Annotated in this window: 51 protein-coding genes (1 of these 51 cut by a window edge); 36 read left to right on the top strand and 15 right to left on the bottom strand. The window is 62.9% G+C overall.

All coding sequences use genetic code 11. From position 1 onward, the window contains the following. Together QQL87_RS25585 and QQL87_RS25580 are read left to right on the top strand one after the other, a co-directional pair. Positions 1-625 carry the 3' portion of an SDR family NAD(P)-dependent oxidoreductase gene (locus QQL87_RS25585; RefSeq protein WP_284421729.1) on the top strand. Its footprint begins 56 nt before the window's first position, so 625 of the gene's 681 nt are visible here — the last part of the coding sequence; its start codon lies off the left edge, out of view; it ends in the stop codon at positions 623-625. A gap of 97 nt (positions 626-722) precedes the next feature. After that, a complete protein-coding gene (locus tag QQL87_RS25580) occupies positions 723-1,544 on the top strand; it encodes an enoyl-CoA hydratase-related protein (protein WP_284421728.1) in 822 nt (273 codons plus the stop codon). Between the two features lie 146 nt (positions 1,545-1,690). Here the strand turns inward: QQL87_RS25580 and QQL87_RS25575 are convergent, their stop codons facing one another. Beyond that, positions 1,691-2,329, bottom strand: a complete 639-nt coding sequence (locus QQL87_RS25575) for a TetR/AcrR family transcriptional regulator (RefSeq protein WP_284421727.1) — start codon at positions 2,327-2,329, stop codon at positions 1,691-1,693. 159 nt (positions 2,330-2,488) lie between these two features. On the opposite strand from QQL87_RS25575, the gene QQL87_RS25570 reads away from it, so the two are divergent. The 7 genes from QQL87_RS25570 to QQL87_RS25540 all read left to right on the top strand — a co-directional run bounded on the left by QQL87_RS25570 (position 2,489) and on the right by QQL87_RS25540 (position 9,282). Then, positions 2,489-3,316, top strand: a complete 828-nt coding sequence (locus tag QQL87_RS25570) for an oxidoreductase (RefSeq protein WP_284421726.1) — start codon at positions 2,489-2,491, stop codon at positions 3,314-3,316. A 100-nt stretch (positions 3,317-3,416) separates the two neighbouring features. Further along, the gene (locus QQL87_RS25565; RefSeq protein ID WP_284421725.1) at positions 3,417-4,280 is read left to right on the top strand and encodes an alpha/beta fold hydrolase; all 864 of its coding nucleotides are present in this window, start codon (positions 3,417-3,419) and stop codon (positions 4,278-4,280) included. A gap of 32 nt (positions 4,281-4,312) precedes the next feature. Next, positions 4,313-5,317 carry an NADP-dependent oxidoreductase gene (locus QQL87_RS25560; protein ID WP_284421724.1) on the top strand — a complete coding sequence of 335 codons (1,005 nt, stop codon included), beginning with the start codon at positions 4,313-4,315 and terminating at the stop codon, positions 5,315-5,317. A gap of 59 nt (positions 5,318-5,376) precedes the next feature. Further along, positions 5,377-6,165, top strand: coding sequence for an SDR family NAD(P)-dependent oxidoreductase (locus QQL87_RS25555; protein ID WP_284421723.1), 789 nt, complete (start codon positions 5,377-5,379; stop codon positions 6,163-6,165). 205 nt (positions 6,166-6,370) lie between these two features. Continuing rightward, the gene (locus tag QQL87_RS25550; RefSeq protein WP_284421722.1) at positions 6,371-7,465 is read left to right on the top strand and encodes an alkene reductase; all 1,095 of its coding nucleotides are present in this window, start codon (positions 6,371-6,373) and stop codon (positions 7,463-7,465) included. Between the two features lie 114 nt (positions 7,466-7,579). Next, positions 7,580-8,425 carry an alpha/beta fold hydrolase gene (locus QQL87_RS25545; RefSeq protein ID WP_284421721.1) on the top strand — a complete coding sequence of 282 codons (846 nt, stop codon included), beginning with the start codon at positions 7,580-7,582 and terminating at the stop codon, positions 8,423-8,425. Between the two features lie 77 nt (positions 8,426-8,502). After that, entirely contained in the window at positions 8,503-9,282 is a 780-nt protein-coding gene (locus tag QQL87_RS25540) for an SDR family oxidoreductase (protein WP_284421720.1), read from the top strand. 228 nt (positions 9,283-9,510) lie between these two features. Here the strand turns inward: QQL87_RS25540 and acuI are convergent, their stop codons facing one another. Further along, the gene (gene acuI / locus QQL87_RS25535) at positions 9,511-10,497 is read right to left on the bottom strand and encodes an acrylyl-CoA reductase (NADPH) (RefSeq protein ID WP_284421719.1); all 987 of its coding nucleotides are present in this window, start codon (positions 10,495-10,497) and stop codon (positions 9,511-9,513) included. 533 nt (positions 10,498-11,030) lie between these two features. Here acuI and QQL87_RS25530 point away from each other — a divergent pair. The 17 genes from QQL87_RS25530 (at position 11,031) to QQL87_RS25450 (ending at position 31,531) form a co-directional block, all read left to right on the top strand. Next, positions 11,031-11,375 (top strand): winged helix-turn-helix transcriptional regulator, encoded by a 345-nt coding sequence (locus QQL87_RS25530; protein ID WP_284421718.1) that lies wholly within the window; start codon positions 11,031-11,033, stop codon positions 11,373-11,375. Between the two features lie 816 nt (positions 11,376-12,191). Then, a complete protein-coding gene (locus tag QQL87_RS25525) occupies positions 12,192-13,775 on the top strand; it encodes a class I adenylate-forming enzyme family protein (protein ID WP_284421717.1) in 1,584 nt (527 codons plus the stop codon). A gap of 95 nt (positions 13,776-13,870) precedes the next feature. Beyond that, entirely contained in the window at positions 13,871-15,070 is a 1,200-nt protein-coding gene (locus QQL87_RS25520; RefSeq protein ID WP_284421716.1) for an ABC transporter substrate-binding protein, read from the top strand. Between the two features lie 193 nt (positions 15,071-15,263). Beyond that, the gene (locus QQL87_RS25515) at positions 15,264-16,055 is read left to right on the top strand and encodes a crotonase/enoyl-CoA hydratase family protein (RefSeq protein ID WP_284421715.1); all 792 of its coding nucleotides are present in this window, start codon (positions 15,264-15,266) and stop codon (positions 16,053-16,055) included. A gap of 57 nt (positions 16,056-16,112) precedes the next feature. After that, a complete protein-coding gene (locus QQL87_RS25510) occupies positions 16,113-16,901 on the top strand; it encodes an SDR family oxidoreductase (protein WP_284421714.1) in 789 nt (262 codons plus the stop codon). A 254-nt stretch (positions 16,902-17,155) separates the two neighbouring features. After that, on the top strand, positions 17,156-18,130 hold the full coding sequence (locus QQL87_RS25505) for a helix-turn-helix domain-containing protein (protein ID WP_284421713.1): 975 nt from the start codon (positions 17,156-17,158) through the stop codon (positions 18,128-18,130). Between the two features lie 200 nt (positions 18,131-18,330). Beyond that, positions 18,331-19,737, top strand: coding sequence for an aldehyde dehydrogenase family protein (locus QQL87_RS25500; protein WP_284421712.1), 1,407 nt, complete (start codon positions 18,331-18,333; stop codon positions 19,735-19,737). 49 nt (positions 19,738-19,786) lie between these two features. Further along, complete coding sequence (locus QQL87_RS25495; protein WP_284421711.1) at positions 19,787-21,382, top strand: GMC family oxidoreductase; 1,596 nt, start codon at positions 19,787-19,789, stop codon at positions 21,380-21,382. A 59-nt stretch (positions 21,383-21,441) separates the two neighbouring features. Beyond that, positions 21,442-22,695 carry an ABC transporter substrate-binding protein gene (locus tag QQL87_RS25490; RefSeq protein ID WP_284421710.1) on the top strand — a complete coding sequence of 418 codons (1,254 nt, stop codon included), beginning with the start codon at positions 21,442-21,444 and terminating at the stop codon, positions 22,693-22,695. 86 nt (positions 22,696-22,781) lie between these two features. Continuing rightward, positions 22,782-23,657, top strand: coding sequence for a branched-chain amino acid ABC transporter permease (locus tag QQL87_RS25485; protein WP_284421709.1), 876 nt, complete (start codon positions 22,782-22,784; stop codon positions 23,655-23,657). Continuing rightward, positions 23,657-24,679, top strand: a complete 1,023-nt coding sequence (locus tag QQL87_RS25480) for a branched-chain amino acid ABC transporter permease (RefSeq protein WP_284421708.1) — start codon at positions 23,657-23,659, stop codon at positions 24,677-24,679. The genes QQL87_RS25485 and QQL87_RS25480 overlap by 1 nt, the downstream gene beginning before the upstream one ends. Continuing rightward, on the top strand, positions 24,676-25,389 hold the full coding sequence (locus QQL87_RS25475; protein WP_284421707.1) for an ABC transporter ATP-binding protein: 714 nt from the start codon (positions 24,676-24,678) through the stop codon (positions 25,387-25,389). Before QQL87_RS25480 ends, QQL87_RS25475 begins: the two co-directional genes overlap by 4 nt. After that, positions 25,386-26,093, top strand: a complete 708-nt coding sequence (locus tag QQL87_RS25470) for an ABC transporter ATP-binding protein (RefSeq protein WP_284421706.1) — start codon at positions 25,386-25,388, stop codon at positions 26,091-26,093. Before QQL87_RS25475 ends, QQL87_RS25470 begins: the two co-directional genes overlap by 4 nt. Before the next feature lie 272 nt (positions 26,094-26,365). Then, positions 26,366-27,364: a helix-turn-helix domain-containing protein gene (locus tag QQL87_RS25465; RefSeq protein ID WP_284421705.1), complete on the top strand. Its 999-nt coding sequence runs from the start codon at positions 26,366-26,368 to the stop codon at positions 27,362-27,364. A 377-nt stretch (positions 27,365-27,741) separates the two neighbouring features. Then, the gene (locus QQL87_RS25460; RefSeq protein ID WP_284421704.1) at positions 27,742-28,599 is read left to right on the top strand and encodes an alpha/beta fold hydrolase; all 858 of its coding nucleotides are present in this window, start codon (positions 27,742-27,744) and stop codon (positions 28,597-28,599) included. A 683-nt stretch (positions 28,600-29,282) separates the two neighbouring features. Next, the gene (locus QQL87_RS25455; protein WP_284421703.1) at positions 29,283-30,239 is read left to right on the top strand and encodes a SphA family protein; all 957 of its coding nucleotides are present in this window, start codon (positions 29,283-29,285) and stop codon (positions 30,237-30,239) included. A 320-nt stretch (positions 30,240-30,559) separates the two neighbouring features. Beyond that, the gene (locus tag QQL87_RS25450) at positions 30,560-31,531 is read left to right on the top strand and encodes a helix-turn-helix domain-containing protein (protein ID WP_284421702.1); all 972 of its coding nucleotides are present in this window, start codon (positions 30,560-30,562) and stop codon (positions 31,529-31,531) included. 15 nt (positions 31,532-31,546) lie between these two features. Here the strand turns inward: QQL87_RS25450 and QQL87_RS25445 are convergent, their stop codons facing one another. The 3 genes from QQL87_RS25445 to QQL87_RS25435 are packed head-to-tail and all read right to left on the bottom strand — an operon-like array spanning position 31,547 to position 34,489. Continuing rightward, entirely contained in the window at positions 31,547-32,824 is a 1,278-nt protein-coding gene (locus QQL87_RS25445) for a serine hydrolase domain-containing protein (protein ID WP_284421701.1), read from the bottom strand. A gap of 16 nt (positions 32,825-32,840) precedes the next feature. Further along, a complete protein-coding gene (locus QQL87_RS25440) occupies positions 32,841-33,947 on the bottom strand; it encodes a 2,3-butanediol dehydrogenase (RefSeq protein WP_284421700.1) in 1,107 nt (368 codons plus the stop codon). Positions 33,948-33,955: 8 nt separating this feature from the next. Beyond that, positions 33,956-34,489 carry a 2,4'-dihydroxyacetophenone dioxygenase family protein gene (locus QQL87_RS25435; RefSeq protein ID WP_284421699.1) on the bottom strand — a complete coding sequence of 178 codons (534 nt, stop codon included), beginning with the start codon at positions 34,487-34,489 and terminating at the stop codon, positions 33,956-33,958. Positions 34,490-34,987: 498 nt separating this feature from the next. On the opposite strand from QQL87_RS25435, the gene QQL87_RS25430 reads away from it, so the two are divergent. Next, complete coding sequence (locus tag QQL87_RS25430) at positions 34,988-36,073, top strand: TRAP transporter substrate-binding protein (protein WP_284421698.1); 1,086 nt, start codon at positions 34,988-34,990, stop codon at positions 36,071-36,073. A gap of 243 nt (positions 36,074-36,316) precedes the next feature. Here the strand turns inward: QQL87_RS25430 and QQL87_RS25425 are convergent, their stop codons facing one another. The 3 genes from QQL87_RS25425 to QQL87_RS25415 form a co-directional block, all read right to left on the bottom strand. Further along, complete coding sequence (locus QQL87_RS25425) at positions 36,317-36,826, bottom strand: hypothetical protein (RefSeq protein ID WP_284421697.1); 510 nt, start codon at positions 36,824-36,826, stop codon at positions 36,317-36,319. An 88-nt stretch (positions 36,827-36,914) separates the two neighbouring features. Continuing rightward, positions 36,915-38,240, bottom strand: coding sequence for an LVIVD repeat-containing protein (locus QQL87_RS25420; RefSeq protein ID WP_284421696.1), 1,326 nt, complete (start codon positions 38,238-38,240; stop codon positions 36,915-36,917). A gap of 116 nt (positions 38,241-38,356) precedes the next feature. Further along, entirely contained in the window at positions 38,357-38,638 is a 282-nt protein-coding gene (locus QQL87_RS25415) for a hypothetical protein (protein ID WP_284421695.1), read from the bottom strand. A gap of 3 nt (positions 38,639-38,641) precedes the next feature. Here QQL87_RS25415 and QQL87_RS25410 point away from each other — a divergent pair, with 3 nt between their 5' ends. After that, positions 38,642-40,258, top strand: coding sequence for a tetratricopeptide repeat-containing glycosyltransferase family protein (locus tag QQL87_RS25410; RefSeq protein ID WP_284421693.1), 1,617 nt, complete (start codon positions 38,642-38,644; stop codon positions 40,256-40,258). A 204-nt stretch (positions 40,259-40,462) separates the two neighbouring features. Then, on the top strand, positions 40,463-40,900 hold the full coding sequence (locus tag QQL87_RS25405; protein WP_502871219.1) for an FKBP-type peptidyl-prolyl cis-trans isomerase: 438 nt from the start codon (positions 40,463-40,465) through the stop codon (positions 40,898-40,900). Between the two features lie 436 nt (positions 40,901-41,336). On the opposite strand, the gene QQL87_RS25400 is transcribed toward QQL87_RS25405, so the two are convergent. After that, on the bottom strand, positions 41,337-41,552 hold the full coding sequence (locus QQL87_RS25400; protein ID WP_284421691.1) for a CsbD family protein: 216 nt from the start codon (positions 41,550-41,552) through the stop codon (positions 41,337-41,339). Between the two features lie 147 nt (positions 41,553-41,699). On the opposite strand from QQL87_RS25400, the gene QQL87_RS25395 reads away from it, so the two are divergent. Then, a complete protein-coding gene (locus QQL87_RS25395) occupies positions 41,700-42,230 on the top strand; it encodes a cupin domain-containing protein (RefSeq protein WP_284421688.1) in 531 nt (176 codons plus the stop codon). A gap of 150 nt (positions 42,231-42,380) precedes the next feature. On the opposite strand, the gene zigA is transcribed toward QQL87_RS25395, so the two are convergent. The 5 genes from zigA to QQL87_RS25370 form a co-directional block, all read right to left on the bottom strand. After that, complete coding sequence (gene zigA / locus QQL87_RS25390; RefSeq protein WP_284421687.1) at positions 42,381-43,586, bottom strand: zinc metallochaperone GTPase ZigA; 1,206 nt, start codon at positions 43,584-43,586, stop codon at positions 42,381-42,383. 574 nt (positions 43,587-44,160) lie between these two features. Beyond that, positions 44,161-45,390 carry a TadE/TadG family type IV pilus assembly protein gene (locus QQL87_RS25385; RefSeq protein ID WP_284421686.1) on the bottom strand — a complete coding sequence of 410 codons (1,230 nt, stop codon included), beginning with the start codon at positions 45,388-45,390 and terminating at the stop codon, positions 44,161-44,163. Positions 45,391-45,679: 289 nt separating this feature from the next. Beyond that, the gene (locus QQL87_RS25380; protein ID WP_284421685.1) at positions 45,680-47,122 is read right to left on the bottom strand and encodes an MATE family efflux transporter; all 1,443 of its coding nucleotides are present in this window, start codon (positions 47,120-47,122) and stop codon (positions 45,680-45,682) included. Positions 47,123-47,264: 142 nt separating this feature from the next. Next, a complete protein-coding gene (locus QQL87_RS25375; protein WP_284421683.1) occupies positions 47,265-48,440 on the bottom strand; it encodes a hypothetical protein in 1,176 nt (391 codons plus the stop codon). Further along, on the bottom strand, positions 48,437-49,138 hold the full coding sequence (locus QQL87_RS25370; RefSeq protein WP_284421681.1) for a FecR family protein: 702 nt from the start codon (positions 49,136-49,138) through the stop codon (positions 48,437-48,439). The genes QQL87_RS25375 and QQL87_RS25370 overlap by 4 nt, the downstream gene beginning before the upstream one ends. 133 nt (positions 49,139-49,271) lie before the next feature. On the opposite strand from QQL87_RS25370, the gene QQL87_RS25365 reads away from it, so the two are divergent. Both QQL87_RS25365 and QQL87_RS25360 read left to right on the top strand, forming a co-directional pair. After that, on the top strand, positions 49,272-50,606 hold the full coding sequence (locus tag QQL87_RS25365; protein ID WP_284421680.1) for a phospholipid carrier-dependent glycosyltransferase: 1,335 nt from the start codon (positions 49,272-49,274) through the stop codon (positions 50,604-50,606). Between the two features lie 117 nt (positions 50,607-50,723). After that, positions 50,724-52,322: an ATP-binding protein gene (locus tag QQL87_RS25360; RefSeq protein ID WP_284421679.1), complete on the top strand. Its 1,599-nt coding sequence runs from the start codon at positions 50,724-50,726 to the stop codon at positions 52,320-52,322. Between the two features lie 3 nt (positions 52,323-52,325). Here the strand turns inward: QQL87_RS25360 and QQL87_RS25355 are convergent, their stop codons facing one another. Next, positions 52,326-52,979, bottom strand: a complete 654-nt coding sequence (locus QQL87_RS25355) for an OmpA family protein (protein ID WP_284421678.1) — start codon at positions 52,977-52,979, stop codon at positions 52,326-52,328. Positions 52,980-53,337: 358 nt separating this feature from the next. Here QQL87_RS25355 and QQL87_RS25350 point away from each other — a divergent pair, with 358 nt between their 5' ends. From QQL87_RS25350 to QQL87_RS25335, 4 genes are all read left to right on the top strand, one after another. After that, entirely contained in the window at positions 53,338-53,568 is a 231-nt protein-coding gene (locus tag QQL87_RS25350; RefSeq protein ID WP_284421676.1) for a hypothetical protein, read from the top strand. A gap of 73 nt (positions 53,569-53,641) precedes the next feature. Then, positions 53,642-54,808: a winged helix-turn-helix domain-containing protein gene (locus QQL87_RS25345; RefSeq protein ID WP_284421675.1), complete on the top strand. Its 1,167-nt coding sequence runs from the start codon at positions 53,642-53,644 to the stop codon at positions 54,806-54,808. Positions 54,809-54,934: 126 nt separating this feature from the next. Further along, the gene (locus QQL87_RS25340; RefSeq protein WP_284421673.1) at positions 54,935-55,492 is read left to right on the top strand and encodes a TetR/AcrR family transcriptional regulator; all 558 of its coding nucleotides are present in this window, start codon (positions 54,935-54,937) and stop codon (positions 55,490-55,492) included. Between the two features lie 49 nt (positions 55,493-55,541). Next, positions 55,542-56,504: an alpha/beta fold hydrolase gene (locus QQL87_RS25335; RefSeq protein WP_284421671.1), complete on the top strand. Its 963-nt coding sequence runs from the start codon at positions 55,542-55,544 to the stop codon at positions 56,502-56,504. Positions 56,505-56,791: the final 287 nt, after the last annotated feature.

The raw sequence follows: 56,791 nt of genomic DNA, 5'->3' as shown, positions 1-56,791 counted from the left end.
CGGCTTCCGTATCATAGCGCTCGCTCGCTCAGCAGAGCTCATCAATCGCCTTGCGCAAGAGCTTCCCGACGTGCACGCGGCGATGTGCGACGTCTCGGACGAGAGCCAGGTGCGGACGGTGGTCGCCGACGTCAAGCAGCGTTTTGGCGCGGCCGAGGTTCTCGTCCATAATGCGGTTGGAGGAGGATGGGGGAGCTTTCGCGAGATCGATCCGAAGATGCTGAAGGGCAACTTCGAGGTCAACGTGATGGGCCTGTTGTATTTGTCGCGCGAAGTGGCTCCTGACATGATCGCTCGTGGTCGAGGGGCGATCCTGGTGACCGGAAACACGTCGTCGATCCGGGGCAAGGCCAATTTCGCCGGCTTCGCTCCGACCAAGGCGGCGCAGCGCATTTTGGCCGAGTCGATCGCGCGCGACATGGGCCCGCTCGGCGTACACGTCGCCTACGTTCTCATCGACGCCGTGATCGACACGCCCCGGATGCGTGCGCGGATGAGCGACAAGCCGGACGACTTTTTCATCAAGCCTGCGGCCATCGCCGACGAGCTGTTTCATCTCTACAGCCAGGATCGATCGGCATGGTCGTTCCTGACGGAGCTGCGGCCTTTCCGGGAAAACTGGTGACGTCTCGTCGGCAGGCATGGGAACATGGTGGTCGGAGGGCCACGCGCTTGGGCTTGGCAGAGAGTTCACCGGACGCAGAACTTGGAAGGTCAAGAGCATGACTGATGAGTCGATCGCGATCGATACGGAGACGGACGAACTGCTGTGTACGATTCGGGATCGCGTCGCAGTGATCACCTTGAACCGACCGCAGGCACGAAATGCGCTGTCCGACCATCTCACACCGGCGTTGCGGCTGATGATCAGGCGCTGTGGCGACGATCCCGAGGTCGGAGCGCTGATGATTACGGGCGCCGGCGCTGCTTTCTGTGCCGGAGGCGATATCAAGGGGATGGGCGCCAGCTCCGTTGCGCCGGCCATGTCGTTCGACGACAAGGTTGCGCGACTAAGGGAACGTCAGCGGACCTTGACCGGTGTGCTCGTCTCGGTACGCAAACCCACCATTGCTGCCTTGCCGGGGCCGGCGGCCGGCGCCGGACTTGCGATCGCACTTGCGTGCGACATGCGCATCGCGGCCGAATCCGCCATCATGACGACCGGCTACGCCAAAATCGCGCTGCCGGGCGATTACGGCATTTCGTGGCTGCTGACCCGGTTGGCCGGAACGGCGCGTGCCCGCGAGCTGATGTTCTTGTCCGAACGGATCGATGCTCGGCGCTGCGAAGCGTTGGGGCTGGTGAATCGTGTGGTGCCTGATTCCGAACTGCAAAGCGAGGCATTTGCGATCGCCAAGACGTTGGCGAACGGTCCGGCGAGCGCCTATGCGTTCATCAAGGACAATCTCGACCTGGCGCTATCTGCGGATCTTTTGACGTCATTGGATCAGGAGGCTGAAAAGATGGTCCTCGCGGCGAGTACCGACGAGCACACCGAAGCGGTGCGCGCCTTCATCGAGAAACGTGTCCCAAGCTACAGATGAGATGACTGCAAGGTTGCCTTGCAGCGCTCCAATCCCGGTAACAGCGAACTCCAGGCAGAGCGCGCTCCGACCGGGCGGGGCCGGCAGTCCGGAATGCCTGTGACGAGAAGACAGCAATGCCTCTGCCTCTCTGCTGCCGCGTTGGGTCACTGCTCGGCCGATTTCTTTTCCGGTGATGGTCCGGCGATATCCGCAACCACGGCAGCCATCAGCGCTTCCGCCAAGGGGGCATCTGCAATCACCCGAGACAACATGACGGCTCCAACCATCTCCGAGAGGATAGCTGCGGGATGTCGACCGCCGGTGCATCGCGGGGAGGCGGACGACAGTTTCGCAATCTGGTCGAGATACAATTGAATTGCCTTGGTGAAGACGGCGCGAAGAGCGGGATCGTCGCTCCGCGCAGCGTCCGCGGCCAACGCCGGCAGGATGCAGCCGGAACCCGGATTATCGCGATGGGCCGTTGACACATAACGTTCGACGAGTGCGCGAAGCGGATCCGGAGGCTGTTCGGCCAGTCCAGCTTTCAGCAACGCCATCGTTTCCGCGATCACGCGTTCGCCGGCTTTGACGGCCAGATCATCCTTCGACGCGAAGTTGCGATAAAAGCCGCCGTGAGTCAGGCCGGCTGCTTTCATGATGTCGGCAACGCCGATCCCGTCGAAACCACGCTGACGCAGCAGGCGCGCGGCAGTCTCGATGATCTGCTCGCGGTTCTGCGCCGCCTTTTCGCGCGACACCCTCATGTTCTGCTCACTCCGTTGGCCGCAGGACCAGACCTGCATCTGTTGGTCCGAGCTAGGGCCGAGCGTTCTCAGATTCGCAAAAATTTCGCTTGACATTATTGATGACGATCATCATCTATCATATTAGATGATGGACGTCATCAAAAATATGAACGTGCGTCACGCTTGCTCAGCGCCTCACGCAAAAGAGGTATAATAATGCCAAATTCGAACGCGCATCCGCGCCAAAAGACCGCGTTTGTCACCGGCGCGTCGGGTGGCATCGGCAGGGCTGCTGCTGTCGCTCTGGCGAATGCCGGCTACCGGGTGATTGGAACCAGTCGGCGCGCCGCTTCTGGCTCGGTCCGCGACGGGACGCAGATGATTGCGTGCGATGTGACGTCGGATGAATCCGTTGCCGAAGCCGTAGCTCAGGCGCATGCCGAACTCGGGCAAATCGATCTGCTGGTCAACAACGCCGGGGTCGGACTCACCGGCGCAGCGGAAGAGAGCTCGATCGCACAGGTCCGTTCGTTGTTCGAGACCAATTTCCACGGCACCGTGCGGGTGACCAATGCGGTGCTGCCGATCATGCGAGAGCAACGTGCCGGACGGATTCTCAATGTCGGTTCCGCGGGTGGCCTCGCTCCCATGCCCTACATGGCCTACTACTCGGCGACCAAGCATGCGCTCGAGGGGTATTCGGAATCGCTGGATCACGAGGTCCGCGAGTTTGGTGTGCGTGTCGCCGTCATCGAGCCGGCCGCCACTCGGACCTCGTTCGAATCCAGCACCGTGAACGCCGACGGGACGGTCGACGCCTACGCCGCGAGCCGGGCGAAGTATCTTGTCGCGTTCGAGCGCGCGATGGCGATTGCGGGCACCGCTGAAAGCGTGGCCGAGACCATCGTGCTCGCAGCGCTCGATAAGGCTCCGCGCCTGCGTTACGCCTCCGGCAAGGACGGGCGACAGATTGCATTCGCACGCCGATTTCTTCCTCGGTCTCTGTTCGACAAGATCGTGCGCAAGCAATTCGGATTGGGGTGATCGACCTGTGCACTGGCGCGCAAAAAGAGGGTCGGGTCATCCGGCTGAATATCTCTTCCATCATGGGATTTTCGGTCCGAGCCGGACAATGGAGAAAGCCATGACGAGTACGATTGCCAACAGCGGGCAGGGGGGACGCTACATCGATGCGCCTACTCTCTCCGTCAATGTCGGGGGGACCAGCTTCGTCTACCGCGATATCGGCCCCCGCGGCGGCGTACCGGTCATTCTTCTCAATCATTGGGGCGCGGTTCTGGACAATTTCGATCCGCGGATCGTCGACGGCCTCGCCAGCAAGCGTCGCGTCATCGCGACCAACTACCGGGGGGTCGGCGCATCGGGCGGAACCGCGCGTGTCACCATCGATGAAATGGCGCGGGATGCGATTGCCTTGATCCGCGCGCTGGGCTTCGAGAAGGTTGATCTGTTCGGTTTTTCCCTCGGCGGATTTGTCGCGCAGGATATCGCGCTGAAAGCGCCGGACCTCGTGCGAAAACTCATTCTGACCGGCACCGGCCCGGCGGGCGGCGTAGGGATCGACAAGGTGGGGCCGGTGTCATGGCCGTTGATGATCAAGGGCTTGCTGACACTGCGAGACCCAAAGTTTTACCTGTTCTTCACGTCCACCGTGAACGGTCGCCGGGCTGCACGGGAATTTCTGAAGCGGCTGAAGGAGCGCAAGGCAGGTCGCGACAAAGGACCGACACCGGAAGCCTTCTTGCGGCAACTCAAGGCGATCAGGAGTTGGGGCCAGCAGGCGCCTCAGAATCTCGGCAGTCTCCGCATTCCGGTCCTGATCGCGAATGGCGACAACGACATCATGGTGCCGTCCGCCAACAGCATCGACATGGCACGACGTATCCCGGGCGCACAACTCATCATCTATGAGGATGCCGGCCATGGCGGGATCTTCCAGTACCACGCCGATTTCGTGCCCAAGGCCCTATCCTTCCTCGACGCCTGACGCCCCGACGCTACCTCGATTGGAGAGACACCATGAAGGCCTTCGTTGTCGACAAGTACAAAAAGAAGGGCGCCCTGCGCCTGGCCAATTTGCCGGAGCCGGAGTTGCGGGACGATGATGTCCTGGTTCGGGTCCATGCAACGGGTGTCAACCTCATCGACTCCAAGGTCCGGGATGGAGAATTCAAGCTCATCCTTCCGTATCGTCCGCCTTTCATTCTGGGCCACGATGTGGCCGGGGTCGTCGTCAGGGTTGGCCCTCGGGTGCGGTTGTTCAAGGTGGGCGACGAGGTCTACTCTCGACCGCGCGATCATCGGATCGGAACATTCGCAGAATCCATTGCCATCAATGAAGCGGACGTGGCGCTGAAGCCGAAGAACATCGGCATGCAGGAGGCCGCCTCCATCCCGCTGGTGGGGCTGACCGCCTGGCAGGCGTTGGTAGAGGTCGGCAGGCTGAAGCCCGGGCAGAAGGTCTTCATCCAGGCCGGCTCCGGCGGCGTGGGGACTTTTGCCATCCAACTCGCCAAGCATCTCGGCGCGTTCGTTGCAACGACGACAAGCACGAAAAATGTCGAGCTGGTCAAAGGTCTCGGCGCGGACGTGGTCGTCGACTACAAGACGCAGGATTTCGAGAAGAGTCTGTCGGGCTACGATCTGGTCCTGCACAGCCAGGGCGCCAAGGAGCTCGAGAAATCCCTGCGTGTGTTGAAGCCAGGCGGTCTTCTCGTCTCGATCTCGGGGCCGCCCGACCCGGAATTCGCCAAGCAACTGGGCTTGAACCCATTCCTGAAACTGTTGATGCGCCTGTTGAGCCGAGGCGTGCGGAAGAAGGCCAAGAGCCTCGGTGTGCGCTTCACGTTCCTGTTCATGCATGCGCAGGGGCAGCAACTGAGCGAAATCACATCCCTGATCGAATCCGGCGTGATCCGCCCGGTCGTGGACAAGGTCTTCCCGTTCGACAGGACCGGTGATGCGCTCGCTTACGTCGAGACCGGGCGCGCCAAGGGCAAGGTCGTCATCACCGTAGCAGGCTAGAGCCTTCTGCGGCCTCATCGAAATCGCAACGCCCGTATGGGCTCCCATAGAGAGTCATCATGGCTGAAAATCCCGTCGTTCTCATCACCGGTGCGTCCTCGGGCATCGGAGCGACCTATGCAGACCGCTTCGCTCGCCGCGGCCACGATCTCGTGCTCGTCGCCCGCGACAAGGCGCGAATGGAGACGCTTGCTGCCCGGCTCCGCGCCGAGACGGGTGTTGCCATCGACGTTCTGCAGGCCGATCTCACCAACCCGGCGGAGCTCGCAATGGTGGAAACGCGACTGCGTGACGACCGCCGCATTGGTGTCCTCGTCAACAATGCTGGCGCAGCCCTGGGCGGGACCTTTGTCGCGCAGGCAGCCGACGATGTCGGACGTCTTGTCGCTCTCAACACCACCGCCGTCGTTCGCCTCGCCAGCGCGGTGGCGCCGCGGTTCGTCGAGGCTGGCGAAGGCGCGATCGTCAACATTTCTTCCGTGGTTGGGCTCGCGCCGGAGTTCGGCATGTCGGTGTATGGCGCGACCAAGGCGTTCGTGACGTTTCTGTCCCAGGGACTCAGCCTCGAGCTCGGTCCCAAGGGCGTCTATGTCCAGGCGGTGCTGCCTGCTGCGACACGGACCGAAATCTGGGATCGTGCCGGTGTCGACGTCAATACGCTTCCTGTGGTGATGGACGCGGGAGAGCTGGTCGACGCTGCGCTGGTTGGCTTCGATCGACGTGAGCCCGTGACGATCCCGCCACTCCACGACGCCGGGCAGTGGGATGCCTATCAGGCGACTCGGCAAGCAATGCTTCCGGGTATGCGGCAACAATACGCCGCTGCCCGCTATCACGAGGCGTCCTGAATGATATTGGTGCGATTGCGGCACAAGCACTCAGCTCATCGTTTTTGAAATCGCCGGAAGGCGTAGCTCGAATCGATCGCCGGTGGTCGCACGCGGCCGCTGCCGCCTTTGTGCGCTCGTCGGCATATATGGACGATCCCGGAGCGCAAGGCGGGATCTGAACGTCCAACTGACAAGTCCTCAAACTCCAGGATATAGGTGACAGATGACTAGCAAGACGCTCTTTGAGCCGTATGTCCTCGGCTCTCTTACACTGTCCAACCGGATCGTCATGGCGCCGTTGACGCGCAACAGAGCAGGCGTCGGGTTTGTGCCGGGCGATCTCGCTGCGCAATACTATGCGCAGCGCGCCTCGGCGGGCCTGATCATCTCGGAAGCGACCCAGGTCTCGGAGCAAGGACAGGGCTATCAGGACACGCCCGGCATCTACACGCAGGCACAGATCGACGGCTGGCGAAGGGTGACCGGTGCCGTTCACGACAAGGGCGGACGCATCTTCCTGCAGCTCTGGCACGTGGGTCGGGTGTCGCATGTCGACCTGCAGCCGGGGGGCCAGCCTCCGGTGGCGCCGTCTGCCATCAGGGCGCAGACCAAGACCTTCGTGAACAACACCTTTGTCGACGTCTCGGAACCTCGGGCGCTCGAACTCGGCGAGATCCCCGGCATCATCGCGGATTTCCGTCGCGGCGCCGCCAATGCGATTGCTGCCGGATTCGATGGTGTCGAGGTTCACGGCGCCAACGGGTACTTGCTCGACCAATTCGCCAAGGACGGGGTCAACACACGTACCGATGCATATGGCGGATCGATCGAGAATCGTGCCAGGCTCATGCTCGAGGTGACGGCTGCCGTCGTCGACGAAGTTGGAGCGAGCCGGACCGGGGTTCGGATTTCGCCGGTGTCGCCTGCCAACGGCGTGTCCGCAACCGATCCACAGGCACAGTTCGACTACATCGTCACGAAGCTCGATGAGCTCGGTATCGCCTACCTCCATGTCGTCGAAGGCGCGACCGGCGGGGCGCGCGACGTTGCACCATTCGACTTCAAGGCGCTGCGGGACAAGTTCAAGAACACGTATATCGCCAACAACGGCTACAATGTCGACCTGGCGACGACGCGGCTGCGGGAAGGACTGGCGGATCTGTTTGCCTTCGGAAGGCCGTTCATCGCCAACCCGGACCTCGTCCAGCGCCTGAAGATCGGCGCGCCGCTGGCAAACCTCAATCCGGCGACGCTCTACGGGGGCGGCTCGGCGGGCTACACCGACTATCCGACCTTGGCTGAAGCGGACCGCGCCTGACGCTGTTGGGGCCGCCTAAGCGCGGCCCCATTGCTCGCCCGCCAGCCTCGATGGTCGTCGGGGCGATCGGCTTGGTGGGCGTGGAGCATTGCCTCCCATCATAAGGAGCACATCATGGCAGACACACATCTCACGGCACCGACCCGCAGCATCGAAGTGGACGGCGATCGCTTCGCCTATCGTCGCTGGGGCAACGCGGCTTCTGGACAGCCTCCGCTGTTCTTCCTGCAGCATTTTCGTGGTGGCATGGATCATTGGGATCCGCTCATGACAGACGGGCTGGCGGCTGGCCGCGAGGTCATTCTGTACGACTACCGCGGCTGTGCATCGTCAACAGGTGCGCCGCGCACCCGCATCGAGGACATGGCTGATGACGCGGCAAAGGTGATCCAGGCGCTCGGCATTTCCAGGGTCGACGTCGTGGGGTTCTCGCTCGGAGGAATGGTCGCGCAGGATCTGACACGACGTCATCCGGACCTCGTCCGCAGGCTGATGTTGCTTGGCACCCAGCCGCGCGGCGGCCGTCCCGATCCCGATCCGAAGATTTTCGAAGTCGCACCCCGGCCGTTGCCGACGGTCGACGACTTCCTGTTTCTGTTCTTTGGTCCCTCCGAGGCGGCGAAGCAGGCCGGTCGCGACTTCTGGGAACGTCGCCACCAGCGCAAGGACCAGGATCCGCCGAGTTCGCCGGAGTTCATGCAGGCGCAGATCGCCGCGAACACCGCCTTCGTTGCGCCGCTCGATCCGGAAAAGCCGTTCGCCCATCTCACCGAAATCACCCAGCCGACCCTGGTCGTCAACGGCGTCAACGACATCATGATCGCCACGATCAACTCCTGGCATATGGTGCAGAACATTCCGAATGCTCAGTTGATCGTCTACCCCGATGCCGGTCACGGGGCGCAATTCCAGTATCCCGACAGGTTTCTGAAGCACGCCATCCAGTTCCTGGACGAGTAGCGACGATCCCCTGACAGGATGGAGTTGGAAGGTGATGCCAGCAGGCGCGCCATCATCGAAGTACCCGAGGGAGCAACATGACTCATACCGACCGCGGTGTTGAAACGACTATGCAGGACGCCGCACTCATTGTCGGCGGTGGGCCCGGCATCAGCTCGAGTTGCGCCAGGCTGTTCGCTAAAAACGGCATGCGCGTCTGCGTCGCAGCCAGAAACCCTGAAAAAGCGGTCCTTGAAGCTCTCGAGAAGACGCATGGCGTGCGTCGCTACGCCTGCGACGCAAGCCAACCGGCAGCCGTGGCACAGCTGTTCTCGAATGTCGTTGGAGATGTCGGGACGCCGAGGCTTGTCGTGCACAACATCGATGGTCGGGTTGCCGGCATCTTTGGCAAGAAGGTTATCGAAGCCGATCCGGACATGGCGCTTGAAACTCTTCGAAATTCGGCATTCAGCGCGTTCCTGGTCGGTCAACAGGCCGCTCGCCTCATGCTTGGAAACGAGCCCGACGCCAATGGCGCAAGAGGAACGATCATCTTCACGAACGCCAGCGCGGCGCTCAAAGGCTTCCCTTCGAGTGGCGCCTTCGCGATGGCATGTCACGCCAAGTCCGGTCTCGCGCAGAGCATGGCAAGAGAGCTGATGCCGCAGGGTATCCATATCGCGAATGTGCCGATCGACGCCGCGATCGGCTGGACGCAGGAGGACGGGACCCGCGCGCACCGGTTGGCGGGAACAACTATCGACGACAACATGGCCCACCCTGACCATATCGCAAAGACCTATCTGCAACTGCATCGTCAGCATCGGTCGACGTGGGCGTTCGAGGTCGTGCTCCGACCTTGGGTCGAAAAGTGGTGACGTGAGCTTGCAGCGCCGACGTAGCCATGGTCGAATCTGACGGGATCGAACATGCAACTGTCGCGATTGAGAACAGCGTCAGGGCCACGACAGGCGTCGGACCGAAATCGCTATTCAGCCGTTTGGGCCGTCACACTTGTATCCGTTGAGCACATGACGCGCCTCGACGGCGCGTCCTAAGGTCGATGACCCGGATCAGCGCCGCCCGGCTTGCCTGTCGCGGCTTAGCTACGCATTCACGTCGACGACGGTACGGCCCTGGACCGTTCCTGCGAAGATCTGCCGCGCCACATCAGGGACCTCTGCAAGGCCGACCACGTGTACCGTTCGGGCGAGCTTGTTCAAATCCAGATCGCGGGCCAAACACGACCATGCCTCGATGCGCGCCTCCTGCGGCGCATTGACCGAATCGATGCCAGCAAGCGTGACGTTCCGCAGGATGAACGGCAGAACTGTTCCCGGAAGATCGGCGCCCTGGGCCAAGCCGCAGGCGGTCACTACGCCGCGGTATTGCGTCTGCGCCAGCGTGTTGACCAGCGTATGGCTGCCGACGGAGTCGACGGCGCCAGCCCAACGCTCGCGTGCAATCGGCGCTCCTGGCTCCGAAAGTGTGCGTCGATCGATGACATCGGCCGCGCCGAGACTTCGCAGATAATCGGCTTCCGCGAGGCGTCCAGTCGATGCAACGACGCGATAGCCGAGATCGGAGAGCAGCGCGATCGCAATCGAGCCGACGCCGCCATTGGCGCCGGTGACGAGAATGTCGCCACGCTGCGGAGTAATGCCGCCATGTTCGAGGGCGAGCACCGACAGCATCGCGGTGTAACCGGCCGTACCGATCGCCATGGCGTCTTTGGTCGAAAACGGACTTGGAATCTTGACCAGCCACTCGCCTTTGAGCCGCGCCTTCTGAGCATATCCGCCGTGATGGGTCTGACTTAACCCCCAGCTGTTGGCGACGACGCGGTCGCCGACGGCGATGCCGGGATAAGAGGATTGCTCCACTGTTCCAGCGAGATCGATGCCGGGAATGAGGGGAAACTGGCGAATGATCTCCGTGCGCCCGCTAAGGGCCATCGCATCCTTGTAGTTCACGGTCGAGTAATCAACGGCGATCGTAACGTCGCCGGGCATGAGTTCGCCTTCGGTCATGTCGACCACGCTGGTCGTCATCGTGCCATCTGTCTTTGCTGCCAGCAGTGCCTTGAACGCCATCGCCATATCCCCGGTCGGTGTTGGGTTGAGGCGGGAGTTAGGGGCGCGCGTGTTTTTCTGCAAGAAGGCACAATTAAAGCTCATACTATCATTTATGGACGTACGCGACGCTCGCCGGAGCGGGAGCCGGGCTTGGCCGATTTGACACAATAGGCCTGATTTGGCGACTTAATGTCCCTAGGCGCGGGCAGGCAGCCCGTTGCCAGGGCCCGTTCGTCCGGTCGCTCTCGTGCGAGTCGTCGCCGACAACCCACCCTGCAGGGAAGCCGTCGCATCTGTTGTATTGTAATCGTCATGTGATATTTAAGAGGAGAACGATCGGGACAATCGCTCCTCGATGGTATCGACAGTTGCCCCAAAGGGCGTCATGGGAGCGGCACGATCGAAAGGTCACGCAGTGGACGTCAGCCTTGCGGACGCGGTGTCGTATCCTGCCTGCATTCAGAGTGCACATGTCGCGGCAGTCGCGGTCATCTATGGAGGTCTCGATGCGCCCAAAGAGATTTGACGCGAAAAGCGGATGTGCCGTCGGAGTGACGCTGTCCGTCATCGGTGGCATGTGGAAGCCACTGATTTTGTTTCATCTCTTTGCGGGCAAGAAGCGGTTCATGGAACTGTCGCGAGCCATCCCCAACGCCACGCAGAGGATGCTGACGCTTCAGCTGCGCGAACTGGAAGCGGATGGCGTGATCGTGCGCCATGTCTATCCGCAAAGCCCTCCGAAGGTTGAGTATGAAATTTCTGCTTTCGGCCAGAGCCTCGGGCCCGTCCTGCTGTCGCTTCGGACCTGGGGCAAGCGATATGGAAGTTCAGTTGAAGGCGTGCCCCAGTTGCACCATGCGCTCGACGATCATCACCCAGACGCATGCTCCTTGTGACGGAGAGTGATGCTTGAGGACGTGATTCGCGGGTCGAAGCGGATCGAGAACGGGTTGCCTGCCGTTCCCGACGTACCAGGAGTTCGCCCTGAATGGAACGAACACGCTGTTGCGGCGAACCAGCTTCGCTGAAGTTGGTTCTGCGCGTAGGGCGTTTCCAGGGGCGTGATGCCGTCTTCGACAGCGACAGGCGATGTGGCGATGGCCCCACGCGCAACGATGCTGTTGCGTTCCGGATGTCCTAGTACCTCCGTGAGCGCCTTTGCGCCACGTCATTCAGTTCGCGCTTCAAGGCTTTGAATCGCCGTCGGACTCGCATCAAGGCCGCGAGGATCGGGAGCGACCGTTGCCGGCGGCCTGGTCCGGGTTTCGGCTTGCTTGGGCAGGCGGAATTTGGTGCGCTGCAATCTCATTTCATTGCCGCGTCCTTGGATACCCGAAGAGTCGAGTTGCCTGGACGGCCGCACGCGTGCCGGGACCCAACTGAAGCATCTCGGACCTGCGAGCTCAAAGAAGGCCTCCGCGCTGGTAGCCGCGCCAATGAATTTCGAGCGGGGAACGCAACGACTGTGCGTGCCAACGCGCAATGTGCTTGGCAGGCGAGTTTTGAGTCACTCGAAATGGTCGAGGTAATTCCAAATCGGAATTATGTGTTCTGATCCACGTGGCGAGCATTTATGGCAACGTGCGGCTCGTCGAACTTGACAGTTCTATTTTAGAACGGTTTATTTGGCTTGCCGATGGAGGTGATGTGGCGAACCTTCCCGTTTGAAGGGGCGACGCGGCACTCTCGAAAACAAGGCAGGGGAGGACGGCATGAGGAGCGTTGAAGCTATCGCTGCGTCCGAATTGCTGGACGGCCTGCCGTCCAGGGTGCACGAGGTCTACGCGCCATTCGTGCGGGACGTTCCGGATCAGCCGGCCTTTCTGGAAGGCGGGCGTTCGTGGAGCTACCGGCAGTTTTCCCACGCTGTCGACGCTGTGACGAAGGATTTCGCCGATCTCGGGATCAGGGCCGGCGATCGCGTGATGATTGCGAGCGAGAACAGCGTGGCTCTGGGAGCGATGCTATTCGCGACCAGCAAGCTCGATGCGTGGGGCATCCCGGTCAATCCCCGCCTGTCGGCCCGGGAAATCGATCAGATCGCAACGCACAGCGGCGCGAGGCGCGTGCTGTTCAACGCGGCAGTCTCGAAGGAAGCCGCCGATCACGCCACCCGCGTCGGCGCCGCGATCCGCGCCGTGGGGCCGTTTGGTGGAATTGGCATCGGTCCTCTCAATGCCGATGCGCAAGCGGAGCCCGTCGAGAAGGATGGTGCGCGGCAGGTTGCGGGTCTGCTTTATACATCGGGCACGACCGGTGCTCCAAAGGGCGTGATGTTGAGCCATCGCAACCTTCTCTTCACCGGAAGGGTTTCGGGGCTGCTGCGCAAGAGCGGTCCGGCCGACCGCATCTATGGCGTACTGCCGATGTCCCACATCGTCGGCTATTCGGTTCTGCTGATTGCAACGTTGATGCATGGCAGCACTCTGCACGTCGTGGCCAAGGCCGATCCCGCCGCGCTGGCGCATGCCATAGCCAACGAGGGCATTACGAGCCTGTTCGGCGTACCCGCCACATATCAGCGTCTGCTCGAGTACAAGGCGGTCAAGGGTCTCCAGCGGCTCGAACGGGGCAGGTTGCGGGTCATGTCCGTCGCCGGCGCTCCCCTTGACCTCGATCTCAAGAAGCGGATCGAGGACGAGTTTGGAATTCCACTCTTGAACAACTATGGCATCACCGAATGTTCGCCGGGCCTATCTGGCGTGCGATCGGAGCATCCTGTCGCAGACGAGTCGGTCGGCCCCTTCCTGCCCGGGATCGAGCATCGGATCGTAGGCATGCAGGGTCAGGAGGTCGCGACCGGCGACGTCGGCGAATTGCATGTCCGGGGGCCAAATGTGATGCTTGGCTACTATCGGGCTCCGGAGCTGACGGCCGCGGCGATCGATCGCGAAGGCTGGTTCAACACCGGAGATCTCGCTCGGGTGAATGGCGAGGGCCATCTCTATATCGCTGGCCGGACCAAGGAACTGATCATCCGTTCCGGCTTCAACGTCTATCCCGCCGAGGTGGAGGCAGTCTTGAACTCGCACGATCAAGTCGTGCAATCGGCCGTTGTCGGGCGATCGGTGGACGGCAACGAGGAGGTCGTCGCGTTCGTGCAGCTTCTTCCCGGCGCACAGGTGAGCGCCGAGGACTTGAAGTCTTATGCGGCTCAACAACTCACGTCGTACAAGCGTCCGACGGAGGTGATGATCCTCGAGGCTCTGCCATCAGCCTCCACCGGCAAGATACTCAAAAGCAAGTTGCGCGAGTTGGCGATCGCTAGGACATCCGACGCGGCGGCTGTGGGCTGATCTATTCTGGCCAATCGCCAAGCCGCTCGGAGCGGAAATCCAACCGCCCGGGAAGAAAACGTGAGCGACACAATCGTCGCCGGAGGGAGACGTCTATGTTGAGAATGACCATAGCTGCAGTCGCGCTCGCGGCCTCGATGGTCGGCGCGACCGCCCATGCGGAAACGCCGGGGGTTACCGAATCGGAGGTGAAGATCGGTGCGACGTTCCCGTTCAGTGGTCCGGCGTCGCCGCTCAGCAATACCGGCAAGGGCCTGATCGCCTACGTCAAGTCGATCAACGATCGCGGCGGAATCAACGGGCGAAAGATCAACCTCGTCACCTACGACGATGCCTACAGTCCGCCGAAGACCGTGGAGCAGACCAGGAAGCTCGTCGAAAGCGACGAGGTCGCCTTCCTGTTCGGCCCGCTGGGGACGCCTGGCATCAGCGCCACCATCAAATACGTCAATGCCAAGAAGGTACCTCACCTTTTCGTCGTCAGCGGAGTCACAAAGTTCACGAACTTTGCGGAATTTCCAATGACGACGACGGGCTTGCCGAGCTACGACACCGAGGGACGGATCTACGCGAAGTATGTCACTCAAGCTCGTCCGGATGCGAGGATCGCCATCCTCTATCAGAACGACGATCTCGGTAAGGACTTCGTCAACGCGTTCAAGGGCTACCTGAAGGACGATTTTGACAAGAAGGTCGTCGCGTCATCGTACGAGGTGACGGAGCCGACCATCGACTCCCACGTCGTTTCGCTGAAAGCGTCGGGCGCAGAAGCCTTCCTGGTTGCCGGAACGCCAAAATTCGCGGCGCAGGCCATCAAGAAGGCCGATGAGATTGGCTGGAAGCCCCTGTTCCTGATCAACTTCGTTTCGAGCTCGGTATCGTCGACCATCGTTCCGGCAGGATCGGACAAAGCCATTGGCATCGTCGCCGCCACGATCACCAAGGATCCGAACGACAGCAAATGGGCCGACGACGCCGGTATCAAATGGTACCGTAGCTATTTCGCCGAGTACCTGCCCGGCGCCGATATCGGGGATGCCAATTATCTGTTCGGTACGCAACAGGGACAGATCCTGGAGCAGGTGCTCAAGCAGTGCGGCAACGATCTGTCGCGTGAGAACATCGTCAAGCAATCGCGGAGCATCCGCGGTCTGTCGCTGCCGACCCTGATTCCTGGCGTGACGATCAACACCGGTCCCGACAGCAGCATGGCGTATACGCAGCTGCAGCTTCAGCGCTGGAACGGCCGCACGTGGGATCAGTTCGGCAAGGTTCTCAGCGCCGAGGACAAGTGAGCCAAGCGACTGCTGAATGGGAGAGCCCGCTGAGCCGACAGCTGGAGGCGAGGGGCTCCGCCAACGAGCATCAACGGCGATCCAGATCTCCTGGAGCCAATGCGTGGCGAACGTCCCAAGCTGGCTGGAAAAGAAGCGGCGACTGCATCGGCCATCGACCTGCATTCGCTAGAACGAAGTTGGAGACAAGCAGATGAGCGAGACGAAAGTCCAGGTCGGCCAGATCCGAACCGAGGTGCACGGACGTGTCCTCAAGATCATCATCGACAACGTGGCGAAGAAGAATTCGTTCAGTCCGCAGATGATGGCGCAGATGTCGGATGCGATGACGCTTCTCGACCGGACGGACGATTACTGGGTCGGGGTCCTCTGCGCCGAAGGCCCTGATTTCACCGCCGGGCTGGATATGCCGAAGTTCTTTGGTCCAAAGGCCGAGAACACCGAGATCAAGGCCGGAAACATCGATGCGTTCGCGCTGAAAAACCGTTGCCGCAAGCCGATCGTGACGGCAGTGCAGGGAATCTGTTTTACGATCGGCATCGAAATGATGCTGGCTGGCGATATCGTCGTTGCGGCCGATGATGCCCGGTTCTGCCAAATGGAGTCGAAGCGCGGAATCGCGCCGCTCGGGGGCGCGCACTTTCGCTATCTGACCCGGGCCGGCTGGGGAGATGCGATGTATCATCTGCTCCTGTGCGACGAGTTCAATGCGGCCCGAGCGTACAAGATCGGGTTTGTCCAGGAAGTCGTCGCTCCCGGCCAACAGATTGCCCGCGCGATGGAAATCGCACAACTCATCGCCAAGAACGCGCCGATCGGCATCCAGGTGACCAAGGAAGCCGCACTGAAATACATCGAGGCGGGCGAGACGGCTGCAATCGACTACATCCCTACGATCATGGATCGCGTCTTCAGCAGCGAAGACATGAAGGAAGGCATCCAGTCTTTCGTGGAACGTCGCTCGGCAGTATTCCGCGGGAAATAGAGAGCCCGCAGACGACATGATCGCGCAGCAGAACTCCGCCCACAAGACGAGTTGACCATGGGAAGCATCAAGAAGGCATTCGATCTCACCGGCAAGAATGCCCTCGTGACAGGCGGCTCTCGCGGACTTGGTCTGCAGATCGCCGAGGCCCTGGGCGAGCAAGGGGCTCGGGTGTTGATTTCGTCGCGCAAGGCGGCAGATCTGGAAAAGGCCCAGGCGCATCTCACCGCTCTCGGCATCAGCGCGGAGTGGATCGCTGCGGACAATACCAGGGACGACGACGTCAAGCGGCTCGCTGACGAAGCAATCGAGAAGCTCGGCCGGGTGGACATTCTGGTAAACAATGCGGGTGCAAACTGGGCTGCGCCGACCGAGGATTACCCGATCGAGGCGTGGGACAAGGTGATGAATCTGAACATCCGTTCGTTGTTCCTGCTCAGCCAGCAGGTTGCGAAGCACTCGATGATTCCGAACAAATATGGCCGCATCATCAACGTCGCTTCGATCGCGGGCCTGTTCGGAAGTTCCGGGGATATGCAGATGGTCGCCTACAATACGAGCAAGGGTGCGGTGATCAACTTCACGCGGGCGCTGGCGGGGAGCTGGGGACGCTACGGAATTACGGCCAATGCCCTGGCGCCCGGCTTCTTCCCGTCGAGGATGACGAAGGGTACGATCGAGGCTGTCGGTGTCGAAAAGCTCGCCGCCGGCGCGCCGTTGCGCCGCATCGGCGACGAGGACGATCTGAAAGGCGCCGTGGTTCTCTTCGCCAGCGACGCCGGCAAGCATATCACCGGACAGAGACTTGCTATCGATGGCGGATTGACGTCGGTCATATCAGGCTAGGAGATAGTCAAAGTTCAGGCGGGCCGGTAACTGGCGCCGGTGTTTGGCTGTTCTCGATCCCAAGTGCCGCGTTATCCTTAGTGGTGTCCTAAGGAGGACTTGAGCCACGTGACGGCGGGCACTGGGGGACGCCAGGACCTGCAAAGGAGCTCGGCCGGGCCAATCGAGGAGAATTGAATTTCTCCGGGCAACGCTATAGTTTCGTCCGGAAACGCAAGAAATGCACGGCATAGGTGCAAACCGGGGAGACGGTCATGGAGCTTACGCGGTTTCGCGAATTCTCGCCGGACGTTTATCGCGAGTATCTCCTCGACGAATGGTCCAGCTCACTCCGTTCGGTCTGTGGAAATTTTCAGTCGAAGCCGTGCGACGGGGTGCGCAGCGTGACCGGGCGGGTGCACTCCTCCGCCGCGGGCGGGATGGAGTTCGTGCAGGTCGCAAATGACCTTGCGATCATACGGCGGGATCTCGACGACATCCGCAAGGACTACGGCGAAAATCTCTTCCTGCTGCTCCAGATCGAGGGCGAATGCGGCATTGAGCAGTATGGGCGACAGACGATCGTCGCGCCCGGCGACTGCGTTCTGGTCGATTCCTCGAGCCCATCGACCTTCCATTTTGGTGGGCAGTTCTCCAACCATCTGTCGGTGCATTTGCCACGGCAGATCTTCTTTTCCGATCGGTCGACCCGTGTAGACGTTTCGCGTCGTGTGGGAGCCGACGATCCGATGTCTTCGATCCTGCGAGGCCTGGTTGCCAAGCTCATGACGACGGACAGCGCCAACAAGCGGGCGCCGGAGTTGCGTCAATTGTTGTTCAGTGCAACGCGTCAGGCGTTTGCGTCGGACGACGCTGACGAGTTTTCAGTCCAAAGTGATTGTGCACATCAACGGATCGAGATCGTTCAAATCCTCATCGATCGTCACCTGACCGAGAAGAAACTCACGCCACAATGGCTGGCCACTCGCGTCGGGGTTTCTCTGCGAACCCTGCAAGGCGACTTCAGTGTGCTTGGCACGACGGTGAACTCGCTTATCCGTACACGTCGCCTCCACTATGCGCGCGATCAGCTCAGCCTCGTTCGCGAGGGGACCGTCACCACGATTGCCGAGGTTGCGTACAATTCGGGGTTCAACGACATTTCCTACTTCAACCGTTGTTTCAAGCGCGTATTTTCGTGTTCGCCGAAATCCATCGTGCGGGGCGGTATTTCCGGTAGTCCAAGCTGAGGCCCTGCGGCCTCGGAACTGGGCCTTAGAGGTGTAGGAGTAGCATTGGGAGCTCGCCTGCGTTCGCAGTTGCGCTCCAGGAGCCTTCCTGCCAAAGCCCGGCCTTGCGTGTTTGTCCAATTCGGTCTGCGACGGAGTCCAAGACAGTTGCAGGGCAATGCTCTCTCTTAGCTCAAAATGCTCAGGGAGGAGTATCGCTGATGAAACCGTTCGGGCTCGTCGTGGGTGGCAAGTCGATCGAAACCGCTCGCCATTGCGACGTGCGTAATCCATCGACAGGCGATGTCGTTGGACGCATGCCGCTTGCGACCGCCGCCGATCTGGATGCGGCGGTCCTCGCCGCAACACGCGCATTCGAAGCCTGGCGGAAGGTCCCGGACTCCGAGCGTGCCGACGCCTGCCGGCGGATAGCCGCTGCGATCGAGCGCAATGGCGAAGAGCTTGCGAAGCTTCTGACGCTCGAACAGGGCAAGCCGCTGGGCGGCCTTGGATCGCGGTTCGAGATCGGCGGCGCCGTGGCCTGGACCCGCCACACCGCCGAGATCGAATTGCCGGTCGAGGTGCTGCAGGATAATCCGGAAGGGCGGGTCGAGCTCCACCGCAAGCCGATCGGGGTCGTCGCTTCGATCACGCCGTGGAACTGGCCGGTGATGATCGCCTGCTGGCACATCATTCCTGCGCTGCGTGCGGGCAACACGGTCATCATCAAGCCGTCACCCAACACCCCGCTGTCGACGATCCGGCTGGTCGAGATCATCAACGACGTGGTGCCTCCGGGGGTCGTCAACGTGATCACCTGTGACAACGACGTCGCGGCGGCGCTGTCGCGCCACCCGGGAATCGCGAAAGTGACCTTCACGGGTTCGATCGAGACCGGCCGAAGAATCATGGAGAGTGCCGCTCCTTCGCTCAAGCGGCTCACGTTGGAGTTGGGCGGCAACGATGCTGGAATCGTGCTGCCCGACGCCGATCCCAAGGCCATCGCCGAGGGCCTGTTCTGGGGCTCGTTCATCAATTCCGGTCAGACCTGCGCGTGCCTCAAGCGGCTCTACGTTCATGACAGCATCTATGACGACGTCTGCCGGGAGCTCACCGCCTATGCCAGTGCAGTGCCTGTCGGTGACGGCCTGTCGGAAGCCTCGGCGCTCGGCCCGGTCCAAAATCGAATGCAATTCGACATCGTGTCCTCTTACGTCGAGGAAGCCCGCGCCAAGGGCGGACGGATATTGCTGGGCGGGAATCCGGAGGGCGGACCGGGCTTTTTCTACCCCGTGACTCTCGTCGCCGACATCGATCACGGTTGCCGGCTCGTCGACGCCGAGCAGTTTGGTCCCGCGCTGCCGATCATCCGCTACCACGATGTTGCGGAAGCCATAGCGAAGGCCAACGACAGCCCTATGGGGCTCGGTGGATCCGTCTGGGGCAGCGATCTCGATCGGGCCAAGGCGGTCGCCAGCCAACTCGAGTGCGGAACGGTTTGGATCAACAAGCACGGGGCGATCCAGCCCAACGCTCCCTTCGGCGGAGTCAAACAATCGGGCTTTGGCGTCGAATTCGGCGCCGAAGGATTGAAGGAATTCACCACTGTCCAGACTGTGTTCTGTTGACCGGTGGGGAGCTGAGGGTCGTTGCAGGCAATCTTTCCAGAGGCGGGAAATGACGGCAGGGTTTGACTATATCGTCGTGGGCGGTGGTTCGGCGGGCTGCGTGCTCGCCGCGCGTCTATCGGAAAGTGCGACCAACAGGGTGTTGCTGATCGAAAGCGGCGGCAAGGATAGCGATCGCTACATCCATATCCCCGCGACCTTTTTCAAAGTGATTGAGAAGGGCGTTGACGTCCATTTCTACGCCTCGGAGAGCGAGAAGGGATTGAACGGGCTCCCCTCGATCGTGCCGCAGGGCAATGTTCTCGGCGGCGGCAGTTCGATCAATGCCATGGTCTACATCCGCGGGCAGAAGCAGGACTACGACAGCTGGGCGCAAATGGGTTGCCGGCATTGGTCGTACGACAAGGTCTTGCCGGTGTTTCGCGCCCTCGAAGGCAACCAGCGCCTCTCCGACGAATTCCACGGCGCGGAGGGGCCTTTGAAGGTCTCTGACCGCCCCTACGGGCATCCGATTTCCTGGGCCTTTATCCGCGCCGCGCAGGAAGCGGGCCTGCGCTACACCGAAGACTTCAACGGCGCGCACCAGGAAGGCGTTGGCTTCTACCAGACCACCACGCATGACGGCCGCCGCCGATCGTCCGCCGAGAGCTTCCTTCGCGATGCCGAAGGGCGCGCGAATCTCACCATCCTGACCGGCAAGCGTGTGCACAGAGTCCTTTTCGAAGGCAGGCGCGCGACCGGCGTCGCTCTCGAAAGCGGCGAGACCTATGGCGCGCACCGGGAGGTGATCCTCTCGGCCGGCGCCATTGCAACACCGAAGATCCTGCAGCTCTCGGGCATTGGTGACGCCGCCCACCTCAAGAGTCACGGCATCGATGTGGTCGCGGACCTGCCGGGCGTTGGCGAAAACTACCAGGATCATCTCGAGGCAACAGTTCAGGCAGAGATCAGCATCCTCTCGCTGCTCGGTCAGGACAAGGGATTGGCCGGCGCGAAGCACATGCTGCAGTACATGCTGACCAAGACCGGCCTGTTGACATCCAACGTGGTGGAATGCGGCGGCTTCGTCGATACCTCCGGCACCGGCTCGCCCGATGTGCAGTTTCACGTCCTGCCCACCTTCATCGGTTTCGCGGAACGGCAACAGGAGCCCGGTCACGGGATTTCGATCGGGCCGTGCTTTCTCCGGCCGCAGTCGCGCGGAACCGTCAAGCTGCGTTCGGCCAATCCAAAGGACCCGGCCCTGTTCAACGCCAACGCGCTGTCCAACCCTGCGGACCTCGAGACGTTGGTGCGCGGGGTCGAACTGGCCATCAGGATAACGGAGGCGCCATCGCTGGCCCGCATCGTCAAGCGACGCGCGCTGCCCAAGCCCGGCGTGGAAAAGGATCCGCAGGCTCTGCGGGACTATGTCCGCTCGGTATCCAAAACCGTCTTCCACCCGGCCGGAACCGCGAAGATGGGGGCGCCCGGCGATCGCATGGCGGTCGTGGGCGAGGATCTGAAGGTGCGGGGTCTCGACGGGCTGCGCGTGGTCGACGCATCGATCATGCCGACGCTGGTCTCGGGCAACACCAACGCACCCACCATCATGATCGGCGAGCGCGGCGCGCGTTTCATTTTGGGCAAGGAAACGGCGGCCTGAGAGACGCCGAACAAAAGAAACTAGTCACAATCAACACGAACCCCGGGGAGGGAATATCCATGAAGCGCCACAGGTCGACCATCATTGCAGCAGGCGCAGTGCTCGCGCTGACGTCAGGCTCGGCGTTGGCAGCACCGAAATGCGGCTTGAACAACGGCACCAAGGCTACCGGCCAACCGATCAAGGTCGGAGCCGTCGTCGGCCAAACCGGACCCGACGACTTCTCCGCTTCAGCAAAGGCGGCGAAGGCCTATTTCACGTGTGTCAACGCGAATGGTGGCATCAACGGCCGTCCGATCGAATATCTCATCCAGGACGATCAATGGAATCCTGAAGTCGCCGGACTGGTGGCTGCCAAGCTGGTCAAGGACGAGAAAGTTGTCGCGCTGGTCGCCAGCGGCTCGTTCGTCGAGATGGGCGTCAACGCAAAGCTCTATGCCGCGGAGGACGTCATGTCGATGGCGGCCGCGTGCGCGGTCTCCGAATGTTTCGAGTCCAAGAACATCGTTTCCACGAATGAAGGGCCACTGCCTTCGAGCGTCGGCGCAGCCCAATGGGCGGTGACCAAGCTGGGTTCGAAGAACGTCATCTGCATAGGCCTCAACATTCCAAGCGTGGGGCAATATTCCTGCGGCTGGACCGAGAAATACATGCAGTCGAAAGGCTTGAGCGGATCGTCTATCCTGATGGACCCAGCCTCGGCCGACATGAACTCGGCCGTGTTGCGCGCCGTGGCCTCCGGCGCGGATACCGTTCTGGTCAATCTTCCAGCAGGGATGGCGGCGGGTTTTCTCAAAGTTGCGCAGGAGCAGGGCATCCGCGACAACTTCAAATGGATCTCGTCGACGCCGCTTTACGACAAGGCGATCCCCGGCATTCTTGGCGACCATTGGGCGGGTGTCATGCACGTCAATATTGAACTGACGCCGATCGAGGGCAAGGGTCCCGATGCGACGAACTGGCGTGAGGTTCTCGACAAATACGGCACGGCCCAGGACAAGCGCGACACGTTCAGCCAGTCAGGATATCTGTCCGCACGCTTCTTCGTCGATGCGATGCTCAAGCTCGATCCGGCCAAGATCGATCGCAAGAGCGTCAGCGAGGCAATCCGGGCCATCAAGAACGAGAAGTCCGACCTGTTGTGCGGCCCGTATTATGTCGGCGACGGCGATCGCCACATGCCCAACCACGCCAACATGATGGTGCAGATCGCAAAGGACGGCTTCAAGGTCGTCGGTGAATGCACCGGCGTCGACAGCGCCTATCTCGACCCGATCATTGCGCAGGAGAAACGGCTCGGTATCGGCAAGTAGTCGCCACTCGCGCCAGTTCGGCCTTCACCGCTCCGATCCTTCGCAGCGGTGGAGAGCCGAACGCGCCGGCACGCAGATGGGGGCGCATGATGTTGGCCTACGGTCTTTTTCTTCTGTCCGGCCTCGCGCTGGGAGCGCTCTATTCGCTTGGCGGCATCGGCTTGGTGCTGCTCAACCGGGCGACCGGTGTGCTCAACTTCGCTTATGGGGCGATCGGCGCTGTCGGCGCCATGATCGCCTGGCAGGTCCTCAATTGGGGAGGGCCGGAACCGCTGGCATGGGCCGCCAGCATCGGAGCCGGGCTGTTGCTTTCGCTGGCTTTCGGTCGGCTGTTGGCGCCAGGCCTTGCGCACCGCGAGCCCGTGGTCAAAGCCGTCGCGACGCTCGGCTTCGCCATCGCGCTGCTCGGCCTGATGAACCTTATCTGGTCGATCACGCCGCGTAGCCTCTCGTTGACGGTCGACAAGCAATCCGTCGCAGTTCTGGGCGTGCGCATCACCGGAACGAGGCTTCTCGCGATCGGCGCCGGCATTGCGATCACCGCGCTGACTGGCGTTCTCCTGGCCCGCACGCGTATGGGACTGATGATGAGGGCGCTTGCCGACAATCGCGAGGTGGCTTCCGTCTTGGGCGTCCCGATCAGGAAGGTCGAGACCACGGCATGGAGCGTCTCGGGCGCGCTGGCTGGCTTTACGGGTCTCTTGTTCGGCGATCTGGTGCGGCTCGATCCGACCGTGCTCACCTTCCTGGTCATTCCAATCATTGCAACGACCGTGATCGGAAGGCTGACGTCGATACCCGTGACCTTCGCCGCCGGCATCGCCATCGGAATCATCGAGAGCATGCTGGCGCTCTATAGTCCGCTGACACCCTTCCGTGTCGCTGCGCCGTTCGTGGTGGCGATCGCCGCGCTGATGTGGATGCAGCGCGGTCGCTACCTGACCTTCGCCGGCGAGGATTGATGACCAACTTCGAAATCTCATCCGCAAAAGTGGAAGCGACGGCCGGACTGTCCGTGCGCCGTCATGTCATGAGCGCCGCGATTCTGGGCGTCCTCATCTTGCTCTCCGCCGTCGCCAACGGTCTCTGGCTCAAGATACTGACGTCGGTTGCGATCTACACCCTGACGGCTGCCTCGATCGCGCTCCTCTACCGTCGTTTGGGTTTGGTCTCGTTGGCTCAGGTGGCGATGATGGGCATCGGTGGGTGGGTGACGCTTCGGCTCGCGCATGGCACCGGTCTGCCGTTCGAGATGAACGTGCTGTGCGGGGGGCTCTCGGCCGGACTTGTTGGCATGGTATTGAGCTATCCGGCGCTTCGCATGCGCGGCCTCTATTTGGCGCTGGTGACGCTGATGGCGGCCGGAGGATTTGCGGTCCTGATCAATGTGATCCAGTTCCCCAATGGGGGTGACGGATTCACCGGATTCGCCGTCCGCTCCGTTGCCTACATGCCGCGGCCGCTCATTGCGCAATCGGACCCCGCATACCTGCGCTATTGCGCGGGTGTGACCGCTCTCGGCTTCCTGCTCATACGGTGGCACGAGACCACGCGGCCGGGGCGCGCCTGGGCCATGATACGCCGCTCGGAGGCTTGTGCGATTTCGGCCGGCGTCAACGTCACGCTCTACAAGGTCTGGGGCCTCGCTTTGTCCGGCTTCCTGGCCGGAATTGCCGGCGGACTGTTGGCCGGCAATCTGCAATTGCTCGATGCGCGGTCATTCCCTGCCGGCGAATCGGTTCTGATTTTCGCTCTCACGATCGTGGGCGGCGCCTGGCACTGGTTTGGAGCGATCTTGACCGCGATCCTGTACCGGCTGCTTCCGGCATTTCTCAATGATATCGGTGTCAATGGCAACGCGGCCTACATCATCTTCGGCGGAGCGCTGATCCATGCGCTGATGTCCGCGCCAACGGGACTTGCCGGCCAATTGTCTGATGCCGCCATGGCCATTCGTCGGCGCCTGAAGAGAGGCCGGACATGATTTCGATCCGCAATGTCACGGTCAGCTTTGGTGGCGTCATTGCTCTCGACCGATTGAGCATCGACCTGGAGGCACCCGTCGTCGGCGTCATCGGACCCAACGGCGCCGGGAAGACCACCTTTCTGAACGTCTTTTCCGGGTTTGTGGTGCCGCGGCAAGGCTCGATCAACGCCTTCGGTACGGAACTGCTGGCCATGCGGCCGTTCCGCCGGTCGCGCTGGGGGCTTCGCCGTTCGTTCCAGAAGGAGCAGGTGGTGGATGAACTGTCGGTCGAAGATAACGTTCAGGTTGTCCTCGACCCACTCGACTTCACGCCATCGGAGCGCAAACGTCATACCGCGGCGGCGCTCGACTATTGCGGCATACTCAAATTGCGAACGAGACCGGCCGCGGGCCTCAACGCGCTCGAGCGCCGAATGGTTGAGCTGGCGCGATGCGTTGCGGGGCGGCCACGAATTATCCTGCTGGATGAACCGGGAGCAGGCCTGTCGCTGACCGAGGTCGAGCAACTCAAGACGGTCATCACCGGTATGCGTGCGTTCAACGGTGCGACGACACTTCTGATTGATCACGATGTCGACCTGATCCAGGCGACCTGTCCGGTCAGCATGGTTCTGAACTTTGGTGCCCTGATTGCATCCGGCGCAACGCGCGATGTGCTGACAGATCCCAGGGTTCGCGCGGTCTATCTGGGCGAGGAGGCGGCATGACGACGCTCACTGTCAGCCATTTGAATGTGATGCGTGGCAAGAAAAGCGTGGTTGACGATGTTTCGCTGCGCCTCGAGACTGGTCGCATTACGGCGCTGCTCGGGCCGAACGGCGCCGGCAAGAGCTCCCTCGTGCATGCGCTCGCGGGCCTGCTTCCGGCCGCAGGGGGGCGGATCGAGTCCGATGGCGCGTCGCTGGTCGGGAAATCTCCCGAAGCGATCCGCGGTGCCGGCATTGCCGCCGTACTGGAGGGCCATCGCGTATTGTCCGGCCTGAGCGTCGACGACAATCTTCAGGCTGCCGGCTTCAACCATTCGCGGATCACGCTGAAGGCTGCGATCCGCGAGGTCTACGACATCTTTCCCGAACTCGCCGAACGCAAGGGGCAGAGGGCCGGCTCGATGTCCGGCGGCCAACAGCAGATGCTGTCGCTCGGGCAGGCCATCGTGTGCCGGCCGAAGTTCATCTTCGCCGATGAAATGTCGCTTGGACTAGCGCCCCTGATCGTGAAGCGGCTGATGAGCGTGATCTCCCGGCTCGCGTCGCAGGGGACCGGGATTCTGCTGATCGAGCAATTCGCACATGTCGCTCTTCAATTGGCGAGCGAGGTGCACGTGATGTCGCGGGGCCGCTTGAACTATTCGGGCGCTCCGCAGCCGCTGATAGATGATCCTGAAATTCTCCACAGAGCGTACCTGGCGTGACGATGATATCGGAGCATCAAAGGTGTGCGTGCGATGCAGCCAACACAGCCTTGTCCACCGTTCGGATTAGCCGCGCGCAGACACCGGAATGCTTGCGCCGATCGAGGTGCTGGTCGCGAACCGCTTGAGGTGGAAACGCGACGACGCCCGCGGTGTCGCAAAGCCAAAGCTTGGAGCATGGGATTGCAAGTTCAATTCGAGATGCTCGTTCCGCGACTCATGAAAGCCGACAGCCGCAGACGTATTGCAATCAAAGAATAGCGGTGGATCCGATGCCTGAGATCGCCATGTCTCAAGCGGGCGCAGCGGCTCGCGTCTTGGATTGTCACTCGCAGGATGCCGCGGTACACGCCGGCCAACTGCCCGGTTGGACGATGCGCATGGAGCAGTTTTCGGCGGGCTGCTTCAGCGGACACACGACCGTTCTGTTGCTTGATCATGTCCATGTCATTCGCGAGCGGACATCCCAGGCGCTGATGAAGCAGGGAATGGCCAGGCCCGGCGCGCTGATATTCAGCCTGCCGATGGCCGCGTCGGGTGATGGTTACGTCAATGGCCATGTTCTAGCGTTTCCGTGCCCGCTCTTCAGTGACGGCGCGGATCTCCCCTCGCTGTTGACGCCGCAATATCTTGACGTCGCGCACCTCGTGGTGGATCGGCAATGGCTTGCCGGATACTTCAGGGATCTTGGGGAGTGCCGGCTTGCCGACGATGTCGTTGAGGCACGGTATCTCCGGATCAGCGTCTCATCCGGCGGTATCGCCGCCATGCAGCGTGTCATCACCGACGTATTCGAGATATGCGCGCGGACGCGTGTATTCGACTTCGAAGAGTCGCGCAATGACCTGGAAAACGTTCTCCTGAGGTTCGTCGCCGACGCGCTGATGTCAGAGCGAAAAATCTCCATGAGCTACGTGACGTCTCAGAAAAAAATTGCTGATCGTGCCTTTCGCTATGCGCTGTCGCACCGTGAAACTCCACCGAGTATCGCAGAGCTCTGTCGACACGTGGGAGTGAGCCGACGCACGCTGCAGGATTGCTTTCAGGACGTCTTCGGAATTTCGCCCTCACAGTACCTGCGGTTCGCGCGTCTCAACGCCGTGCGTCGTGACCTGATGGTGTTTGCTGCGACCGGACGACACGTTTCCATCGGTGAAGTCGCTGCAAGCTGGGGATTTTGGCACTGGAGCCACTTTGCAGAAAGATACCGGGAACTGTTTGGCGAATTGCCGTCGCAGACGCTGCAGAGAAATTCATTCAGATTGCCATGAACGCTTGCCAACACGGCGTACGTCGCCCGTGCCATACGTTGTCAATCGTGTGAAAAAAAGAACGACGAATTATAATGCCCCGCCATCGGCGCAATCTGCCGAAACGGGATAACATCTACGTGGTCTCAGCCCTAGAATATTCACGCCGGGAAACGTTGGGTGGCCAGCGCCGATGCTCGCATTCCAAGGCAGGGTGAGCCGGACCCTCTTGAGGATCGAAGAGTCCTGTCTGTTCTTGGGGAGAATAGCTCGAGGTCGGTCTGACGTTGTCCGTCAGTTATCCAGATGTAGGTTTGGGCTGGCCATTGAAAATGCCTTGTTGAGCGGTGTGGATCGGTGCGGAGAGAGTCGCGCCTGATATTCCGGAGTAGACAAAAGTGCAGACGTTCGAACAGGACAAGTTTATCGACGTGGCGGGAGTGAGAATCCGGTACCGCGAGCGACCGGGCGAGGCGCCACCGATTATTTTTCTTCACGGCATCACCGAATCCCTGGAATTCTGGACTCTGCAGTTGGAGGCAGGCATAGGCGACCATCGTCTTATTGCCTTGGACCTGCCGGGCCATGGCCTGTCAGACGACGGCGAGCAACCCTATGACGCCGACAAGTTCGCGCACTTCATGGTTGCGTTCGCGGATGCTCTATCGATTGGTCGGTTTTACAGCGTCGGAAATTCTCTTGGCGGCGGAATTACCATACGGCTGGCCGGCCTATTACCAAGCCGCGTCATGGGCATCGTTCTTGCCGATTCGGCATTCATAGGCAAAAACGTGTTCTTCCCGTTCCGACTTATGACGCTGCCGGTCATCGGGGAGCTGCTCACCAAGCCTGGGCCCAACGCAGTGAAGCAACAATTGAGCGCCATCGTCTACGATCAGGCGAGCATTACCCCCGCTCTGCGGAAGGTCGTGGAACGCAACACGTATCGCGTTGGCGGCGCGAAAGCCTTCTTGCGCAGCTTGCGCGCCACAGCGACGTTGAGCGGGATAGTTGAGTCGGTTTACAGACAGAGCCACGCGATCCTCAAGTCGCTCGACATGCCGGTGCTGTTCATTCACGGGAAACAGGATGTCGTCCTGCCGGCCAAGGATTCGGTTGCCGCTGCCGCTTTGACGCCTAGAGCCAGAATCGTGCTTCTCGACGATTGCGGGCATACGCCACAGCTTGAAAAGCCATCTTCGTTCAACGCAGAACTAACGAGATTTGTCGCGGCCTGCTGTGCCGACGCGAGCTGAAGACGGACGAGTTCATAGCCACGCAATGGCATGCCGATCGTCGGGTAAGCGGATGGCGATTTCGTAGCCCAGGTAGAGGCAAGGGGCGTGCGTCGATCGAACGAGGACAGGTAGGTGTGAGTCGGCGTAGTTCGTAGCTCGGCGTTGAGGGACGCCGTCGGGGTCCTGCCGTCGCCGTGCTTACGGGGCGCTCGCGTTAACGGCGTGCCGCATGAACTGACCATGCACGCGGCGATCGGATGACGGGGCGCCATCGTGACGTCGTCGTACAGTGGGGCGTTTCGTGCCGAAGCCGCCTTACTGGCGACTATCGGGCGCTGTTTGGTGACATGCCGTCCCAGACGCTGCAGAGCAATTCATTCAACATATCCTAGAGTGTTCGCTGCCACGGCGAACACGTCTCTCGCCGTGTGCGGGTGCTGTTTGTGAGTCGTGTGACAAAATCAGCACGTCCGTACAAAAGGCCGCACCATCGGCGCACTCTGCCGAAACGGGATAACGGCGACATGATTTTCTTCCTAGTCTTCCCACAGGTTCGAACGAACTGATCGCAATCTCGCGATGGCTCGCAAATCCGCGCGGATCGGCGGGCTCTGCCTGTGCGGTGCGGTTTCGCGTCAGCCAACCGAAGGGGGGACAGAATGTTGAAGAGAACATCGATGATAGGAGCGGCGATCGCCGCGATGGCGATGAGCACGCCTGTGGCTGCCTACGAGTTCGGATATTCCGGGTGGGCGCAGAAGCCCGGCATTACGCTGGGAGGCGGCACTGCGGGGGATCCGCCGCCAGGACTCTATTCGTTCAACCAGGTCTTCACATCCCAGGCCAACACCGTAAGGCCAGGCGTGCCCAATGTCGGCGGCGTCGCGACGCCGGTTCATGCCGCCTCTGAAGCGTCCGGTCTGCTTTGGGTTCCCGGCTGGACGTTCCTTGGCGCAACGTATGACGCGGTCATTGTGCAACCATGGATCATGACCGATGTGGGCTCTCCGGTGAACATCAATCCGGCCGGCATGCACAACACCTTCATCGTGCCTGCCGAGTTGAGCTGGAAACTCGGCGACAGTGGCTTCTTCGTCAAGGCCGGACTCGGCATTTACGTGCCGGACGGCACGATCTCGGGCGCCAATGGTCTTGGCAATGTCGGAAATCCCTGGTGGACATTCCAGCCCAATCTTGTCGTCTCGTATCTGAAGGATGGCTGGAATTTTACCGCCAACGTCTTCCAGGAGATGAACACCAGGAGCACTGTCACCAGCTACAAATCTGGTGATGTCCTACACGCCGAGTTCACTGCGACCAAAACGATCGGCAACTGGACCTTCGGTCCGGTCGGCTACTATGCCGGACAGGTCACCGATGACAGGTCCAGCGCATTCTATGGCGGCGCCATCAACACCAATCGGTATGCGCTCTGGGCGGCCGGCGGCCTTGTCGCATACAATTTTGGTCCGGCGGCGTTGACCGTATGGGCGACGCACGAATTCTCGGCGTCGGCATCCGGCGGAACGGCAGCGGGTCCCGGCTTCGATTCTGCATCCATCACCAAGGGCTATTCGGTGTTTGCCAATCTGAGCTTCCGATTGTGGGCGCCGGATGATCCTGCGGCGCCTCCGAAACGGCCCTTCATTCACAAATGATCGGCGAGATCATGATGGTCTCCCGGGACCGGTCAGCGTTGCTGATCGGGTGATGGGCGGGTCCCTCGCGGGGGCCCGCCCTTTTTTTTCCAGTCGCGTGACTTTCCGGTGCCTGCGCGCTGCGATCATCACTGACGTCCCCGCGCACCTCGGCCGCCAATTGAAGAGCGACGTGGGGGCGGGGTGAACTATTCGGGCTCTCCGCTGCGGCGCCGCAACAAGTCGATCGACCGCTCCACGATCGTTTGACCCGCTCGGTGCAGGTCCATATCGTGATGGGCAAGCGACGATAGCGGCAGGCTGACAACAGGGAGGGAAGGATGCAGCTGGATGTGGTTCAGCGGACTGCTCCCGTGACGACGTTCGACACGCGGGTCGTCCCGCCGACCGACCGGATTTCCTACTGGGAGCAGCAGTGCGGAGAGTACGTTATCGGCTTGACCTGCTCGAGCATGGAAGTGGACGGCCTCCAGGCCAGGTTTCAGTACGTTGACTTCGGCCTCATCAAGCTGGTCGACATTATTGGACACCAGCACGTGGTCGAGAGATTACCCATTCATGTGAGGACGAGAGAGAAGGACTCGGTATTCCTGACGCTGCTCATGCGTGGTGCTGCGTTCGTGAACCGTGCCAATGAGTGTGTGCTTCTGAACGAGGGCGACGTCGTGCTCTACGATACGAACCGCCCGTACATGCATGGCTTCCCCGGGTTCATGCGTCACGTCATCTTTGAGGTTCCCGGCGACGAGTTCAGGCGGCGCTTTCCGGGTTGGGACCTCTGTGCCGCCTGTCGATACGACGGATCTGTCGGTGCGGCGCGGCAGATATCAACCTCGCTCCGACAAATCATCACGCGCCATAGTCCGTTTAGCGGCAACGCAATTGGTGTCACGGAGATTGAGGAGAAGATCTGGGACGTCCTCAGCATGGCTCACGGCTTCTCACGAGGCGTGGAGCGCTCGACGTACCATTCGTTGCTGCTGGATCGAGTCCGCCAATTCATCGCAGCGAACCTCCGCGATCCCAAATTGTCGCCTGAGATGATCGCGGAGCACGCCGGCATCAGCGTCCGGCAGCTCAACAGGCTTTTCGCCGGCGAGCCGGACACGTTGTGTGCCCACATCTTTGCGATGCGTCTGGATGCGTGCCGCACGGACCTGCGGCGGCGGGATACGGCGCAGGCGAGCGTTTCCGAAATTGCGTATAGCTGGGGCTTTCGCAACCTCTCGCATTTCTCGCGGAATTTCCGCGAGCGCTTTGGCTGTACGCCGTCGGAATCCAGAGCACGATAGCTGGTCGTAGGTCGTCTAGTCAGGCACTGAGAGTGCCTGATACGCCAGATAGCGAACCTCGTGCCGATAGAAGGAAACAGCGGCAAGCGGAACCTGAATCATCATGATGATGATGAGTTGCTGCTTCGGATCGATGAAGAACGTCGTGCCGGATGAGCCGGTCCAATAGAATGACCCGGTCGATCCGGGCAATGGATTCTGTCCGGCTTCGGTGCGGACAGCGAAACCCAAACCAAAACCTTGTCCCATCGCCGATGTCGGCCCCGCATCTCCAAAGAGCTGCAATTGAGCGGCCGAGTATCCGATCCCCGGCTTCAGCGCATTGCACGTCATCAAGTCGATCGTCGCTTGTGAAAGCAGGCGCGCGGTGCCGGATTTGGAGCCATGCGACAACATCTCGCAAAACAGCAAGTAATCGGACGCGGTCGAAACGAGACCACTGCCGCCGGAGAACAGCTTCGGCTTCTGGGTCGCGTCGAACATCGGAGGACGGTTTCCGGTCGCCGGGTCGATCTGCGGCTGCGCGAGCCGGTCACGATCGGCCTCATGCACGTAAAAGCCTGTCGAGGACATGCCCAGCGGTTTTGTGATGCGCTCTTCGATGAAGCGGTCGAGCTCCATCCCGGAGGCGACTTCGACGATCCGGCCGAGCACATCGGTCGCCGCACTATACTCCCAAACCTGGCCCGGCTGGTTGGCAAGGGGAAGCTTGGACATCTTCGTTACCATCTCGGCGAGTGTCGTATTGCGATCGAGAACGTTTGCATCCCGATAGGCATCCGCGACTGGGCCATTGCCGACGGGGGGTGGATAGGCGAGCCCGGCAGTGTGGCGAAGAAGGTCCTGAACCGTCATCGGCCGTAGCTGAGGCTGCATGACAGTTTCGGTCTTGCCGGTGGCAGGATCGGTCCGTTCGACCCGAACCTGCAGATCCTTGAATTCCGGGAGGTAGTTGGACACGGGCGCGGCGATAGCCAGTTTCCCTTCCTCGACCAGCATCATGGCGCCCGCACCGACGATCGGCTTGGTCATGGAGGCGATTCGGAAGATCGAATCCGTGGTCATGGCGGACTTCTGCTCGCGGTCCCGGAATCCGAAGGCTCGGAAGTAGGCCAACTTGTGCTTGCGGGCGATCAGCACGACTGCTCCGGGAAGTTGGCCGCTATCGACATGGCCCTGGAAGGCCTGCGTCACCCGCTCCAGGCGATCAACATCAAACCCAAGCGTTCCTGGATCGCTCTCGGGCGTCAATCGTTGCGCAAAGGCGGAGGCCGAAACAGCCGCAGTCAGCATGGCGATCACAGCCTGTCTATGAAGTCTCGTGACGCGTTTTCTCGATCGAATCCGTCACCTCGGCCCTGGCCTCGTCACATGGCCTGACCAGGACCTTCACGTCGACCGTCTCTCGAACCAGTCGGTCGAACCCGTCGTCCACGGCGCATTCGAGTGAGACCTGGCGCGTCACGATTTGGGACGGATCGAAGAGATCGTTTGCCACCATGGCGATGAGATCCGGGAAAACATGGCGGTAGCCAACGCTGGAAACGAGATTGATTTCGCGGTTCACCAGACCGAATGCATCGATTGTTGGTCGATGACCGAACAGTCCGACCAGAACCAATCGGCCTCCCTTTCGGACAGTGGCATAGGCATCATCGAGGGCCACCTGCGCGCCGACCGCCTCGAAGGCGACATCGACGTCGCCAGCGGTGTCGGCCAGCCGTCCGGTCCGCGCATTCACCGTGTGAGTGGCTCCGAGCGCTAGAGCGCGCGCAAGACGATCGTTCGACACATCACTTACCGCGATCTGGCGCGCACCTGCTAGTCGGGCCAGTTGCACGATGAGCAGGCCAATCGGACCGGCTCCCGCCACGGCACACCGCATCCCAACGGAAAGGCCTCCTTGCCGAATCGCATGTAGCGCCACCGCCGCTGGCTCCAACACCGCGGCCTGCTCGAAGCTCACTTGATCGGGCAGCGCGTGGGCCATGTAGGCGGGCACAACGGCCTCTTCGGCCATCCCACCATCGCCCATGAGCCCGGCAAAGCCCATGAAGCGGCATTGATTGTATTCTCCTCTCAGACAGGCCGCACAGTGCCCGCAGCGGTATTCCGGCTCAACGACCACGCGCTGCCCCACGCAGACAGTCGATACGTCGGGCGCGAGCTCAACGACCGTGCCGCAGAACTCGTGGCCTATGACGAGTGGAGCTCGCCGTCCCGACAGCGGATGTCCGGCCTCCGTGGGAATCGCATGCGGACCGTCGACATACTCATGCACGTCGCTGCCACAGATGCCGCATGCCGCCACCCTGATGCGGACGTCGCCCTGTGCGAGCGACGTGCGTGGCCTCGGCTCGACCCGGATGTCGCGCGCGCCGTGCCAGACTGCGGCCATGAAGTGCTGATCGTCCAAGGGGCATCTCACCGGAAGAGGCGATCGATATAGCTCGCACCGATGCCGACCTTCTCGTAGTGCTTTCGAGCGAGATCGATATAGTCGTGGACATCAAAGGTGCCGGTACACGCGCCATTCTCGTCCAACCAGATGAGAGGACCTGTGACATTGAAGTGGACGCGCATCGGCTCATCGCTCTCATAGGCAACGAGCGTGTGCCCCTCACCGGGAGTCTCGTAGACGAAGTCTCCGGCCGTCGCCGTCCAGTCGTGCTCGAGATATCCCCACTTGCCAGAGATGGTGTAGGCGAAGACCTCATGTGGATGATAATGGCGGTTCACGAGCCCCGCCTTCTTTGCATACAGAATGTCGCACCATCTGTTCTTGCTCGGCGAGATCCAGAGCGGACGAGTGAAGACGGTCTCGGTGAGCGGTACGTAATACCGCTCGTCCTCTATCGGTGCGTTCCGGATGTAGACTTCGGGTTGTGCGTCGGGTCGAAAGACGTTCTTGATTGGCGCCATTCCTCGCCAGAATTCGTTCGTTGGGGCTTCCGGCATAATCGTCTCCGCGTGCTTTGGCTGCCGATCAGATTAGCAGGTCATCGAGCCCGCATTTGTCCCAGGGGGACGTTCTGCTTTGCCAGGAGGGACACAGCGGCATCCGCGCCGCGACGGCTGTGGCCGCCTGCGCTAGTGTTCTCTCAGCCTCATCGACAGATCATCAGCGCGTAACGCTGGGCTCGGGTGGCGGGTCATCGAAAAGGGAGGAATGAGATGAAGACTCTTGGAGAAGGGCGGATGTCACGACGGACGGCGCTGGCTGTCCGTGGTCACGCATATCGCGACGCTCGATAGGGGGGCACCGGCGGTCATCGCTTGGCGAGGGCATCCGACCAGGGCGTATCCTCGTGGCAGACCGCGGCACGATCCAAGAGAGATCAAAGTCATCGACTTCGTTCAGGCTGACGCCGGACGGCAGCATGCCAATGAAACAGCGCGGTCGCAACGATACGACATGGAAAAAGCGTTGCACCCGCCCAGAATCGGAGACCCGCCATGAATCGCAGGAAGCTTCTCAAGGTTACGACTTTGGCCGCGGCATCTACGGCGATCGGCGCGCCCGCCATTGCGCAGTCCACTCCTCCGCTGCGCTGGCGGCTTGCCACGTCCTTTCCGAAAAGCCTCGATACGCTCTACGGTGCGTGCGAAATGTTCAGCAAGGCCATCGCGGATCTGTCCGAGCAGAAATTCCAGATCAGCGTGTTCGGACCTGGTGAAATCGTGCCGGCGTTTCAAGTGCTCGATGCGGTGTCGAACAATACCGTCGAGATGGGAAACACCGCCTCGTACTATTACATCGGAAAGGATCTGGCGTTCGCCTTCGGCACCACGGTGCCTTTTGGTCTCAATACGCGGCAGATGAACGCGTGGCTTGCCTATGGCGGCGGGCTTGAACTGCTCAACGAGCTTCACAAATCCTACAACGTCTACGCTCTGCCGTTCGGCAATACGACCGCGCAGATGGGGGGCTGGTTCCGCAAGGAGATCAAGACTGTCGATGACCTCAAAGGTCTCAAATTCAGAGTTGGCGGCATCGCGGGGCAGGTGTTGAGCAAGCTTGGCGTCGTGCCGCAGCAGATTCCGCCCGGAGAGATCTATCCCGCCCTCGAAAGGGGGACGATCGACGCAGCCGAATGGATCGGACCTTACGACGACGAAAAGCTCGGATTCCTGAAGGTGGCGCCTTACTACTACTATCCAGGTTGGTGGGAAGGATGCGCCAACGGTTTTATCTACATGAACTCCGCGAAATGGGCGGAGCTTCCCAAAGTCTATCAGGACATGGTCACGATTGCAGCAGGCCAGGTCGCTGCCGATCTCACGGCCAAGTATGACGCCCGCAACGCACAGGCCATCAGGCGGCTGGTTGCGGCCGGCGCGCAACTTCGGCCGTTCTCGACGGAGATCCTCGACGCATCGTTCAAGGCGACCAACGAGATCTTTGCCGATATCTCGACAAGAAATGCCAAATTCAAGGAGCTGTACGAGTCGATGACCGCATTTCGAAACGAGCAATATCAGTGGCACCAGGTCTGCGAAGCGACCTACGACAATTACATGATCAGGCGCATCCGTAGCTGAGCGCGGATTCAGTCGGTGCCCGCGAGGCGGGGAGGTGAGCTGAAGAGTCGAGGCGCCCTGACAGGTCCTCGTGCTCGCATGTGTCCCACGAGGATGTTCTGCTTTGTCAGGAGGGGCAGAGCGGCACCCACGTCGCGACCTCCGCGCCGGTGTGCCCCTGGGCATCATCTCACACGGGTGTTCGTCGGCCCGGTGGCCGTATCGTAACAAGCGTCTGCTTTCAAATGGCAACGTGACGCCGGCTCACGCTCGGTTGCGTGCGACGAGGTCCGACCAGAAGGGAATGTATCTGATCCGGTCGGGCCAGGGCCGACCGTTCCAGCCGAGGAATTCGCGGTCGAAATAGTCGTCGAGGTTCACGCCGTAGTGGATCACGTCGGCCTGGTAGACGGAGAACACCGGATTGCCCGCCTCGTGCGGCTGCTCGGGCAGATAGCGGTGGCTGATCAGCGGAATCAGTTTCGGCGCCCGCGCCAGAACCGCGCGGAGCACCTCTTCGCGCGCCTCAGGGCGATCCGGCTTCTCACCCCATTCAGGCCACCACAGCGCATTGTGCTCGACGTCGAACAGCCCTTCGAGCGGCCAGTCCAGCATGCGGCGGATCGCGCTCGAATCGTTCCAGTCATGGCCGGCGACGGGACGGCGATCTCGCAGCAGGGCCACGAGATCGGGCGGAAAGCGAAGGCCGAATCGCGACTGGGCGTCATCGAGCTCGGTCTGCGTGTAGCCGCGGGTCCAACGGTTCTCGGTCATGGGCGTCGTGTGTCCTCGGCACAGCTGCCGGCTTTCGGACACACGATGGGTGTCGATCGGGCCCGGATGAGCTCTGGAGTCGCGCGCGTCAGCCGTCATATTGCAGCACGTTCAGGCCGGCGTTCCAGTCGGTCGCGTACATCAGCCCGTCGCGGGTCACGAACACGTCCGCCGTCTTGGCGGCGAGGGCGATGTTGGGCCGGGGATCGATCAGCCGCGCCGGCGTCGGCGGCAGCCAGAACGCCAGCTCCTTCGGCGCAAACTGGTTCCTGATGTCGAACACGCGCACGCCGCCGGAATTGTAGGTCGCAAAGATCGTGTCCTCGCTCTGCATCGATCCGGGCCGGTTCTCATGCAGATTATGCGGACCGAACGTGCCTGGCGCCGCGCAATAGTCGCGGTCGGCCGCCACCGGCAGGGTCGCGATCGTCACCGGATTCTCCGGCACCCGGACGTCGACGACGAAGATCTGGAACAGGCCCTTGGCGCACTTCTCCGCATTGGCCTCGTCGGCGACGATGGCGAGGTTGCGCCCGGGCAGCGGCAGCGGCGTATGCGTGCCGCCCGGGAAGGGCGGCGACCAGTTCATGCGCGACAACAGCTTCGGCTGCGCCGGATCGGACACGTCATGGATGGTGAAGCCGCCGTCGCGCCAGGCGCCATAGCCGAGCGTGCCTGCGACGATCATGTGGTGCAGCGCATAACGCTTGCCTTTCGGCGCGGCCGAGACTTCGCCGGCGGCGCGGTTCATGCCCGGCAGCCACCATTTGGAGACGATGACCGGTTTGGTGATCTCGTTGAGATCGACGACGCACAGGCAGTGATCGGTGAAGCCGTCGAAATGCGCCGACACATAGGCATAGCGGCCGCCCATCCAGGATAATCTGTTGATGCCGAGCCCGGGCATTTCGAGAAACGCGATCTCGCGCATGTCCCCTCGCTTGGAGATGTCGTGAATAGAGAGGCCGCTGCGGAACGGCTTGCGCTTGGTGATGCTGTCGGACAGCGAATTCTCGAAATAGCCGCGCTGGTCGGAGTACGACTGCATCGCGACGATGTTGGCGCCGTTGGCGAGCAGCAGCAGATCGTCCGAGGTTTGCAGGTGATGCGTGCGGGTGAATTGCCCGGCGGTGAAGAAGTTCACCGGCTTGAGATTGCGCGGGTCGCTGGCGTCGAGGATGGTGACGCCGTCGCTGAACATGTGGCCGACATAGAGGTGATTGCGATGCGCCATGACCTGGACGCTGTCCGGCCGGCCGCCGATATCGCTGTAGGAAATATGCTTGATACGGTGGCCGATCCCCTCGGGAGGCACCACCGCCGGATCCGCGGCGCGGGCCGCGCCGCCCATGCCGGCCAGCGCCGCCATGCCCAATAGACCGCGCAAATGCGCCCGCCGGCTCACGTCCCGCATGATCTCTCCCCAGAGTTCGTTTTGCTTTCCGACACGCTAACACGGGCTGTGAATACGGCAAGCGAGCGTGGCAACCGGAAACGTCGTCGAACGACGGCTTTCGAGGCCGACACGAATCAAATAGTGTTTTCCGAATCGCAATTTAAGGTGGCGTGATGGCCGGCCGCAAAGATCGAAAAGCGATCGAGCGAAACAAGGCGGACGACCAGAAGAACACCGGCCACGCGTCGGCGGACGGCGTGGCTCAGCTGCATGATCAGGCCATCGCGCATCTGCGGGCGGGCCAGCATCTCGACGCCCAGCTGTGTTGTCAGCAGATCCTGACGCGCGACCCCGGTCATGCCGAGACGCTGCATCTGATGGGTCTGCTCTGCATCCAGACACGGCAGTTCGATCATGCCGTGGAATGGATCGTCGGCGCCGTCAGACGTGATCCCAAGCCGCTCTATCTCACGACCCTCGGAACCGTGCTGCTGCAGCAGGGAAGGGGCGCCGAGGCGCTCAAGGCGGTCGAGAAGGCCGCCGAGCTCGAGCCCGGCAATGCCGAGCGGTGGCAGAATCTCGGGCTGGTGCTGTCCGAGCTGCAGCGCCATGACGACGCGATCCTCAGCTTCCAGCACGCGCTCAAGCTGGATCCTCGCTCCACCGAGGCCGCCTACAATGCCGCCGTGCTGCTGCATCAGGCGACGCGTTGCGAGGAGGCGCTCGTCTCCCTCGATCTCTGCCTGCAGGCGAAACCCGATCACCTCCGAGCGCTCGGCCTGCGTGCGCGCACGCTGCTCGGCCTGGCGCGCTACGCCGACGCGCTCGGCGATTTCGAGCGGCTGCGTCTGCTCGATCCGGCCAATGCCGATGCCTCCAACCAGATCGGGAATTGTCTTTCGGCGCTCGGCCGCTACGAGGAGGCATTGACCGCCTATGACAGGGCGTTCGCGCTGGGCGACAAGCATGCCCTGACGAACAAGGCGATTGCGCTCGAGCAGCTCGGCCGCGTCGACGAGGCGCTGGCCGGCTATCAGCGTGCCGTGGACGACGATGCGAGCGATGCCGGCGCCGCGTGGAATCTGGCGCTGCTGCAACTGCTGAGCGGTGATTTCGAGCGCGGCTGGGCAGGGCGTGAAGCCGCGCGCTGGCGCATTCCGGTGCTGGCCGAGAGCTACCCGAAGCTGTCCGGTCCGCTCTGGCAGGGCGCCGAGCCGATCGACGGCAAGACCGTCCTGGTCTGCCCCGACGAGGGTCTCGGCGACGTCATCCAGTTCTGCCGCTACGTCCCGCTGCTGGCGGCGCGTGGCGCGCGGGTGATCCTGCTGGTCCAGGACGAACTGCAGCCGCTGCTGTCGCGGCTTCCCGGCGTCGCGCAGTGCCTGCCGAAATCGAGTGCGATGGTGCCGCCCTACGACATGCACTGTCCGCTGACCAGCCTGCCGCTGGTGTTCCAGACCCGGCTCGACACCATCCCGGCCGAAGCCTGCTATCTTCCGGCGCCGCCGCCCGCGCGTGTCGCGGCCTGGAATGCGCGTCTCGGCGCCCATGACCGGCTGCGGGTCGGCCTCGTCTGGTCCGGCAATCCGCGCCATCCGCGCGATCGCGCCCGCTCGATGCCGTTCCGCACCTTGGCCGGCCTGCTCGATGCGGACGCGACCTTCGTCAGCCTGCAGAAGGACCCGCGCGCCGAGGACAGGCCGGCGCTGCTGGAACGCACCGAATTGATCGACCTGACGGCGGATCTCACCGATTTCGTCGAGACGGCCGCTCTCGTGGCGAGCCTCGATCTCGTCATCACCGTCGACACCAGCGTTGCGCATCTTGCGGCCGCGCTCGGCCGCCCGACCTGGATCCTGCTGCCCTTTGCCCCCGATTATCGCTGGCTGATCGATCGCGATGATAGTCCGTGGTATCCGACGATGCGCCTGTTTCGGCAGGACCGGCGCCGCGACTACGCGCCCGTGATCGCGCAGGTCCGCGCCGAGCTGACGGCCGCGACCAGCCGTGGCCCGCTCCGGAGCGATGCCCGCTAGCCCGCGGTGCAAGCGACCGCGGCGCGCCCTCGTGACTTCCGATAAGGCGCAGGAGAGTTGTCTTTTTCGGGGCGGGGCGCGCCGTGCGCCGCCGCGCGCGGTCGGGCTGGCCACCGGCGCCGGCATGGGCTAAACCGCGGCTCCCGTGAACGAGCAGAGGCAGTCTGGAGCATGCGGCGTCTGATGGATCGAAGAGTTGCGCTGATGGCAGCGGCGTCTGCCGCGGCTGCCGCCGTGCTGGGCCCGCATGCGGCATCGGCACAGACCAGTTCCGCCAAATCGACAGGAAAGACCATGACCACTCCCTCCGGACTGCAGATCATCGATACCAAGGAAGGCACCGGCGCCACGCCGGCGCGCGGCCAGACCTGCGTGATGCACTACACGGGCTGGCTCTACGAGAACGGCCAGAAGGGCAAGAAATTCGACTCCTCGGTCGATCGCAACGAGCCGTTCGAATTCCCGATCGGCATGAAGCGCGTCATCGCCGGATGGGACGAGGGCGTCGCCACCATGAAGGTCGGCGGCAAGCGCACGCTGATCATTCCGCCGGAGCTCGGCTACGGCGCGCGCGGCGCCGGCGGCGTCATCCCGCCGAACGCGACCTTGATGTTCGATGTCGAACTGCTCGGCGTGAAGTAAGATCGGCGCAACGAGCTGTTAGTCGCAACCGTCAAACGTATCTCAAAATCGCTTGACGCTCTGAAGATCAGTTGCCGTGCTCATGAATGTGCCCTCTCCCCTTGCGGGAGAGGGCATGTAGGAAGAAGCCGCAGGCTCGATTGGGTGAGGGGTGTCTCTCCACGAGCGCCGCTCGCCGAGAGATATCCCTCACCCGATCGAGGACGTGATTGGTAAGGAGATGCCCTCTCCCGCAAGGGGAGAGGGCGCTGTATTGCACGCCCTCACTCTGGGCCGACGGCTGATGCGACAACCAACTCAGCTCGGCCTCTCAGTCCTGCTCACGACGCGGCTAGATCATCAACTGACAGTTATGACAAAACCGGCCCCGCGAGGGGCCGGCTCTGTCAGTCTCTCGCGTTGAGCCAGCGGCGTGTCCGGCCGCCGCTCACCTCGCTCAGAGGTTCTTGTTCGCAGCGCCGGCCGCGGTGTTTACCGCATCCTTGGTCGCTTGCTTGGCATCGCCCAGCGCCTGCTGGCCCTTGCCCTTGATCTCCTGCACGGCGCCTTCGCCCTGCAGGCGGTCAGAGCCGGTCGCTTCGCCGATGCCCTGCTTGGCCTTGCCGATGGCCTCGTTGGCAACGCCCTTGATCTTGTCCGTGGTGGCACCCATGAATGCATCCTCCGTTGTGTGTTCAGACGCGGAGACAATGCGGCAGTTGGGAAAAGGTTCGATCGGAACCGCCAATGGCATCGCGACGGTATTTGCACTAAGGTCCCGTTTGTTCCCTCCAGACATCGAAATCCGAGACGAAAGCTCATGTCAGGCTCACACGATCACGCGCACGGCCATCCTCACGATCATGCCCACGATGATGCCGGGCAGCGCTGGAAGCACGATGGCGTGCGCGTCATTCCGGGCAATCAGCTCGATTCCAACGTGCCGTCGACCCCTGGCATGGACCGCAAGGCCGCGATCAATTTCGCGCGCGTGGGAGCGCAGAAATTGTGGGCCGGGACCGTCACGATCAAGCCCGACGCCAAGACCGGTGCGCATCATCACGGCCATCTCGAAAGCGTGATCTTTGTGGTGAAGGGCAGGGCGCGGATGCGTTGGGGCGAGCAGCTGCAGTTCACCGCCGAAGCGGGCCCCGGCGACTTCATCTTCGTGCCGCCCTACGTGCCGCATCAGGAGATCAACGCCAGCCCCGACGAGGTGCTGGAATGCGTGCTGGTGCGCAGCGACGGCGAGGCGGTCGCCATCAACATCGACATCGAGCCGGTCGAGAAGCCCGAGACGGTGCTGTGGATCGATCCGGTGCACCGCGATCCGTCCGAGACGAAGTCGTAAGTCACCACGTCAAATGGCGGAGCCATCTCGCGATGGCCCCGCCAAGCCAGGCGCGGCTGAACCGCGTCCTGCACACGCACAGCAGGGGCGACTGTCGCGCGCGTGTCTCGCTGTGTGGTGCTGCCGAAGATCGGCGCCGATGATTGCGGATCAGGCCGCCTCGTCGGCGCGGCGCCACACCGGGAATGGATCGGACAGCCGGGCCCAGGCAGCGACGTCCATCGCCGGCTTGCCCGGCAGCAGGCAGGCGTCGAGCCGCGCGCGCAAGCCGGCCTCCTCCATATTGCTGCCGATGAACACAATCTCCTGGCGGCGGTCGCCATAGACCTCGTCCCAGCGCTGCAGCATGCGCTTTCGCCAAGCCGGATCCTCCGGCCACAGGGTCTGCGGCACCGAAGCCCACCAGAAGCCGAGCGCGCTGGTGCGGACGATGGCGCCGGCCTGATTGATCTCGCCGAGCCATTGCGGCCTGGTCGCCAGCCAGAAATGGCCCTTGGCGCGGATCACGCCCGGCCAGGGCTCGCGCAGGAACTGATCGAAGCGGGCCGGGATGAACGGACGGCGGGCGCGATATACGAAGCTCGTCACGCCATAGCTCTCGGTCTCCGGCGCGTGGTCGGCGAAGCCGTAGAGCTCGTTGTACCAGAGCGGATGCTGCTGGGCGCGTTCGAAGTCGAAGCGGCCGGTGGCGAGGATGCGCTCCGACGGCACGCGGCCGTGGCTCGCTTCGATGACATCAGCATCCGGATTGAGTGCACGGATGATCTTGTGCGCGGTGTCGCGCTGATCCGCGCCGGCATCGTCGACCTTGTTGAGCACGACGACGTCAGCGAACTCGATCTGCTCGACCAGCAGATCGACCAGCGCGCGGCGATCGCCGTCGAGCGCCTCGCCGCGATCGGCCAGAAAATCCGACGACGAATAGTCCTTCAGCAGGTTCACCGCGTCGACCACGGTCACCATCGTGTCGAGCCGCGCGACGTCCGACAGGCTCATGCCGTGCTCGTCGCGGAAGTCGAAGGTCGCGGCCACCGGCAGCGGCTCCGAGATGCCGGTCGATTCGATCACGAGATAGTCGAAGCGGCCGCTCTCGGCGAGCGCGCGGACCTCCTTCAGCAGATCGTCGCGCAAGGTGCAGCAGATGCAGCCATTGGTCATCTCGACCAGCTGCTCATCCGTCCGCGACAGATTGGCACCGCCATCGCGAACGAGGTCCGCATCGATGTTCACCTCGCTCATGTCGTTGACGATCACCGCCAGCTTCAGCCCCTGGCGGTTGTTCAGGATGTGGTTCAGCAAAGTGGTCTTCCCAGCCCCGAGGAAGCCGGACAAGACCGTGACGGGGAGTTTGCGCATCGAGATCGAACAGCCTCTTCAGGGGGAGCGGTCGGCGCCGGCGAGCGGACATGCGGCCTCTTTTGTAATGTTATAACGTAACATCAGCTGAAATGGCCACGGGTGTCAAGGGGAGGGCGTGGTGACGAAGGCGTGAGGGGCGTTCGGCGGGGGCGTTGGGCCGGAATGGCTGGTTGTGGCGGGTGTCAGCATGGTCAGCACCAGAAGCGCCGGAGCTGAGATCCTCGCGCAAAGCGCATCCCGTGATGAAGCTCGGCGCCCACCCCGGGCGACGCTGCTCTCCCTCTCGCCGTTCTTCACGGGGAGAGGGGCAGCTTCACGGGCGGACTTAGTCGTTAGCTCTGCAGCTTGCAGATCGAAGCAGAGATCTAATGAGGAGCGATCTACTGATAAGAGAGAGCTGATTTTAAGTCAGCTGAGAGTCTTGCGCTGATGATTCGCACCACCCGTGCCGCTGCCCACCCTAGCCCTCTTCCCGTGAAGAATGGGGAGAGGGAGCGCAGTGTCGCCTGTCGGGACGGGCTTGGATCTCAATGTGCAAGCGGCAACGGCGCGCGCGCACTTCATGCGCCGACTATCTCGACAGAAACGCCGTTCCCGCCGGGCCGTTCGCGACCGACATCGACAGCGCGCCCGGCGCGATGGTCCAGTTGGTGGCGTTCAGGATCAGCGTGTTGAACACCATGGTGACGCTGTTGCTGCTGACGTTGGAGACGGAGTTGATGGTGACGTTGCGGCTCGGCAGGTAGATCAATCCGGTATAGGACGAGCCGCTGGTGCCGTTGATCGGCAGGTTCGTGGTCGACAGGCCGTTCGGCTCGTACATCAGGATGTTGGCATAGGTGCCGGTGGTCGGCGCCGAAAGATTGGCAGTGACATTACCGTTGAAGGTGATCGATCCGCCGGAATCGGCGAAGTAGAAGGTCACCCCGGTTCCGTTGACCGTCCAGCCGGAGTTGAAAATGAACGGCGAGCCCTTGATGACGTAGAGACCGGGGTTCAGCGTCAGCGTACCCGTGCCGTTGAGCGTCACGCCGCCGCAATAGACGCCCGGATCGAGCGAGGCGGTGCCGCCATTCTTGATGACGCTGGACGAGACGGTGCAGGTGGTGCTCGGAGTCGGCAGCTTGCCGGCGAACGGATCGCTGATCGCCGCGCAGCTGGTCTCGACCGGTGGAGTGACGCCGCCGTTCTTGGTGACGGTGGAGCCCTTGACGCAGATGCGCTTGACGTTCAGCGTGGCGTTGAACATCGCGGCCGGGCTTTGCGTCGACAGCACGTGCACCTCGCAGCTCGGCGCATTCAGCTGCGCGCCGGAATTGACCAGCAGCGATTGCGAGTTGAGCGTGCTGACCAGCAGGATGCAGACCGGCGTCGTGGTCTGCGCGCCGGCCTTCGCCGTCGCCGTCGCCGCAATCCCGAGCGAGGTGGTGCCCATCACGTTCAGGAATGAGGTGGGCACGGTGGCCGTCGCGCTGCCGGTGAGCGAGCCGTCACTGTTCGCCGTGAAGTTCGCCGATACGGACGTGCCGAAGCGGCCGCCGAAATCGCCCTTGAAGACCGCGGTTGCGGTCGAGACCTGTTGCCCGCTCGGCTGGATGACCCCGGCCAGCACGGCGGCATCGACCGCCTTCTGCAGCTGGGCCTTGGTGTCGCCGGACTTGGAGAAGTCGACGGCGGCGCCGATCGCGACCACGATCGGAATGATGGCGATGGCGAAGATCATGCTGATCTGGCCGTCCTGCGCCTGCCAGAATCGGCGTGACCGGGTACGGAGACGTTCGGGCAAAATCGGTGGACTCATATGCGACGCTTCCTGCTGCTGGCTCGCGAGGGCTGGCGCCGGCACTTCGCGGCCCCCGCATCAGGAAATGATCGGCAGACCTTACCGCCGCATGAATTCGGTTCCGGAAAGGGCCCCGCTTTCAGGTTTGCGGGAACTCAGGGTTATCAGTCTCTTGGAGTGATCGCCGAGAGCGGGCCTATCGTACCTCTCGAAAGTAGCGATCGGGCGGGATACGTGTTTTAGGTGATCGCAGCGGCCCGAATGATTAGTTGTGGGCGGGCTGACTTCGCTCGTCAGGAGAGCGGCGCTAGCGCGCGGTCGCGCCCCAGATCCGGTCGAACCGCAGCACCAGGCTGCAGACCAGCGCATAGACCACCAGCGACAGGGCGACCATCGCGGCGAGCGAGGCCATGCCGCCGCCGAGCATGACGATCGCGACAAAACCTCCGCCGGCAGCGACCAGGATGCGCAGGATCGAGCCGATGAACGGCCAAAGCACATGGCCGGCGCCCTGGCCGGCAAAGGCCAGCACGAAGCCAAAGCCGAGCGCGGCGTAGGCCGGCGCCACGGTGCGCAGATAGATCGTGCCCTCGCGCAGCACGTCCGCGTCACGGCTGAACAGCGTGAGCCACAGCGGCGGATGCAGCGCCACGATGAGGCCAATGCCGCCGACCAGCGCCGCTCCCGTCGCGGCACTGATCCAGGCGATGCGGCGGGCGCGGGCGCCCTGGCCGGCACCGACATTGATCCCGACCATGGTCAGAGTTGCCGTGCACAGACCGAACAGCAACGGGATCATGATGTAGTCGAGCCGCGAGGCGATGCCATAGGCGGCGAGCTCCGAGGTGCCGAAGCGGCCCGCGAGCGCGGTCACCAGGATGACGGTGAGATTGACCAGCACGGCGTTGAGCGCGGTCGGCAGCCCGACCTTGAGGATGTCTGCGAACAGCCTGATCTGCAGCGGCGCGATGCGGACATGAAGGCTGGAGCGGCCGGAGGCCATATAGCGCACGAGCACCAGCATGGCGCCGCAGTAGTACAGCCCGAACGCGATGCCCGCGCCGGCGATGCCGAGGCCCGGCAGCGGCCCGAGGCCGAAGATCAGCACCGGCGAGGCCGGGATCATCATGACAGCGCCGATCAGCGTGACCAGCGCCGGCACCCGCACATTGCCGGCACCGCGCAGCGCCGCAGCCTGCAGGTTGACGATCCAGACCGGAACCGCGCCGGCGAATAGATAGTTCGAGTAGCGCAGCGCGGCCTCGAGCGCGCCGTCGCGGCCGCCGAGCGCATGGTACAGCGCCGGACCGCACAACGCGGTGGCGAGCGTGAACAGCGCGCCGGCGATCACCGCGAGCACGATGGCGTGGAAGGCGACGGCATCGGCGTCGGCGTGGCGGCCGGCGCCGATGGCGCGCGCCACGGCCGAGGAGACGCCGCTGCCGATCCCGCCGTTCGACATCATCGTCATCAGCATGAAGATCGGGAACACCAGCGCGGCGCCGGCGAGCGCGTCGGTGCCGAGCAGGCCGACGTAATAGGCCTCGGCGACGTTGACCGCGGTCTGTGCCACCAGCACCGACATCGTCGGCAGTGCGAGGCGGACCAGGGCCGGCAGCACCGGGCCGGTCAGCAGCGCCGTGCGCGCCGCGGCGGCCTTGTCTCGTGACGGAACCGGCGGCGGGGAGGGCGCCGCCTCCGGCACGGCAGGATGTGCGGCCGCGCGGGTCGCTTGCGTCGAAACGTCCATCCTGCCTCCGCATGCGCCGGGCAATCCGGTCGCATTTGCATGACGATCGTCATTTCATATGGCCGCGGCCATGCGCGGGTCAAGCGGACACGGGCGCAGACCGGTCATGATTTCTTGACCGGGAGCGGCCCGCTGGCGTCGCCTAATAATGGATCCGCAGCCCGACGCCGCCGTGGATGGTGGTGCCGACCGGCTGCGGACCGAGCGTGCCGTTGACGAACAGGTCGGCGATCCAGCCTTTCTGAAGCCGGAAGCCGAGTCGGCCGCCATATTCGAACCAGCCCTGGTTGCCCATGACAGGCGTCACCGTGCCGTTGCCGGTGACGGTCGCGACGATGCCGGATCGGGTGGCGAACGACTGCACATAGCCGCCATTGACATTGGCTTCGACGCTGGTGCCGAACAGATGCGTCCACTGGCCGCCGATCTTGACCAGGCTGGTGCGGTCGGTGCCGCCGGCGATCGTCGCGTCGAACGGGTTGAAGGCTGCGGTCGGATCCCGATAGCCGGATACGCGCTGCCACAGCTGCCACAGCTCGACGGAAGCTGCGACCTCATCGCGCGGCGAGATCCGGCTGATCCAGCCGGCGCGGCCATAGAGCGCGTAGTTCGAGGCCGTCGTCGTTCCGTCCACCGTCACATTGCCGAGACTTGTGGAGTAGCTGCGGCCGTAACGGACCTTCTCATACGGCGTCAGGATGGTGCCGATGTCGAAGAATGGCCGCGACGAGCCCCAGTCGGCGACATCGTAGCGCAGCGCGAAGGCGCCGATCGGCGCCGACGTCACGTGGTAGCCGTTCTCATTGTACTGCGTGTAGGCGAGGCCGGCGAGCAGCGCGAGATTGCTGGTCAGCTGCTTGCGGCCGTGAATGCCGGCCGAGAACGAGCCGGCCGAGCCGAACGCGCTGATGCAGTCGTTGCAATTCACCTGCTCGTTGACGCCGAGCAGCACCAGGCCGAGCACCCGGTTGGTGATCATCTGGTTGAAGCGCTGGTCGGCGAGGCCGTTGATGGTGTTCGCGCTGTTTCCCGCGCCGGTGGGCGTAGGCGTTGGCGTGGGTGTCGGCGTTGGCGTGGGTGTCACCGAGGGCGTCGGCGTCGGAGTGGCCGTTGCTGTCGGCGTTGGGGTCGGTGTTGGCGAAGCCGTCGGCGAGGGCGAGGGGGTCGGTGTCGGACAGGCGGCCGCAGTGGCCAGGCTCTCCACATTGGTGCAGCTCTGCGCCGCGGCCGGCGCAATCTGAAGGGCCAGCGCGAGCCAGGCGCAGGCCATGGCGGCCAGCAGCGACGCGAATCGACCGCGGTGCGCGCTCATCGTCATCGCCCGCACAGGATGCCGGTGAAGTCCTGCGGCGGCGCGCTGCTGGCGAGATCGGTGACCGTGCAGAGGCCCGATGTCGACGTGCAGGTGGCCGCGAAGCTCCAGGACGGATTGCTGGTCTTCTTGATCACGCTCCGGCCATTGCCGGTCGCGGTGATGATGGCGGTATCTCCGGGCTCGGTCAGCTCGATGCATTCAAAGGTGCGGGTGCAGACGCGCGCCGCGCCTTCCTGCAGCACGACCATGGTTTCGCCGCGCCGCGAGCGGATGTCGAGAATCGTGCCGCGCACGCCGATGGTCGCGAGCGGCGTGTTGATCTTGTAGGCGGCCTTCTCGGAATGGCCGGTGACGAAGCGGAAGGCGCCGGTGCCGAGCCGGATCGCGATGTCGCGATAGCTGGTCTCGTCGTTGAACACGGTGCGGTCGAGCGTCAGGCTGGCATTGGCGCCGAGCGACAGGTTGGTGCTGTCGATCATCACGAGACGCGCGGCGCTGTCTTGGCCGGTGCGCACCGTCTCGTTGCGCACCACGCCGTCGCCGACACTGATCGGGCTGGTCGACGCCCCCGCAATGCGCAGCACGTCCTTCTGCACCAGCACGGCCTCGCCGATGCGGCCGTCCGCACCGGCCGCATCCGCGACGCCCAGCACGGCGGCGGCCACCATTGCAGCAACGCATGTTCGGCGACGCAGATTCATATCCACACCGAAGATTGCTCCTTGGCCCAATCTAGTCGAAGACGCTCCACGAGGTTGTTGTAAAATGGACACAAGTTTGCCTCGATGCGTCTACGGTGTTTAGTGGCGTCCACACTCGGAACAGTTCAATCGCATGGCCACGAAGGTATCTGCGGCTCGCCGTGACGACGACGAGGACATCAGCGACATGGTGCCGGAGCGCGCTTTGTCGCTCCGTCGCAGCGTGCTGACGGCGCTGCTGGTGTTCGCGATCGCGCATGTCGTGCTGATGATCGGGGTCGCGTCGCCGCCGAAATTCGTCTTCGACGAGGTGCATTACGTACCGGCCGCGCGGCAGATGCTCGGCCTTGCGCCGGCGAGTCCGCAGCTCAATCCGATGCATCCGCCGCTCGCCAAGGAGCTCATCGCGCTGTCGCTCCGGACGTTCGGCGACAACGCGTTCGCGTGGCGCTATCCCGGTACCGTGCTCGGCGGGCTCGCCGTCACCGCGATCTATCTGTGCGGCCTGGCGCTGTTCGCGGCGCAGCCGCCTGCCATCGCCGCCGCGCTGCTCGCATTCTTCAACCAGATGCTGTTCGTGCAGGCGCGCGTCGCGATGCTCGACATCGGCGCGCTGGCCTTCAGCCTGCTCGCCATCGCCGCGTTCCTGTTCAGCTTCAGGCCGCGGCGACCGCAGGCTCTGTTGACGCTGGCCGGCGTTCTCTTCGGCCTTGCGATCGCCTGCAAATGGAGCGGGCTGTTTCCCCTGCTGAGCGCGCTGGCCATCATCGGCGTGATCAGGCTGCTGCAGCATTGGCAGACCTCGTTCGGCGATGCGGAGCCGACCGACTGGTATCAGCCGGAGCAATGGCCGGGTCTCGGATGGACGCACATCCTGCTGTGCCTCGTCGTCGCGCCGGCGCTGGTCTATCTCGCGACCTTCGTTCCGCTGCACGGATTGTCCATCACCGCGATCGCCGAGGCGCAGCGCCGCATCTTCGCCGACAGCGTCACCACCGCGATCGCGGGCCATACCTATATGAGCGCGTGGCCGACCTGGCCGTTCCTGGTCCGTCCCGTCTGGTTCCTGTTCGACAAGGTCAGCGACAACGACATCGCAGCGGTGGTGCTGCTCGGCAATCCCCTGGTGCTGTGGCCGGCGCTCGCAGCGCTCGCCGTCTGCGCCAGGGATTTCGTCGCGACACGCAGCGCAGCGGCGTTCCTGATCCTGGCGTTCTATCTCGGCTGCTGGCTGCCCTGGGCGCTGCTGCCCCGCGCGCTGAGCTTTCTCTACTACTATCTGCCGTCGGCGACGCTGGCGAGCCTTGCCCTCGTGCATGGTCTGATGCGCTGGCCGCGCTGGGTGATGTGGACCTATGTCGCGGTCGCAATCGCAGGCTTCATCGCGATGCTGCCGATCAGCGCCGCCTTCATCGGTACCACGATGCAGACCTTCACACGCCTCATGCTGTTCCAGAGCTGGATCTGACGACGTCAGCACACGCTCGCGGTGTTCCCTCGGGTTCCACACTTCTGTTGCTTGACGCGCTGATCATGCGCAGCCAGTTATGGCGCAGCCTTGAGACGAGGCTGGGGGCACAGCGCGATGTTGGGATGGTTTCAGCGGTTGCTCGATTCGTCGACGCTCTCTCCGCATGGCATCTGTCTGCTGTGGGAACCCGAGCTGATCTGGCTGCATGTCGCATCCGATGCCGTGATCGCAGCGGCCTACTTCTCGATTCCGGTGGCGCTGACATTGTTCGTCTCCAAGCGGCGTGACGTCGATTTCGGCTTCCTGTTCTGGGCCTTCGCGCTCTTCATCATGGCTTGCGGCGTGACCCACGTCCTGTCGATCGTCACCCTTTGGGTTCCGATCTACGGCATCGAGGGGCTGGTCAAAGCAGCGACTGCAGTGGCGTCGATCCTCACTGCCGGAATCTTGTGGCCGCTGCTGCCGAAGCTCCTGGCGATCCCGTCGCCGTCGCAGTTGCGCTCCGCCGAGGCGGCGCTGACCGTCGAAAGCCGTCAGCGCCGCGAGGCGGAGGAGATGCTGCGCCACGCTCAGAAGATGGAAGCGGTCGGCCAGCTGACCGGAGGCGTGGCCCATGACTTCAACAATCTGCTGACCATCATCAGCGGCAATCTCGAAATCGCCGAGCGCAGTCTGCGCGCGCAGGGCGACGCCGCGCGGGACCGCCTGGCGCGGGCCATTGCCCACGCGGCCAGCGGCGCGCAGCGCGCCGCGACCTTGACGCAGCGACTGCTCGCCTTCGCCCGTCGCCAGCCGCTCGATCCCAAGCTGACCAACGTCAACAAGCTGCTCGCGGACATGTCGGACTTCTTCCGGCGGACCCTTGGCGAGACCATCCATGTCGAGGTCGTCGAGAGCGCGGAGCTGTGGCAGGTCGAGGTCGATCCGAGCCAGATGGAGGCCGCGATCCTCAACCTCGTCGTCAACGCCAAGGACGCCATGCAGGGGCAGGGCAAGCTGACGATCGAAACGTCGAACAGCTTCGTCGACGAAAGCTATGCGCGCCAGCACGCCGATGTCCGCGTCGGCCAATACGTCCAGATCGCGATCACCGACACGGGGATAGGCATGCCGCGCGAGGTGCTGGAAAAGGCCTTCGATCCGTTCTTCACCACCAAGGAGCCGGGGCAGGGCACCGGCCTCGGCCTCAGCCAGGTCTATGGCTTCGTCAAGCAGTCGGGCGGCCATGTGAACATCTACAGCGAGGTCGGCGAGGGGACGACGGTGAGGATCTATCTGCCGCGGGCGCATAGTGCAGCAGCCGACGTGCCGGAGAGCAGAGCCGCGGTGGTCGGCAGCCGCGGCAACGAGACCGTGCTCGTCGTGGAGGACGAGCCCCAGGTGCGCAGCTATATCGCCGAGACGCTGGCCGAGCTCGGCTACGCCGTGCATGAAGCGCCGGATGGGCCTGCCGCGCTGAGCCTGCTTGCGCGCGAGCCGCTGGATGTCGATCTTCTGCTGACCGACATCGTCATGCCCGGCATGAACGGGCGCCAGCTGGCGGACGATCTGCGTCGCACCCGTCCGAAGCTGAGGGTGCTGTTCATGACCGGCTATTCGCGCAACGCCATCGTCCATCAGGGACGGCTCGATCCCGGCGTTGCGCTGCTGCAGAAGCCGCTCAATCGCACGATGCTCAGCAGCAAGATCCGCGAGGTGCTGGACACCCCGTGACGGCTACTTCGCCGCCGCGGTCTTGGCCTCCATGTTGACGACCTGGACACGACGGTTGAGCGGATCGGCGGGGTTCGCCGCGTCCTTCAGCTTGGTCTTGCCGTAGCCGACGGTCACGAGGTCCTGGCCGGTGAGGCCGAACTTGTCGACCAGATAGCGCTTGATGGTGTCGGCGCGGCGCTCGGAGAGCCCCTGGTTGAACTCCTCCCCGCCGATGCCGTCGGTGTGGCCGGCCACAACAAAGGTCGAGCCCTTCAGGTTGGGATCCGACAGCGCCTTGCCGAGCTCCTGCACGGCGGGCATCGACGTCTTGCTGATGTCGGCGGAGTTGTAGTCGAACTGGATCTCGAGATCGATCTTCGGCTTGGTCGCGGCAAGCTCGGCGATCTGCTCGCGCTCGCCGAGCGACAGCGAGCGGGTCTTGCGGTTGCGCATGCTGTCGAGGAAGGCTGCCTGCTTGGCCTGCGTCGCAGCATCGACCTGCGGCGCCGCCTGCGGTCCGGCCGTCAGGCCGCGCGTGACCGATTTCGGCTTCAGCGCGTTCAGGATCTGGTCGGCGGATACGGCCTCGCCTGCGAAAGCGGCGCCGGCGCTCATCGTCAGCATGGCGGTCAACACCGCCGCCCGGACTGCAAAACGTTCAAAATACTGGGTCATCGTCGTTATCCCTGGGGTCATCATGGCTCATGGCCATTGGATGCGTCGACGATACAACCGGTTCAAAGCGTTCGAATGTGATCGATGTCACGCAACGTCAGTGGTCCGGGATGCCGGATTGCCGTCGCAAAGCCATCGGTGCTTGGCCGGTCTGCGAACAACAAATCGGCCAGATGCGGTTCTACCGGATAGCTCTCGCCGGAAAAAAATCGCAAACGGGAGGAGCGACGCAGGCAAGAGGCGAATTGAGTTCAAGAAACGCAAACAGAAAAGCAAAGCCGTGTTCAACTCATCACCGAGGCGCGATTACCAGTCTCAACGGCCGGGTAGCCAGGAGCTCTCGGGATCCGTCAGTTCCATGTCGACCCTGATCGGGGCCGGGATCATCGCTGCGGCCATCCTGCTGTCGACCCTGATCACCGCCGTCGGCGGTCGCTATGTCGGCCTGGAAAGTCCCTCCGAGGATACGGCTTGGCTGGTCGACCGGCTGACCGGCCGCATCTACAAATGCCGCGCGCCGGATCCCGGCCGCGCCAGCTGCAAGGCCGAGATCGCCACAGGCAGCATTCCGGACAAGCCGAAGCAGTAAAGTTCCGCCGACGGCTTTGCGGCCGTGATTGCGGTTGCGGGCGCATGGCCGAATCTCGCACCATCCGGCAGCCATGCCCGCCTCTCTCATCCCGCTGTCCAACACCGCCGCACGCCGGCTCTGGCTGCGCGCCCAGCGCCTCGACACCGAGGCGCCGTTCGGCGCAGGCCCTGAGGCCGTCGCCGCCGCAACAGCCCATCTCGGCTACGTGCAGATCGATACGATCAACGTGATCGAGCGCTGCCATCACCACATCCTGTTCAGCCGCATCCCGGCCTACCGCCGCGCCGATCTGAAACAGGCGCAGAGCGCGGACAAGACCGTCTTCGAATATTGGACCCACGCGCTGTCCTACGTGCCGGTGCAGGATTTCCGCTACTTCGTGCCGGCGATGCGCCGCTATCGCCGCGAGGGGCATCGCTGGCTGCAGACGGTGAAGCCCGAGGACATGCGCAAGGTGATGCGACTGATCCGGCAGGGCGGCGCGCTGACCATTCGCGACATCGACGACGACGAGCTGCGCGAGAAGGACCACGCCTGGGCCAGCCGCAAGCCGTCGAAGCGGGCCCTGCAGCTCGGCTTCTACGAGGGCGCGCTGACGGTCGCCGGCCGCGACGGCATGCTCAAGACCTACGACCTCGCGACACGGCATTTCGGCTGGGAGCGGTTGCCGAAGGGCGCGACCGAGCGCGAGATCGCGGCCTATCTGCTCGACCGCGGCCTGCGCGCCCAAGGCGTCGTCAGCCTCGATTCGCTGTGCCATCTCAGCGCCCCGCGAAAGGCCGATGTGCGCCGCGTCATCGAGACCAGGGTCCGGCGTGGCGAGCTGCTGCCGGTGGCTCTTGAAGGCGCCGGCAAGCAGGAGCACTGGGCCACGCCCGATGCGCTGGAGCGGATCGTCGAGATCGATCCCGCGCGCGTGCACATCCTGTCGCCGTTCGATCCGCTGATCATCCAGCGCAAGCGGACGCAGGCGATCTTCGACTACGGCCATCGCTTCGAGGCCTATGTCCCGAAGGACAAGCGCCTGTTCGGCTATTTTGCGCTGCCGGTTCTGGTCGGCGAGGAGATCGTTGCGGCGCTTGATCTGAAGACCGACCGCCAGAACGGCAAGCTGCTGATGCAGCAATGGAGCTGGGTCGGCAAGGGCAAGGCGGCGCGTGGCGAGCAGCGCAAGGCGCTGAAGCGGGCCATCGAGGACGAATTGCATCGGTTCCAGCGGTTTCAGCTTGGCGACTGACCTGCTCGCCGGAGGGTCGTTCAGCGCGCTTGATTTGGAAACGAATGTTTCCTAAAAGGAGGAATGACGAGGTCGCAAACGAATTCAGTCGAGCGCCGCGGGCCCGGTCGGCCGCGCGAGTTCGATATGGACACCGCCCTGAACAGGGCTCTGGTGGTCTTCAGCGAGCGTGGCTACCACGCCGCCTCGCTGGCCGAATTGCGCGGCGCGATGAAGCTCGCCACCGGCAGCCTCTACAAGGCTTTCGCCGACAAGCGCGCGATCTTCCTGGCGACGCTCGATCACTACATCGCGCGCCGCGACGGGCAAGTGCGCGAGCGCCTCGATGCGCACCACACCGGCCGCGACAAGCTCGAGGCCTTGCTGCAGTTCTACGCGGAATCCGCCAGCGACAGCGAAGGCCGGCGCGGCTGCCTTGTCGTCACCAGCGCGACCGAGCTCGCCACCCTGGATGCGGAGGCCGCCGCCAAGGTCCGCGCGGCATTGCGCCGGGTCGAGACGCTGTTGCGCGACCTGATCAGGCTGGGTCAGGCCGACGGATCGATCCGGCCGGCGCTCGACCCGGATGCTGTCGCGGGCGCGCTGTTCTGCGTGATCCAGGGACTGCGTGTGGTCGGCAAGACGGGGCGCGGGAAGAGCGAGATGATGAGCGTCGCAAAACAGGCCGCGGCCTTGTTCACGTGATGCCGCGCCAAATTAGAAAACGTTTGTTCTATAAATAGGAGAATGATCTATGCCTGAGTTGATGAATGCCATCTCTGCCACAAGTCCGTCGCGGCTGGTCGCGGCGGAGCCGTTCGGCCGCGACCAGGCGTCGTTGCCGGGATTCACCCACCGGTTCGAGACTGTCGACGGCGTCAGGCTGCACCATGTCAGCGGCGGCCCGTCGGATGGCGAGGTCGTGGTGCTGCTCGCCGGCTTCCCCGAAAGCTGGTTTGCCTGGCGCAAGGTCATGCCGCTGCTCGCGTCGCGCCACCGGGTCATCGCGCTGGATCTGCCGGGGCAGGGCGACTCGGACCGGCCCGCCGATGGCTACGACACGCAGAGCCTGGCCATCGCGATGCATGGCCTGCTGCAGCAACTCGGCATCACCAGCTATCATCTGGTGGCGCACGATATCGGCGCGTGGGTGGCCTATCCCTTTGCAGCGCTGTTCGAGGCTGAGCTACGCAGCCTGGCTCTGCTTGATGCGGGAATCCCCGGCGTCACCCTGCCCGAGGCGCTGCCGTTCTCGCCGGACCGCGCGTGGCGCACCTGGCACTTCGCGTTCCACGCCGTCGCGGACCTCCCGGAGATGCTGATCCACGGCCGCGAACGCGACTATCTCGCCTGGTTCCTGCGCCGGAAGGGCGCCAGTCCTGAAGCGTTCAGCGAAAGCGATCTCGACGAATACGCCCGCGTGCTGACCAAGGCCGGCGGCTTGCGCGCCGGGCTCGCTTATTATCGTGCCGCCGCATTGTCGGCGCGCCAGAACCGCGAGCTGAAAGCCAGGGGCAGATTGAAGCCGCCGGTGCTGGCCATCGGCGCCGACCAGGGATCGATCGTGGACATGGCCGCGCCGCTCAGGGAGGTCGCCGAGCACGTCGAGGGCATCACCATCGCCTCGTGCGGCCACTACATTCCGGAAGAGCAGCCGGCCGTGCTGGCCGAGGAGCTGAATGCCTTCTTCAGCCGCGCCGGTGCAGCGGCGAACTGATCGCCTCGCGGCGTGCCGTGAGCGACCTATGCAGAGGCACGCCGCATGGGTCCCGCTCAAAGCCGGGACGGCAGTGAGTGTGTCGACGTCAACAGCGCCTCATATTCCACTGTCGTCCCGGACAAGCTTTGACGCGCGTCCGCGCGGCGCAGCGCCGATCCGGGACCCATACGCCGCGCCAGTCGTGTCAAGCAAAGGCCAATCGCCAGCGTGCCTCAAACTTCTCCCTGGGGGTATGGGTCCCGGCGTTCGCCCATAGGCGCTAAGATAGTTTTAGCATCATTTGA

The organism is Bradyrhizobium sp. SSBR45G (assembly GCF_030159255.1).
Classification (GTDB): Bacteria; Pseudomonadota; Alphaproteobacteria; order Rhizobiales; family Xanthobacteraceae; genus Bradyrhizobium.
This window is presented reverse-complemented; position numbering and strand designations above follow the sequence as displayed.

What these genes read in the sequence shown, in the direction of transcription:
- QQL87_RS25360 (WP_284421679.1), top strand. Translation starts at nt 50,724, where the DNA reads ATGTTGGGATGGTTTCAGCGGTTGCTCGATTCGTCGACGCTCTCTCCG.
- QQL87_RS25445 (WP_284421701.1), bottom strand. Translation starts at nt 32,824, where the DNA reads ATGCTGACTGCGGCTGTTTCGGCCTCCGCCTTTGCGCAACGATTGACG.
- QQL87_RS25465 (WP_284421705.1), top strand. Translation starts at nt 26,366, where the DNA reads ATGCCTGAGATCGCCATGTCTCAAGCGGGCGCAGCGGCTCGCGTCTTG.
- QQL87_RS25400 (WP_284421691.1), bottom strand. Translation starts at nt 41,552, where the DNA reads ATGGGTGCCACCACGGACAAGATCAAGGGCGTTGCCAACGAGGCCATC.
- QQL87_RS25560 (WP_284421724.1), top strand. Translation starts at nt 4,313, where the DNA reads ATGAAGGCCTTCGTTGTCGACAAGTACAAAAAGAAGGGCGCCCTGCGC.
- zigA (WP_284421687.1), bottom strand. Translation starts at nt 43,586, where the DNA reads ATGCGCAAACTCCCCGTCACGGTCTTGTCCGGCTTCCTCGGGGCTGGG.
- QQL87_RS25415 (WP_284421695.1), bottom strand. Translation starts at nt 38,638, where the DNA reads ATGATCGAACTGCCGTGTCTGGATGCAGAGCAGACCCATCAGATGCAG.
- acuI (WP_284421719.1), bottom strand. Translation starts at nt 10,497, where the DNA reads ATGGCGTTCAAGGCACTGCTGGCAGCAAAGACAGATGGCACGATGACG.
- QQL87_RS25495 (WP_284421711.1), top strand. Translation starts at nt 19,787, where the DNA reads ATGACGGCAGGGTTTGACTATATCGTCGTGGGCGGTGGTTCGGCGGGC.
- QQL87_RS25510 (WP_284421714.1), top strand. Translation starts at nt 16,113, where the DNA reads ATGGGAAGCATCAAGAAGGCATTCGATCTCACCGGCAAGAATGCCCTC.
- QQL87_RS25355 (WP_284421678.1), bottom strand. Translation starts at nt 52,979, where the DNA reads ATGACCCAGTATTTTGAACGTTTTGCAGTCCGGGCGGCGGTGTTGACC.
- QQL87_RS25505 (WP_284421713.1), top strand. Translation starts at nt 17,156, where the DNA reads ATGGAGCTTACGCGGTTTCGCGAATTCTCGCCGGACGTTTATCGCGAG.
- QQL87_RS25375 (WP_284421683.1), bottom strand. Translation starts at nt 48,440, where the DNA reads ATGACGATGAGCGCGCACCGCGGTCGATTCGCGTCGCTGCTGGCCGCC.
- QQL87_RS25450 (WP_284421702.1), top strand. Translation starts at nt 30,560, where the DNA reads ATGCAGCTGGATGTGGTTCAGCGGACTGCTCCCGTGACGACGTTCGAC.
- QQL87_RS25525 (WP_284421717.1), top strand. Translation starts at nt 12,192, where the DNA reads ATGAGGAGCGTTGAAGCTATCGCTGCGTCCGAATTGCTGGACGGCCTG.
- QQL87_RS25570 (WP_284421726.1), top strand. Translation starts at nt 2,489, where the DNA reads ATGCCAAATTCGAACGCGCATCCGCGCCAAAAGACCGCGTTTGTCACC.
- QQL87_RS25480 (WP_284421708.1), top strand. Translation starts at nt 23,657, where the DNA reads ATGACCAACTTCGAAATCTCATCCGCAAAAGTGGAAGCGACGGCCGGA.
- QQL87_RS25345 (WP_284421675.1), top strand. Translation starts at nt 53,642, where the DNA reads ATGCCCGCCTCTCTCATCCCGCTGTCCAACACCGCCGCACGCCGGCTC.
- QQL87_RS25470 (WP_284421706.1), top strand. Translation starts at nt 25,386, where the DNA reads ATGACGACGCTCACTGTCAGCCATTTGAATGTGATGCGTGGCAAGAAA.
- QQL87_RS25365 (WP_284421680.1), top strand. Translation starts at nt 49,272, where the DNA reads ATGGCCACGAAGGTATCTGCGGCTCGCCGTGACGACGACGAGGACATC.
- QQL87_RS25370 (WP_284421681.1), bottom strand. Translation starts at nt 49,138, where the DNA reads ATGAATCTGCGTCGCCGAACATGCGTTGCTGCAATGGTGGCCGCCGCC.
- QQL87_RS25540 (WP_284421720.1), top strand. Translation starts at nt 8,503, where the DNA reads ATGACTCATACCGACCGCGGTGTTGAAACGACTATGCAGGACGCCGCA.
- QQL87_RS25520 (WP_284421716.1), top strand. Translation starts at nt 13,871, where the DNA reads ATGTTGAGAATGACCATAGCTGCAGTCGCGCTCGCGGCCTCGATGGTC.
- QQL87_RS25380 (WP_284421685.1), bottom strand. Translation starts at nt 47,122, where the DNA reads ATGGACGTTTCGACGCAAGCGACCCGCGCGGCCGCACATCCTGCCGTG.
- QQL87_RS25350 (WP_284421676.1), top strand. Translation starts at nt 53,338, where the DNA reads ATGTCGACCCTGATCGGGGCCGGGATCATCGCTGCGGCCATCCTGCTG.
- QQL87_RS25515 (WP_284421715.1), top strand. Translation starts at nt 15,264, where the DNA reads ATGAGCGAGACGAAAGTCCAGGTCGGCCAGATCCGAACCGAGGTGCAC.
- QQL87_RS25565 (WP_284421725.1), top strand. Translation starts at nt 3,417, where the DNA reads ATGACGAGTACGATTGCCAACAGCGGGCAGGGGGGACGCTACATCGAT.
- QQL87_RS25580 (WP_284421728.1), top strand. Translation starts at nt 723, where the DNA reads ATGACTGATGAGTCGATCGCGATCGATACGGAGACGGACGAACTGCTG.
- QQL87_RS25475 (WP_284421707.1), top strand. Translation starts at nt 24,676, where the DNA reads ATGATTTCGATCCGCAATGTCACGGTCAGCTTTGGTGGCGTCATTGCT.
- QQL87_RS25575 (WP_284421727.1), bottom strand. Translation starts at nt 2,329, where the DNA reads ATGCAGGTCTGGTCCTGCGGCCAACGGAGTGAGCAGAACATGAGGGTG.
- QQL87_RS25455 (WP_284421703.1), top strand. Translation starts at nt 29,283, where the DNA reads ATGGCGATGAGCACGCCTGTGGCTGCCTACGAGTTCGGATATTCCGGG.
- QQL87_RS25425 (WP_284421697.1), bottom strand. Translation starts at nt 36,826, where the DNA reads ATGACCGAGAACCGTTGGACCCGCGGCTACACGCAGACCGAGCTCGAT.
- QQL87_RS25385 (WP_284421686.1), bottom strand. Translation starts at nt 45,390, where the DNA reads ATGAGTCCACCGATTTTGCCCGAACGTCTCCGTACCCGGTCACGCCGA.
- QQL87_RS25550 (WP_284421722.1), top strand. Translation starts at nt 6,371, where the DNA reads ATGACTAGCAAGACGCTCTTTGAGCCGTATGTCCTCGGCTCTCTTACA.
- QQL87_RS25500 (WP_284421712.1), top strand. Translation starts at nt 18,331, where the DNA reads ATGAAACCGTTCGGGCTCGTCGTGGGTGGCAAGTCGATCGAAACCGCT.
- QQL87_RS25335 (WP_284421671.1), top strand. Translation starts at nt 55,542, where the DNA reads ATGCCTGAGTTGATGAATGCCATCTCTGCCACAAGTCCGTCGCGGCTG.
- QQL87_RS25555 (WP_284421723.1), top strand. Translation starts at nt 5,377, where the DNA reads ATGGCTGAAAATCCCGTCGTTCTCATCACCGGTGCGTCCTCGGGCATC.
- QQL87_RS25420 (WP_284421696.1), bottom strand. Translation starts at nt 38,240, where the DNA reads ATGCGGGACGTGAGCCGGCGGGCGCATTTGCGCGGTCTATTGGGCATG.
- QQL87_RS25490 (WP_284421710.1), top strand. Translation starts at nt 21,442, where the DNA reads ATGAAGCGCCACAGGTCGACCATCATTGCAGCAGGCGCAGTGCTCGCG.
- QQL87_RS25405 (WP_502871219.1), top strand. Translation starts at nt 40,463, where the DNA reads ATGGCAGCGGCGTCTGCCGCGGCTGCCGCCGTGCTGGGCCCGCATGCG.
- QQL87_RS25485 (WP_284421709.1), top strand. Translation starts at nt 22,782, where the DNA reads ATGATGTTGGCCTACGGTCTTTTTCTTCTGTCCGGCCTCGCGCTGGGA.
- QQL87_RS25395 (WP_284421688.1), top strand. Translation starts at nt 41,700, where the DNA reads ATGTCAGGCTCACACGATCACGCGCACGGCCATCCTCACGATCATGCC.
- QQL87_RS25435 (WP_284421699.1), bottom strand. Translation starts at nt 34,489, where the DNA reads ATGCCGGAAGCCCCAACGAACGAATTCTGGCGAGGAATGGCGCCAATC.
- QQL87_RS25545 (WP_284421721.1), top strand. Translation starts at nt 7,580, where the DNA reads ATGGCAGACACACATCTCACGGCACCGACCCGCAGCATCGAAGTGGAC.
- QQL87_RS25430 (WP_284421698.1), top strand. Translation starts at nt 34,988, where the DNA reads ATGAATCGCAGGAAGCTTCTCAAGGTTACGACTTTGGCCGCGGCATCT.
- QQL87_RS25340 (WP_284421673.1), top strand. Translation starts at nt 54,935, where the DNA reads ATGGACACCGCCCTGAACAGGGCTCTGGTGGTCTTCAGCGAGCGTGGC.